Source organism: Bellilinea sp. (assembly GCF_053501535.1).
Genome location: NZ_JBRCOK010000025.1, coordinates 1 through 57,671 on the forward strand (window position 1 = coordinate 1; position 57,671 = coordinate 57,671).

Sequence of the window (57,671 nt, forward strand, 5' to 3'; positions counted from 1 at the left end):
CGTGATCACGGTGTTTTACCCGACGATTGGATTGAAAATGAAACACCCGACAATCTGAATAACCGTTACCTTCAAGCCGCCCTTCAAGCCTTCAACCTGAATACAAACCCGTGATTTTTACATCGGTTTCGATTGCTGATAATCCTGCGGAGTATCCAGATCTTGAAGCACACTCGGCGAATCCACGTTGAAGTAATGGATTTCATGCTGAAAACGGCGTAAAAAATCCCGCAGGGTGTAGGATGGATTCAGATTTTCTAATTCAGACCAAAGCGTTCGATCAATCAACCAGGGGTGGCCACGGCGGTAGTTATAACTCGGAACGATAATTTTAGCGCCTGTATTTCCATATGTTTCCAATACACCACTGACGGTTTCTATCCGCATGTGAGGTTGATCTCCCAGCACAATCAATGCAGCCGTGGCGTCCTTCGGTAGGGTTCTGATTCCAACCCGGATGGAATCGGTCATTTCACCGTTGGCGAAATCCGGGTTGAAAACCATCTCAACCGGAAATGGCAATGCCAGAATACTCTGTTGAATTAACTCACGATTCGCCCCAAGGACGGTGTGAATTTTTACGATTCCGCAGGAATGCAAAGTACTCAATACCGTTTGCAAAACCGTCTTTCCCCCCCAATCCATTAATAATTTCGGTTGCCCCATCCTGGTTGACAAACCAGCTGCCAGTACCAGCGCTACCACATCGTTGGCTACGCGCAATTTTTCAACCATACCGTGCTCTCAACCACTCATAGTCTTCTTCTCGATCAATATCTCGAAGATCATTTGGATTTTCCCACTCAATCGTTTCAACCGAATATTTGTTAAACAAAGCCTTCCCGCCTCGCTCACCTTCCAGTTTCAATAAATCCTCAAAGCAACGCCGGTCAAATAATACTGGATTCACGGTTTGCCCCTGCAAAGAAGTGGAGAAAATTGTGCCCGCCTTTTTACGGTGTGCTGATACCAGTTTTTCAATCACGCCCTGAGGAATCTGCGGGACATCGCTCATCAGGAACACGGCAGCGCCAACCTGATCAGCCACAACCGCCAGGCCGCATTTGACCGAGGTGCTCAATCCCATCTCCCATTGGGAATTATGCACAACCATAACCGGTAAGTCAGCAACAGCTTTTTCTACTGCTTGGTTGTGTGCACCACTGACCACCACAATCGGCTGCAAACCAGCCCGCAAACTTTTTTGAACCACATGCCAGATGAAAGGCTTTCCACGCCATTCCAGGATCTGCTTCGGCCTTCCAAATCGCGTTGAACCACCCGCCGCGAGAATGATACCCGCAACTCGTTCAAATCGCTGCTCTACCCGTTCTGCAGGTGATACCTGAGCAGCATTACCCCAAATCACTTGATGATATTTTTCCAACAAAGGTGTGGATATGGTTTGTTTTTCCTGATCGTTCAAAACAACCTGATCCAGCTGATTGAAAAAGACACTCTTTCTGGCATTTTTCGGTATATTTTTTAAGCCTCCTTCATCCGCCAGCAAATAACGTAGGATCATTTCGAATGTAATCTTTTCACCCAGTTGAGTACCGGTTATTTCTGCAAACTTTTCAGCCCGAAAAACTGTCTCCTCATCCACAGGTTTACCTAACCCGGATAACCCAACGACCACCACAACTTGATTGACCCACGCCGGAATTGGGGGTTCATGTTGCGCGGGGGCTTTGAGCGGCAGTCTGCGTGAACCATCCGCTTCAAGCAGGAGCGGTAAATCCAAACGGTCACAAAACTCCCGGATGAGGTCTATCTCTGGGGATTGGATACCCCGCGTTCGATTATTCTCTCCAATCGGCCCGGTCAATAATGTAATCCCGTTCAGGGGTTTTTGGAATGCAAGCTCAACATCATCTGGATGTTCAATGACCGTGTGAGTATCAGCCAGTTTCAGCTGGTCGGTGCAGAGGTGAACAGTGGCAGCCAGGACAACCGGTCTGGCAAATTCTTTTGAGGAATTAAACAGGATGGTGCTTTTGCCACCAGATCCAACAATTGCGAGACGGCTGGTTTTTTCTAACCGTAGGCCATCCAATAAGCGCATATCAATCACCACACAACCGTTTTCGCAGATCAGACCGGGAGAGCACCGCCTCAAGGACTCCCCCACCAATCGCGAGCGATTTATCGGATACCAGACTACACAACCGGGGATCTTTACGCGGGTCGACATCCCCAACCTTCATTCCGCTGGTGACTGGCAATCCTTCCATTACCATTCCGCGTATCACGCCGTCAAATCTCGCGAGGATCGGCACACCATCCACTTCCGCCACCGGCTGACCTTTGGAAACAAAATCGCAAATTCGTACCAGCGGTTTGAAAAAACCATCCTTCGGTGCTCGTAGTACGCGTTCTTCCACAAATCCATTAACGGCTTCCGGTAAACCGCTGTCCACCTCGGCAGTACCGCTCCAGTACACCCTCCCAAGCGTTGGTCCGCGTTTGGTTTCAACAACTGCATGGCAATTCAAACCGGCAGTAAAACCCGGACCCAGCCCAATGATCAGAGGAGCGGAGTTCAAACCGATTTCAGGAGGAGACTTTCTCAAGCGGGCATCCACAATCACATCCGGCTTCAACCAGTGAATCGATTCCGCATCCGGGTCTATTACAACGGACACGACCGATTTTTCCAGCATTTCTAAAACTTCATCTTTCACTTCAGCCTTTCTGGCAGGCACTTCCTCCACAAAGGTTGAACCACTGATCACCGCTTCGGCAAAAGAAACAGTACGGCGTACGACCAGTGGCATGGGAAGTTCGGTCACAATTATCTGCGCCCCCACCCGGTAAAGCCGCACACCAACCCCACTGCCCAAATCCCCGCCGCCGCGGATGAGCACTCTCAGTCTGGTCATTTACATGCCCGGTTAATAATTATTCTTCCAGCCCAAATAAAATTCTTTCCGGTGTATACGGGAATTGATCGAACCACTTCCCGGTTGCATTGCGGATGGCTGCTCCAACAGCTGGAGCCAGTGGTAAATATGGCATTTCACCCATCCCACGCGCCCCCCACGGTCCGCGCGGGTCTGCGTATTCCAGGATAATTGACTCAACCTTTTCCGGAATATCCAGGATCGTCGGTATCAGATATGTGGAAAGGGTTTTGGTCAGTACCTGTCCATCCTGCTGAATGAAGTTTTCCAGAATGGCGTAACCAGCTGCCTGAACCACTGCGCCTTCCACCTGACCTTGCACCTGCTGAGGATTGACCGCTTTGCCCACATCATCCGCGCAAATGACATTAACCAACCGCACCTGTCCGGTCTCAACATCAACTTCGACTTCTACAGCCTCAGCCACGTACCCATAGGCAAAATTGGGTTCGGATTTACCGGTTTCCGGGTCGTAGGGTGTCGTTCGGGGAGGGCGGTATTGAAATTCTGCTCTGGCAGGTCGTTCTTCGTTCTTCCACTCCTCCAGGGCTTTTTCTGCTGCTCCCCGAATGGCATTGCCTGCCATGAAAGTCATTCTCGACGCCGACACGCTGCCCGAATTTTTGGTTACTGCTGTATCTGCAGCAACCAGTTCAACCTTTTCCAGCGGTAATCCCAATGCTTCGGCAGCCATTTGCACCAGAACAGTGTGCGAGCCCTGACCAACTTCAGCCGCAGCATGATAGAGGACTGCTTTTTCTATTTCAGCATTACCATGCAGCTCAATAATGGCCCAACAGTTTTCTGGGGCACCAAAAGAAAAGCCAACGTTCTTAAAAGCACATGCAAAACCAATCCCTCGCTTGAGATGTGCCTGGCCGGTCTTTACCTGAAATCCGGCCGGCCGGTGCCATCCATCTTCTCCTTTTACCCATCCGGCACTTTTTGCACAGGCTTCAACCACCTTCTTAATGCTAACTCCCGCAGGCAGTGGGGTGCCCACTGAAAGCAAGTCACCCTCATCTAAAAGGTTGCGCATTCGAATTTCAACCGGGTCGATGCCCAGCGCTTCGGCCAGCTTATTCATCTGCATTTCGGCAGCAAATGCACCTTGCGGTCCTCCAAACCCACGAAAAGCCCCATTGGGCAGGTTATTGGTATAAACTGCATAGGAATCCACCTTAACGTTGGGTATGGAGTAAGGTCCGGTACACATTAAAGTAGCGTTTCCCAGCACCTTTGTTGAGGTGTAGGCATAAGCGCCGCCATCTGCAACGACCTCCACTTCCGCGGCGAGGACTCTGCCATCGCGTTTTGCACCCCACTTTGCCCGGATGTGGTAGGGATGCCGTTTGTGATGGCCGATGATGGATTCTTCCCGCGACCAGATTATTTTGACCGGACGATCAATACCGCGTTGATGCAATCTCCATGCTGCCAGGGCCAAAACAATTTGTACGGACATATCCTCTCTACCGCCAAACGCTCCGCCAATGGCCGGGTAAATCACCCTCACCTTTTCAAGCGGTAGAGCCAGCGCATGAGCAATCTGTTCCTGATCTTCGTGAGTCCATTGTCCTCCAACGATGACGGTGACTCTACCCTCCTCATCAATGTAACCCAAACCGGCTTCGGGTTGCAGGTAAGCATGTTCCTGCGCCGGGGTCTGGTACACACCTTCAACAATCACATCCGACTCATCGAAAGCCTTTTCCACGTCACCTTTCCGAATGCGGTAACGCCCAAAGATGTTCGATCCCTTATCCGGATGTAATAGAATCGCATCATCCTCCATTGCTTTCAGTGGGTCGGTCACAACTGGCAAGTCCTCATACTCAATTTCGACTAGAGACAGTGCTTCAGCAGCGATTTGTTCGGTTTCTGCAATCACCAGCGCCACCTGATCACCAATAAAACGTACTCGTTCGGCATAGGGCTTGGTTGAACCGGGGCCGCACAAAACCGGTTGATCGGGCATGATCAAACCGTATTCGTTATTCGGTACATCCTTTGCGGTAAATACAGCAATTACGCCAGGATATTTTTCGGCTTTTGAAGTGTTGAGGGTTTTAATGACTGCATGGGGACGATTGGCAAACAAAATTTTCATGTAAGCCTGATTGGGTAAATTGATATCCCCCGGATACAGCGTTTCACCGGTCACCTTTCCAACCGCATCTACGCGAATAACCGACTCGCCGACAACATTCATAATTCAACCTCCATAACACATTTTCATCGCCGATATTTCTTCCCGCGATAACTGACCGGAGGAACATCATAGGGACCATAGCGGGAAGGACCCAGCAGACGAAACAGGATCATGCTGATGAATTGGAAGATGAAATAGATTAGAAACGCCAAAATTAAGGTCATTCCGATTTTGACATACAAAAGCGGATCAGCCCCCGGGGCCAGTAAATCAGCGGGTATGGTAAACCATTTCTGCCTGGAATTCTCTTCCAGCAGAGCGATGGTCCCAAAGTAACCCAATATTGGCGTCAGAATAATTAGAATGAATCCGACCCCGCGCCAGATGGGATGTACCTTGTTGCGCGATTCGCGCATCATCTCCTGTTGTTTGGCTTGTAAATTTCCATACTTGTTGGGCATGATCTTATCCTCCCTTTTGAACCAGTTGGGCAGCATCTTCAACTGCCTGAATGATTTTATAATAACCTGTACAGCGGCACAGGTTCCCCGTCATAGCCTGCCGGATTTCCTCTTGAGAGGGTGTCGGCCGTTCTTCCAGCAATTTTGCGGCCGACATCAGAAACCCCGGTGTGCAATAACCACACTGGACTGCTCCTTCCTGAACAAAGGCTTGCTGAACAGGATGAAGTGAGCCATCTTTTGCCAGACCTTCAACGGTGACAATTTGCGCACCATGGGCACGGGTTGCTGGCACCATACAACTCATCACAGCAGCGCCATCCAGGAATACAGTACATGCACCGCATTCTCCTTCAGCACAGCCTTCTTTACTCCCAACCAGGCCGATATCTTCGCGAATAAGTCTCAACAGCGATTTTTGATGGCCGCCCTGGATGGAATAAAACTTGCCATTGATGGTCGTTTCAATCGGCACACCTGCTTCGTGAAGAATGGATTTATTCAAGTACCCCTGCGGATATTTTTCACCGCCCCATAACAATACCGGTCTTTGTGGAAAGCCTTCTTTCTCAGCGTGAGCAGCCAAAGCAGCCAGCGCCCGGCGGGTAATGACTCCCACCATCCTGCGGCGATACTCTGCCGAAGCGCGCACATCCGAAATGGGTCGTGCCGCTTGCATGGCCAATTGCGCTGCCCCCTGAATCACCTCCGGTGATAGGAATTTACCCTGCAGGTATTCTTCTGCTTCCATCGCATGGATGATTGTGGGCGCAACAGCGCCTAAAGTGATGCTGGATTTTGTGATCACATCACCGTCAAAGGTTAATACTACAGCGACATTCACCAGTGAAATCGCCTGCGCCCGCCGAAGAGCATATTTGATGAACATCCCACGTTGATTCGGCTTAAGCGCAGGGAAAGCAATATCCACCACCATCTCATCAGGCTGCAAATCCACCCGCCGAACGCCCTGATAGAAAGCCTCTAATGGAAGGATGCGGCTTCCGCGGAGAGATTGAATCGTGAGGCGAGCGCCCAAAGCCATGAGCGGGGTAATGGTGTCATTCGCAGGCGAGGCTGTAATCAGGTTGCCGGCAATCGTTCCACGATTGCGGATCTGCGGAGAACCGACTTCCCACGCAGCCTGCGCCAACGGTAATCCCATTTCCACAATCATCTTTGAGGCAACACAATGGTTATGCGTTACCAGCGGGCCAAGGTGAATCCATCCGTCTTCATCCAAGAAAATGTGATCCTGTTGGGGAATACGGGAAATATCTACCAGCGTTTCTATGCCATGCCGCACACCGCGTTCAATTTCAAGAATAAGATCCGTTGCCCCTGCGACAATCCTCGCTTTTTCCTCTTTTTCGGCAAGGATATGTAAAACCTCCTCAATTGATACTGCACTAAAGACATTCTTCCACATCATTGCCCTCCTAAATGCTCATCCTCTCCCCACTACCGCCGTTGCGCAGCATGATGATTTCCGCCATGATGCTGACGGCAATCTCCTCAGGGGTTTCAGCTTTTAATTCTAATCCCATCGGGGAGTGTACCCGGTTAAGCAATTCTTCAGAAACACCTCTTTCGAGTAATGCCTTACGGGTTACCAACCAGCGCCGCTTTGAACCAATCACTCCAATGTAAGCTGCCTCGGTATGGAGTAAAGGCTCCAATCCTTCAATATCAATATTGCTGCCGCGAGTTGTCAGCACCAGATAAGTGTACGGAGTAATGTTCAAATGCTGGGGCAATTCAGCCATTTTAACCGGAAAGAACAAATCCGCACCCGGATTGGCTTCCGGCGTACAGAACTCCGGTCGGTCATCGCTGACGGCAACAGTAAACCCCAACCATTTTGCCAGATGTACTACTGCCTTGCCAACATGTCCACCCCCAATCACAACCAGCGTGGGTTTTGGCAATATTGGTTCCACATATACCTCCAAAGTCCCGCCACACACTCCGGGGTCACCCTGTTTTGGATCAACCATGTTATAGCGAAGATTGCGAATCTTGCCATCTTTTATGGATTGGATGGCTTCTTCGATAACCCGGCTCTCCACCTCACCCCCCCCGACTGTACCGATAAAAGAACCATCCGGGAAAACCAGCATTTTGCTGCCTTCATGACGCGGCACCGATCCGCTGGTTTCGATAATTGTACAAACGGCAGCGGCTTTTCCTTCTTCAATTGTTTTGGCAATTTCACGATAAATAGCCAGCATCATCAACCTCATCTCAACTATTAATTTCCGGTAAAAGATTGCTTTGCCTTCAACGCCCGCCATAGACGTTCAGGTGTAATCGGGTTCTCAAAAATATCTGCACCGCAGGCATCGAATACCGCATTGCCAACTGCCGGAGCAACTCCATCCATCGGAATTTCGGCGACCGCCTTGACCCCAAAGGGATGAGAGGGTTCATAGGTCTGAATAAACACGGTTTCCAATTGGGGCATTTCGTTGGCGCGGAAGATGTGGTAATCCACCAGATCTTTCTCACGCGCTCGACCTTCTTTATCATATACCATTTCTTCACAAACCGCATAACCCAATGCCTGCGTCATTCCTCCTTCAATTTGACCGGAAGCCGTTACAGGGTTGACGATGACACCCGAATCAACCGCCATTACCAATCGGTCAACGGTTACCTGTCCAGTTTCAACATCCACAGTTACTTCGGCAAATTGAGCGGCAAACGGCGGAGGTGAAACTGGAGAATAGTAAGAACCAATCCCCATGATTTGTTCCTGATCGGTGTGATGCAGGGCGTTCAAGGCTACTTCGGCGAGTGTCACAAATTGACCACCCGGTGCCATTGCCTTACGATCTTCCAGAAGAATGTCTTCAGGAGTCACTTCTATTTCCGAATATCGCTCCTTAATCATTCGCGCGGCGCGTTTCTTGATTTTTTCGGCAACCTCTTCCGCAGCTTTGACAACGGCAGCTCCCGAAATATAGGTGGTTGAAGAGGCATAAGCGCCTTTATCAAAAGGTGTGAAATCGGTGTCTGAGGAATACACCAGAATGTCTTCCACCGGCACACCCAAAACCTCCGCGGCCATTTGGGCAAGGACGGTATCCGAACCCGTACCTAAGTCCGTGGCTCCAACCAGGAGATTAAACGAACCATCATCGTTCATTTTGATGCTGGCTCCACCCATATCCAGATAGGGAATCGCAGTACCCTGCATGACCAGTGCCACTCCAATTCCTCGGCGTAAGTGTGGCTTGCCCTCCACTCGATGCCATTCAGGATTCCCAAATTTCTGGTCCCAGCCGATTAAGGCCTTTCCCTGTCGTACACATTCTTCCAGCCCCACCGTCTGAATGATTTCTGGACGCGGCTCCCGTCCCTCACTCCACGCTGTGCTGAAGGGATGAAGTTCACCTTCACGGATTGCATTCTTCAACCGAAAGGCAATTGGGTCCAACCCTAAATCACGGCTGATTCGTTCCATATGCCTTTCAACCGGCCAGAAGCCTTGCGGAACCCCATATCCTCGATAAGCACCGGCGGGTGGAGTGTTGGTGTACACCACGTCTGCATAAAAACGAATATTGGGTGATTTTCGGTATGGTCCATCGCCCACATAAAGAGCCATGGATTTGTGCCCGGTATTGCCGGTCACGGTCAAACCATGACAGCCATATGCTCCAGTATCCGAAAGCACGCGCATTTCGTTAGCTGTGATTGTCCCATCCAGTTTTACCCCGGTTTTCATGCGAATTCGCATGGGGTGACGCGAGCGTGCTGCGATAAACTCCTCCTCTCGGGTGTACTCGTATATCACCGGACGGCCGGTTGCAATGGTTAGATGCGCAGCAACGTCTTCAATCAAAACTTCCTGCTTGCCGCCAAACCCTCCTCCAATACGCGGTTTGATGACCCGAATGCGTTTGACGGGCAGCCCCAACACTGGGGCCAGAATTCTCCGCACATGGAAAGGCACCTGCGTGCTGGTGCGAATAACCAACCGGTCGTCCTCATCCCAGTATGTGACAACCACATGGGGTTCAATGTGAGCCTGTTGAACTTTTGGTACCACATACTCCGCTTCGTAAATACGGTCAGCTTCCTTAAACCCTTTTTCCACATCCCCGATGTCAATATGGATTTGCGCCGCAAGATTTTTGTGCGGATTCGAGTCGGCAAAATTGACATACTCCGGTTCGTCATGGATGATGGGGGCATCCGTTTTCATCGCATCACGGGCATCCAGAATCGCAGGCAAAGGTTCGTATTCAACCTCAATCAATTTGAGCGCTTGTTCGGCAATTTCTTCGGTTTCGGCGGCAACAAACGCCACCCGATCCCCAACAAAACGCACCTTGGAGTCCAGCGAAAAGGTATCCAGCGGACCGGGTATCGGATCGGACTGCCCAGCAGTGGAATAAACCACGCGTGGAATGTCTTTGTAGCACAACACGGCTGCCACCCCCGGTAGCGCGCGGGCTTTGCTGAGGTCAATGTGTTTGATGCGAGCGTGGGCAACCGGGCTGTGTAAAACTTTGGCAATTAACATGCCTCGTTTTTCTATGTCGGCTGCAAAGGCCGGCTTTCCCTGTACCAGCTTAATGGCATCTACTTTCAATTCCGGTTTACCAACCCGAGAAAGCCCCTTTTGGCGTATTTCGGGTGTTTCAACCATCAGCGGCATAAAAACCTTGCGACGAGTCAGCGTCACGGTTTGGGGAATATCACTACCTGCCCCTGTTGAAGGCTGTCCATCCGTTCCCGCAGGCCAATTCATTGGCAAGGGAAGACCGCTATCTTCTTCCACATCACCCTCTTCCCCCTTTTCTCCACGCAGGACAGAAGCCGCTTTGAGGATTGCCTGCACCGGCTTCAAATAACCCGTACATCGGCAAAGGATGCCGGCAATGGCTTCGCGTACCTCACTTTCGCTGGGGTAAGGATTTTTCTCCAACAGTGCTTTGGCAGCCAATGCGAAGGCCGGGGTACAATAACCACACTGGATTGCACCGCTCTCTACCAATGCTTTTTGGATGGGATGAAGACCGGCGGTCTTTTTCCAGCCCTGGTCCGGATGTTCACCCATTCCTTCGATGGTCTGAATATTTCTACCTTCCACCTGAACGGTCAACAAAGAGCAGGAATTAACCGGGTTGCCATCCAACAACACCGTGCAGGCGCCGCATTCACCATTTTCACAACCACCAAATTTGACTCCAAAGAATCCTTGCCTCCGTAAGGAAGAAAGCAGCGTCTCGCCATCCGCAACTTCCCAGTGCTGGACAATCCCATTGAGTGTAAAGGAAACCGTTTTCACTCGAACCTCCTTGTTATCCCTAAAGGCCTGAAGCGGCTTTGTCAAGAATTCGTCTTACCATCACTTGACCAACGTCCATTCGATATTCCGTGCTGGCCCATTCATCACCGCTGTCACTCAATGCATTTTTCACCGCTTCCAACACGCCACCATCTTCCAAACCATCGAATGCAAGCACGGGTGACTTACCGAAACCGCCTGCGACAACTCTCACCCGCCCGGAACGCCAGCGGGCTAAAGCCAAAGCAAGGATGGGCTGATCCATCGGAGTTCGGGCAACTTGCTCATAACTTAATTCAATATTCAGGTTCAATTGAATTTCGCTGATCCAGAAACCCTGTGGGCGCCGCAAGGAAAACCAATCCCCAATTGGTTGCAGGTTTTGATGAGGATGCCACACAAGCTGGGCATCCAATGCCATCAAGGCAATCGCCAGAGGTGCGCGACCACCTGCCGAAACCACATACCCTGCCACCGTTGCCTGATTGCGGATATTCAGGGTCGCCGATTTCTTAATAACCTCTCTCAAAACCGCCGGGATCGGATCAGCATCCAGCAATTGTTGAAGGGTTGTGGTTGCCCCGATGGTCAGTTTTTGCCCAACCGCCTCAATTCGATTTAACCCTAATTCCTGCAGGTCCACAACACAAAGATCATCCTGTTTGGAACGGCTGAGCACACTCCCTCCGCCCAGTGGCACAACTTTTTTGTCTGTCTCTGCAAACAACCGTTCCGCTTCAGAAACCGTTTTGGGGCGATAGTACTCTTTGATCATAGCATCAGCCTCCCGGCAATCAATTTAAACCGAATGTAAAGAAGAGAATCGTCATTGTTGGGCAAAGGTATCAATCAATAGTTTTACATCCCCGCCCACCGGATAAAGAATGGGGCAGGTACAACCGTATTTTCTGTATTCATTCACTTTGGCTCGCGCTTCTTCGGGGGTACCGGATGCGGTAATGCGGTGGATCAACTCTTCCGGCACAAGATGTTTGGCTTTTTGGATCTGCTCATGAGTGGCGGGCCAACCCAGAATAGATTGGATTTCTGCAACCACATCCGGCGAAACACCCGAGGCCTTGGCAATGTGTGGCTGTTGAGCAAGATATTGGGTTAACAATTCGCGGGTGGTATCAATTGCCCTTTCGCGGTCATGGTCTACCGAGCATACCACCAGTTGAGGCCTATCAATATTGTCCAGTGTGCGTCCCGCTTTTTTAGCACCTTTTTCCAGTAATTCAAGTGCTTTAATGTTGTATTCCGGTGGGACACAATAATTTAGCACAGCGCCATCAGCAATTTCTCCGGTCAGTTCCATCATCTGATCACCGGTTGCACCAATCATGATCGGCACGTTTCTGGGTTCACGCCGCCCATGCACTACATCCAGTTCAATTCCATCCACATGAACAAACTCGCCGTGGAAGGTAACCCGTTCCATATTCAATAAACGCCGTAAAACGATTACGGTTTCTCTCATCGCCGTAAGCGGTTTTCGTCTTTCGATTCCCACATTCTTTGCCAGAGGATCCCACCAGGCACCTATGCCACAAATGATGCGGTTGGGCGCCAGGTCGTCCAGGGTTAAAAATGTGGCTGCCAGCAGACCAATATTTCGCGTCCAGTTGTTGATGACACCCGACCCCACCTTGATGCGCTCGGTCACGGCAGCGTAAGCCGCCATGGGAACAATTGCATCTCTGACCAGACGACTTTCCGCCTGCCAGACCGCCTCGAAGCCGCGTTTTTCTGCATAGCGAACATAATCAAGGCCGTCCCGCAAATCGTGTGCATCCTGCAAATAAAGCGCTACTCTTTCGGACATGGTTTCCTCCTGTTTGAATATTTTCAAGGTTCGATTTGCATGGCTTCTATTTGTTTCAACAAATCTAAATCTTCCGGCAAATCCAGATCCAGGCTCAGCGTAGATAATTGACAGATTTCTACCCGAACCCCCTTTATACGCGCCTGTTCAACGTGCTGATGAAATGACCCTGGCCCGTAGCGATACTCAATGATCCCCCCCGGATTCATATAAAGGGCATTGGTTCCATCATTACGCCGATCAGGCGAGATGACGACCACAGGTGGATTTTTTGCATATTGCAGTATACGCCGTACATCACTTACCGAGAGAAGAGGTAAATCAGCGGGCAGGATGAGAATTTCCTGCGCGGCATACATTTGCGCTACCACGGTTGCCCGTTGCAAAGCTGTATTCAACTCCGGTTGACCATCTTCCTGCACGGTTCGGGCGTTAAACTCTCTTGCCAGCGAGAGTGCCGCCGGATCGCGGCTGACGACCAATATTTGTTCGATTTCTTCAACATCCCGCAATGTGCGCAGGGTGTTGCTCAACATGGTGAAATTTAACAACGCACGTTCATCTTCCGATAAAACGCTTGCCAAACGCGATTTACCGCGGCGCAGGGGTTTTACGGGGACGATTGCCCACAAGCCCATTCGTCAAAACTCCCTTCTTTGTTGTTCCAGTTTCCTTGCTTTGCTGAAGGCAAGGATGTTTTTTGCCAGTAATAACCGATCCTCTTCATGGTGCATGATCGTTTGAGTAATCAATATCATTATACCTGACGACTTCAGGGTAGTTTCCAATCCTCGGTCCAATTCATCTATTACAAACCCCCACAAATAAGGTTGATACTGACGGGCAACCGCTAAAGCCGAAGGTTCAATCCCCATCTCGCGATACATTTTTGCAGCCGGCCCCTTAATGGTTTGACCCTGAATGATTGGCGATACTGCAATCACTTTTTTGGTTTGAATTAATGAGGCAACTCCCTTCAGCGATAAAATGGGTTGAATACTGACCCACGGGTTGGATGGGGCAATTACAATCAAGTCACTCCTTTCCAGCGCTTCCAAAACCCCCGGAGCGGGGAGAGCCTTTTCAATCCCTTCAAAAGCAAATTCCTTCACAGCCGGCTGACAGGCACAGCGCACAAAGTAATCTTGAAAACCCAACCACCCATATTCGAGGGTATGCACCATTGTCCGCACCGGATCATCGCTCATCGGTAATACCCGCGCGGTGATTCCCCATCGGGAGCAAAATGATTCAACCACCTGACTCAACCGTTGCCCCTCTCTTAAACGGCGGGTTCTTTCAAGATGAGTGGCTAAATCTTTGTCCCCCAGGCGAAACCAGGTAGGTCCACCCAATTTACCAACCTGCTGCAGCACTTCAAAGGTTTCTTCTTTTCTCCCCCAGCCGGTTTGTGGATTTGCCAGCCCGGCCAGCGTGTAACAAACCGTATCCAGATCCGGGCAAATCCTCAAACCAAAGTGATCAAAATCATCTCCGGTATTGACGATTACGGTCAGGTGAATCTCCGGTTGACACAGCGCAAACCCATGTGCCAGCTTTGCACCACCAACGCCACCTGCCAGAACCGTCACATGCTCCATTCGCACCTCTCAACGAAACAAATCCATTCCCACTGGTCGAGGCAATTCCTCAAAACTACCTTCTCGCAACGGATAGGGAAACCCTCTTACATGTACGATTGGGGTTCGCTCATCGGCCTGCCCCATTACCAGAGAAGCCGCCGCAGCCAATTCATCTGCTACGGCCACCTGAGTAATCCTCAGATGATAGCCAAACATGTCCGCTTCACCGCGCAAGTCAACCAGACCGGGCATTCCCGCCAGCCCAATTGCAACACCCACAGTCCCTAACCGCCATGCGCGCCCATGAGAGTCAATGATTAGTACCCCAATTTTCACACCGGTTTGCTGCTCAATTTCATTGCGAATGAACTGCGCCGAACGATCTGGCTCTTCTGGCAGCAACAACACCCACAAATCCGGATCACCGTATGGTCCTCGCACATTCGAGTGATCTATCCCCGCATTGGCACAGATAAATCCTTTCCGATGTTCGACAATAATCGTGCCGGCACGTTTCCGAAGCACCTGGTGTGATTCGCGTAGCACCAGCTCAATGAAGCGGGGGTCTTTTTCAACTTCCGCAGCGATTTGAATGGCTTGTTCGGATGGCTGAACTTCCGGTAAATAGACCAGCCGGTTTTCGGCTTTGGAAACAATTTTTTGGGCAAAAACCAGAATATCTCCATCGAACAGATCTATATTCTGTCGGGACAGCGCATCCAGGGTTATCTTTGCCAGATTATCCCCAGCCTGGATGAGAGGAATATCCGCTAATGGAGTCAACTCCAATTTTTTCATCTGAGTCCGTTATGACTTTCGGGGAATACCAGTAATCCGAATTCCTGAGGAAGGAACGCCATATTGTTTATTTAATCCAATTAATATTGAAGTCAAACCCTCAACAACCACGGCATTTTCAATCGGGCCGGCATTCCAGCCCACCAGCCCGGCATCCTCAACCAATTGCAGCACAACCTCGCGTGCCTCTTTGTTCCCACCGCACACCAACACATCACAATCTACCTCTTCGTCGTTAAGCAGGTGTTCATAAGAGATATTTTGAAACGCGGCAACCACCTGCACCGTCTCTCCCATAATTTTTTGGGCTTGTTGGGTAGCACTTCCTTCGGGAGGCATTTGAACGCGGGTAACTTTTGGCGGCACCAATGGCACGGTAACATCAATGACTATCTTGCCCTGCGCAAAAGGTTTCATTCGTTCACACATCTCGGCGTGAGCAGCAAAAGGCACCGTCAGGACCAGAATCTCCGCTTCCTGTGCGGCTGTTTCGTTGGCTTCACCGCGTATTTGGGTATCCGTCCCAAGCAGATCCATTACTTCTTGTGCCGCGGCTCGGGCTTTTTCTTCCTGCCTCGACCCTATAATAATACGGTGTCCTGCTTTTGCCCAACGGTAAGCCAGTCCTTTCCCTTCTTTTCCCGTTCCCCCAATAATTCCAATGGTGTAATCTTTGAGTGGCGACATTGATTTACTCCTTTACCCAATCTCATCATTCTTGAAATTGCTGCCGAAATCGCTGCCATGTTTGCGAAGAAAGATGGCGCGCTTCAAATGCAATTTTTTCTTCATCGAGCGTTAATAATTCACGGTTACGCATCAAAAATTTGCCGGCTACCATTGTTGATGTAACCATACTCTCATGAAAACCAAAGATGATATGCCATGGCAGGTTACCTTCATTCATCTCCGTGAAGGGATGGTAATCCACAAAAATCAGATCAGCCTGAGCGCCTTCGCTAATGATTCCTAACGGGCCGGTATTGAATTGTTGTTCGGCCAATTCCCGATTGTTATAAACAGCCATCTCCACCACCGTGGTTGCTGGCATCCTCCGGGGATCGCGATTCCATAATTTATGAGCCAGATAAGCCGTTTTCCACTCCTCCCACATGGCATTGGAAAAACCATCATTTCCCAGGCACACTTTCACACCTGCCCGCAGCATGCCTTCCGGTTGCGACATGCCCACAGCATTATTCATGTTGGAACGCGGTTGATGGGTAACCCATGTTTGGGTTTGTGCCAACAGTTCCACTTCCCGAATATCCACGTGAACGGCATGAACCGCAATACTCCGTTCGCCCAAAATACCATGGCGATAGAGCCTGTCCACCACTCTTTCACCACATTTATACAGACTATCATATTCATCAGCCGGATCTTCAGCAACATGAATGTGGAAACCGACCTCATCGGGTACCGCCTCACGACATTTTCTAAGGGTTTCTTCAGAGAGAGATAAACTGGCATGAAGGCCAAACATTGCAGCCAGTTTGCCCGGTAGAGGATTGTTCTTTTTTACGAGTTCGATAAAGCGTATATTCTCACGAATTCCCTCATCAGCACCTTTCTCGCCCTCCCGATCAGTGACTTCATAACACAATGAGGCCCGCACGCCGGCCTGCGCCACGGCTTGAGCAATCTCATCCAGCGAACCTCCAATTGCATTGGGAGAAGCATGATGGTCAATCAAGGTGGTGGTACCATGTTTGATTGCGTCTATCAGGCATACCAACGCCGAGTAGCGCACATCCTCCAAATTAAGCGATTTATCCAGTGACCACCATAACTTTTCAAGAATTTCAGGAAAATCTTTTGCCGGCGTCCCCGGTATGCCCATTCCTCTGGCAAATGCCCCATAAAAATGGGTATGAGCACAAATATTTCCTGGCATCACATATTGTCCGGCTGCGTCAATAACCTCCTCCGATGGAGCCGTCCGTTTCAGATCTTCGTATCGCCCAATTTTTTTGATAACCCCATTCTCAATCCATAAGGCCTGATCGTAAAGAATCTGGTTGGGATTTTGCCAAGTAACGATCTTGCAATTCTTGATAATCATATCAACCTCACTCTCATGATTGGGAGAATGAATTTTAAAAAAACCGAAAGGGGTTCCTTTCGGTTAATCAACCTGCAGACCGATATATATACCGGGCAATATTGAAATTAGGGGAGGTGATTTGAATAGTGATTGGCATAGGATCGGTGGAGGAGGAAGGCGGCACTTTTCGACGGGCTGAACATAAATTACCCGACGCCAGTCAAGATATACTTGAACTGACCACCGAACCTGTATCCTTATTTTAGCAGAATTTCCGCTTGAGGCAATAATTCTTTTTGAATAATGACTTTTGTCATATAATCAAACCACCTTCTATCAGGAGAATCGTTCATGAACAACCGCCAAAAAGCACTCGAATACGCCCAAACAAACCAAGAATCTTTTTTAGAACAATTAAAAACCTTTGTTCACATTCCCTCGATTTCTACCGATCCCGAAAAAAAAGCAGCTATGCAGGCAGCTGCCGAGTGGATTACCACCAAGCTGAAAGACCTGGGGTTGAATGAAGTCGCAGTCATTCCAACCGAAGGTCATCCGGTAGTTTATGGCGAGTGCCGCTGTGCCAATCGGCCAGATGCGCCGACTGTTTTGATCTATGGGCATTATGACGTCCAACCCTCTGAGCCGGACGATCTCTGGCATAGCCCGCCTTTTGAAGCGACTCTCCGCGGGGAAAACCTTTATGGGCGCGGAGCATCCGACATGAAAGGACAGGTGGCGGCCAGTATTTTTGCCGTCGAATCCATTCTCAAGAACGGAAATATGCCGGTAAATATTAAGTTCATGATCGAAGGCGAAGAGGAAATTGGATCGCCCAACCTCAACTCCTTCATGGAAAGCCATAAAGAACTTCTGGCTTGTGATGTTGCGCTCAATCCCGACTCCGGGATGATTGCTGCTGATCTTCCGACCATCACCTATGCCTTGCGGGGTTTAGCCTACTTTGAAATCCGGGTTTACGGACCAGAACATGACCTTCATTCCGGTTTGTTTGGGGGTGTTGTTCATAACCCCGCACAGGTGCTTTGTGAACTGATTGCCGGGATGCACGATCAGGATGGCAGGATTACCCTGCCCGGCTTTTATGACCGTGTACGTCACCTCTCGGCAGAAGAAAGGGCAGAACTGGCAAAATTGCCAATGGACGAAGAATACTACAAACGCCAGACCGGCGTGCCCGCACTATATGGTGAAAAGGGATTTACTCCCGTTGAACGCGTGGGAGCCCGTCCCTCTCTGGATGTGAATGGAATCTATTCTGGTTTCACCGGGCAGGGACAAAAAACCGTCATACCCTCATGGGCAATGGCAAAAGTATCTACCCGGCTGGTGCCGGATCAAGACCCGGCTGCGGTATTTGATCAGCTCCAACAATACCTCATGGAGAAAGCCCCCAAAACCGTCCGTTGGGAGTTGATTCAAATGTCTTACGGGGCAGCATCCATTTCTGATATTCATCATCCGGCCACTCAGGCGCTTGCCAGCGCTTTCTTATCCGTATGGGGCAAGCCACCTGTTTATAAAAGAGAGGGCGGCAGTATACCAGTGGTTGGCAACATGCAAAGAATTTTAGGGGTTGAATCAGTCCTGACAGGCTTTGGGTTGTCAGATGACAACATTCATGGCCCAAACGAAAAATTACACCTTCCGACATGGTACAAAGGCATTCAGACCTTGATCCATTTCTTTTACAATTACGGTGAACAACGGTGAACAAAATAATGGTTATGGCATGAGCACGGAAAAATTAAAATTACCTTCTTATGGTGGGCAGGCCCTCATCGAAGGAGTTCTCATGCGCGGCAAGTACGCGCTTGCCGCGGCCATGCGTGCCCCGGATGGTCAAATCATCCTTGAAACGGAAGAGTTGAAAGGGATTTATCAAAGTGGCTTTAGCCAGGTTCCATTCCTGCGTGGATTGATTTTACTTTGGGATGCGTTAGGACTGGGAACGCGTTACTTGACCCGCTCGGCAAACTTACAAAGTGGTGAAGAAGAAAAAATTGAAGGAGTTTCTCTGTATTTAACCCTGGCAGCCTCACTGGCGATTGCCATCGGGTTATTCTTCCTCACTCCCGCAGCAGTCGGCAAAGCCATTCAAAACCTGACGGGTATTTCATCCTTTGCCATGAATTTGATCGAGGGTATTTTACGGCTCGGTGGTGTCATCCTCTACATTTGGGCAATCGGGCGAGTTCCAGATATCCAGCGCGTTTTTGCCTATCACGGCGCGGAGCATAAAACCATTAACGCCTTTGAAGCCGGAGCAGACTTAAAACCCGAAACGGTTAAGAATTTTCCATTGGAACACCCCCGCTGTGGAACATCTTTCCTTTTGACCCTGATCGTCCTTTCAGTTCTGGTCTTTTCACTGGTGGGGAACTTACCATTCGGGTTTTTACTGCTTTCCAGAGTCCTTCTTATTCCTGTTTTGGCCATGCTGGCGTACGAATATATCCGTTTCACCGCAAACCACCTCGATCATCCATTCATTCGATGGATGATTCGCCCAAATCTGGCGCTTCAATCTCTGACAACCCGCGAGCCGGATCTGGATATTCTTGAGGTCAGCATTGCATCATTCAATGCCATGCTTGAACTGGAAAAGAAACTTCAGCCACGGGCTATTCACCCAACAACTGAACCTTCACCTGCCGGCGGCGGGGGCGGATATCAAAATCCACCAGAATAATTTGTTGCCAGGTACCCAGCGTTAACCGATGATTTTGAATCGGGATGGTCACAGACGCACCGAGCAATGCAGCCCGGATGTGACTGTGACCGTTTCCATCCCCCCAACGCGCATTGTGTGCATAGCGATCTGTGGAAGGGGCAATTCTTTCAAAGGATCGTTTTAAGTCTTCAAGGCATCCCGGCTCAAATTCGATCGTAGTCAGGCTGCTGGTACTGGATGGAGTAAAAAGCACACAAATTCCTGTTTCAATATCACTGGAACGAATAATTTCCTCCACTTTACCGGTGATATCGAGAATATCCGTATTCCCTTGAGTATCAATCTCAAATTCTATGGTGAAAATTTTCATAATACACCTTCCTGTTTACAGGTTGGCAGAAATCCAATCAAAAACCACTTGACCACTAACCGAACCTCATTATACTGATAATGAAGATCTTGGTTTGAAGCAGCAGTATGGGAAAAACGATCTATATCCTAGCGATTGGAATTTTAATCGGATTGCTGGCCGCAGGATTAATTTTACTGATTTCTTCACCTTCTCACAGCGCGCCAATTCTTATATTACCCACACCGACTTCGCCATTGATCGCGGTTCACCTCTCTGGGCAGGTGCACTCGCCGGGGGTATATTATCTTGCTCCCGGCAGCCGGGTTCAGGATGCCTTGCTGATTGCGGGAGGTTTCACCGAACAAGCCGATGCAGATCAAATTAATCTGGCAGCCCGCTTGAATGACGGTCAAAAACTTTACATTCCAGCAAAAGGTGAGGTCTTAAATGTCAATAACCCGATGCAAATCCCACTCCCGACCAATTCCTCGGAGGAATTTCCCGTTATCATTGACCTAAACCTTGCTTCTCAGCAGGAATTAGAGAGTTTACCGGGAATTGGCCCAACCAAAGCCAGTGAAATCATTGCATATCGGCAAAAAAATGGTAGATTTGTTACAATTGAAGAAATTCAAAATGTACCGGGAATTGGTGCAGCCCTATTTGAAAAAATACGGCCATATATCACCGTAACGAATTTGCCCTGACCCGACTTGAGGAAAATAGTCATGGAACTAAAACAAAAAATCGAAAGCGCATTGAAAGACGCCATGAGGTCCGGCAACGAAACTCGCAAGCGCACTTTACGATTAATCATTGCCAGTATCAAGAACGCTGAAATTGATAAAGGTTCGCCATTGGATGATTCAGGGATTTTGGGAATTATTCAAAAAGAAGTGAAAATCCGTAAAGAAGCGTTGGAAGGTGCAGAACAGGCTCATCGCGAAGATCTCAAAGAGATGACCCTTTCCGAAATTAAAATTCTGGAAGAATTTCTTCCCAGTCAGCTGGGAGAAGAAGAATTAAGGCAATTGGTTAAAGAAGCAATTAAAGAAACTCAGGCAACAAGCCCTGCAGATACAGGCAAAGTCATGAAAGTGCTTATGCCAAAAATTCAGGGCCGTGCACCCGGGGAACAGGTCAGCAAACTGGTTCGGGAGCAATTGTCTCAATAATGGGCGATGAAGAATAACCATAATAGCTGGTTGTTTACAAGGCGGATCAATCGAAATCTCTTTCGATTGGTCTTGCTGATCTTAACCAGTATTTTATCTTATGGGGCGATGGTTTTACCCATTGCCATTCGTCAGCCTATTGCGCCTTTACAAATTGGTGATGTTGCGACACAGGATATTCAGGCCCCTTACGACCTCTCTTACATCAGTGAAGTCCTGACAGAACAAGCCCGGCAGGATGCACGCAACCGCGTAGCCCCTGTTTATCTTCCAACAGATCCCGCCATTGCCCGACGGCAAATTGAAAAATTGCGCGTTGCACTCAACTTCATCACCAACATTCGCTTTGACACATTTGCCACCCCCGAACAAAAATTTGCCGATCTTTCGGCAATTCAAGAAATTCAGATTTCCACGGATACTGCCGAAGCCATTTTGGAATTGAGCGACTCCCGCTGGCAAACGATCCAGCAAGAGGCTCTTTCTGTATTGGAACAGGTCATGCGGCGCACCATCAGGGAAGATCAACTCGAAGACGCCCGCCGCAGTATCCCAACCTTAATCAGTTTTTCCCTCCCAGAAGATCAGGCCGCAATTGTGGCAGAACTGGTCACACCTTTTGTAGTGCCAAACAGTTTGTACAGTCCAGAGTTGACTGAGCGGGCACGGGATGAAGAAGCTCGGAAAGTTGAGCCGATTGTTAAGACCTACCTCGCCGGAGAAACCATTATTCGACGCGGTCAAATTATCACCCCGCTGGCATGGGAAGCGCTGTCTGCTTACAACCTTATCCAACCGCGCAGCCAACAGGAAAATTTGTTAGCCGCATTTTCCCTTATCGGCTTAATCACGGTATTTACCGGGTTTTACTTCAACCGTCGCAAGATGCCACTGGTCGAAAACCTGAAGGGTTTATTGCTGCTTTCAATTACTTTTCTAATCTTTCTGTACGGGGCAAAAATTATCATTCCCAATCGCACCGTTCTTCCGTACATTTACCCAATCCCCGCATTTGCCCTGGTGCTGGCCAGTCTTTTCAGCCTTGAAGCCGGTTTGATCTTCCCGATGATCCTGTCCATCCTGGCTGCTTATGGCCTACCCAACAGTCTCGATCTGACTCTGTATTACATTCTGACCAGCATGATCGGTGTTTTGGCATTAGGTAAAGGCAGACGAATTGCAAATTATTTTTGGGCTGGTATTGCCATCGGACTGACCGGCACCGCCATCATTCTGGCTTACCGCCTGCCCGATACAATCACGGATCTTTTGGGGATTGCCACGCTCAGTGGAGCTGCTTTTCTCAACGGCCTGGCATCGGCAAGTCTTACGTTGCTGTTCCAATTCCTCTTTGCTCAATTATTGGGCATAACCACTGCATTGCAATTGATGGACCTCTTGCGTCCTGACCACCCTTTATTGCAACACATTTTAAGAACAATGCCCGGATCTTACCAACACTCCCTTCAGGTTTCAAATTTAGCCGAACAAGCTGCCGAAGCCATAGGGGCGGATGCACTTCTGACCCGCGCCGGAGCAATTTACCACGATATCGGCAAATCCCTGAATCCCTCTTTCTTCATCGAGAACCAGATTGGCAACAAAATCGATTCGCATGATGATTTGGACCCAGAAGAGGCAGCACAAATTATCATTCGTCATATCACAGATGGTGTTGCACTTGCTCAAAAATACCGGCTGCCCCGCCGTATTCAAGATTTCATCTTGGAACATCATGGAACTTTGATAACGCGCTATCAATATTCTCAGGCTCTCAAAGCGGCTGGCGGCGACCCTTCCAAAGTGGACATCAATAAATTTCGCTACCCTGGTCCACCGCCTCAATCTCGTGAAACCGCAATTCTGATGCTTGCGGATGGCGTAGAAGCTCGTGCTCGTGCGGAATTACCCAAAGACGATGAAGAATTGAGAAAAATTATTCGCGGTGTGATTGAATTTTGCCAGAAAGAAGGACAACTGGATAATACCAATCTAACCCTTCGCGATCTCAGTCTGATCACCGAGTCCTTCATCAACACCCTGCGCAACACCTATCACCCCCGCATAAAATACCCGGAAATTAAAACCAATCAGCCGTCCACACATACCGAATCCACACCCCCCTCTACACAAAGCCCGATTAATCAACCTACAGAACCCATCAAAAGTCATGATGATTAATATCCAGATTGAACCTCCGTACGAAGATGTGATGAAAGAAGATTGGATTTTGCGCGTCAGCCGCGCTGCTTTGGAACATGCTCAAGGTGAAAACGAAGTTGAAACCACAATTGTCCTGACCGGCGATGAGACTCTCAAGTCTCTTAATGCTCAACACCTTGGAATGGATGCCCCTACAGATGTTTTATCCTTTCCTGCCGACGAATTTGATCCCGATCAGCAAATGCCCTACATCGGTGATGTGATTATTTCCGTCCCCCGCGCAAAGGAGCAGGCTGAAGCAGCCGGACATCCGCTGGAAAATGAAATCAGCCTGTTAATCGTACATGGTATTCTGCACCTCTTGGGCTACGATCATGACAGCGAAGAAAGAAAGGCGCTCATGTGGAAAAAACAAGCCGAGATTCTCTCCAAACTGGGAATACACATCAATCAACTCCCCGAATGACACTGTTTCGATTTATCGTTGGACGGCGGCCGGCATTCGAACACGCCTTTCACGGTTTGATACATGTGCTAGTGACCCAGCACAATGCCCGCATTCATCTGGTGATGACCATCCTTGTCGTAATTTCAGGTCTTCTCCTGAAACTGGTCGCATGGGAATGGGCAATGATCATCATTGCCATCGGATTGGTGTGGATAACCGAGATTATCAACACTGCGTTGGAAGCCCTTGTAGACCTGGTCACCCAACAATATCATCCCCTTGCAAAAATAGCCAAAGACACCTCGGCTGCAGCAGTCTTATTTGCCTCAATAATAGCAGTGTTGTTGGGCATTGTTGTATTCATGCCTCACCTCCTTCAATTGTTTTTGTAAGCAATCTTAATTCATGATCCTTTGCAGGAGAAAATATGTCACAATTCCGCTTCGGTACGGTCGGTTCTCCCATTTCCACTCCCAAAAAACCGGGGGGAAGCGTGGGGGCGGTGCAGCAAACTCGTTTGTTGGGTCTGTCCGCGCTTGAATTGGGATGGGTTCAATCTGTGCGGGTATCTGAAGAAACCTGCCGGCAAATTCAATCAACAGCCGCGCAACTCGATGTCGCTATCAGCGTCCATGCCCCCTATTTCATCAATCTGAATGCTGATGAAGACGAATGGCCAAAATCTCGTCAACGGTTAATGGATGCGGCTTATTACGGTTTCCTGGCTGGCGCTACGGATATTGTTTTTCATCCGGGCTCTTACTTCAATCAGCCACCTCACCTGGTTAGAGAAAAGGCAATTCAGCGTCTTGCTGGCTGTGTAGAGGAACTCAAAGTAAAGCAGATCCATGTAACCTTGCGTCCTGAAACGATGGGAAAATCGGCAATGCTCGGTTCACTGGAAGACACCTTAATCCTGAGCCAAAGCCTTGATAACGTTGAGCCTTGCCTTGATTTTGCACACCTTCACGCTCGTGCAGGAAATGGCTCGATGAATACGAAAGGAGAATGGTTGCAAGTGCTTAAGGATTACCAAAATGCATTAGGAACACAAGCCTTGCAAAGACTGCACATTCATCTTTCAGGTATTGAGTACAGCCTCAAAGGCGAAAAAAATCATCTGCCATTGCGTGAATCCGATTTCGCGTTAAGCGACCTGTTTATCGCCCTTAAAGAGCTGAATTGTTCGGGCAGGATTTTATGTGAAAGCCCTATTATGGAAGAAGACGCTCTTTACATGAAAGAGGTCTGGGAAGAATTATAAATATTCCTTCAAATTGTGTTCAACCGCATAAGCTGCCGCCTCAGCCCGATTGCTGACGCCCAGTTTTGAAAGAATGCTGCTGACATAATTCCGCACAGTTCCTTCGCCTAAAAATAACACCTTGGCAATCTCCCGGTTAGTCTTGCCCTCCGAAACCAACAGTAAAACGTGTTTCTCCTGCTGGCTCAGATTGGCAAATGCGGAAGCTTCCTCTTCCTTGACTGCACGGCGCACTTCTTGAAAAACCCGTTGGGTAACTGCGGGGTCTAATAACGCCTCCCCTCGTCCCACTGCTTCAATTGCGCGAATTAAATCCTCACCGCCAATTTGTTTCAAAACATACCCGGAAGCACCAGCGCGGATTGCGGAAAAGAGCATTTCGTCTTCAGCATAGGAGGTCAACATAATCACTTTGGTTTCAGGAAATTTTTGAGTAATTTCTTCACATGCCTCAATTCCCGATGCCCCCGGCAAACGGATATCCAACAGGACAACATCCGGGCGAAGTTGAGCCACCTTCTCCAGAGCTTCTTTGGCTGTCCCGGCCTCTCCTACAACCTCAAACTGGGGGTGATGTTCGAGCAATGCCTTCAAACCAAGGCGCACTACTTCATGATCATCCACCAATACAATGCGTTGTTTGCTCATAAGTGCCTCCACGCGAAAGTATAGCGAATTAACCCTTCTATGGCAAGTAAAAAGATAACATTGATTATCCATGGATGAAATTGTTTCTGTACAATTTCTAATGTTTTTTATTTGGAATTCTTCAATGGGTGTGGTAAACTAAAGACAGGGCGGCATTATAAAATCGCTCAATATGAATTATTCAGAAAGACCAGCCAGCAAAACCTATGAATTCAAGCCTCAACCGCACGGTCATTTATATCGAAGACGATCAGGAAATGATTGACCTTGTGTCAATGATCTTAAGCCGCCGAGGCTATGCTGTCCAAGGGGCACCGGGGGGAAAGATTGGACTGGAAATGGTCAGGCGGGAACCGCCCAATCTGATTCTATTGGATTTGATGATGCCGGATATGGACGGCTGGGAAGTTTATCAAAACCTCAAATCCGATGAGAAAACAAAAAACATCCCCGTCATCGTGATCACCGCCAAGGCACAGGCTATTGACCGGGTTCTTGGACTGCATATCGCCCACGTGGATGATTACATCAGCAAACCGTTTCGACCACAGGAATTGCTGGAAAGCATCGAAAAAGTCCTCGCCAAAGCCGAAAGCAAGGATCACTGAAGCATCAGATCCAATGACCCAGTGGATTGAGATACAAAATCTGAGTCGTCCCGAAATTCCGCCAATCAAAGCTCGACTTTGTAATTCGTTTTGGACAAAATTTCGCGGTCTGATGTTTCAAAAGTCTTTGGAAGAATATCAGGGAATTTTAATTGACGAACAAAAGGATGGCATTGCGAATACTTCCATCCACATGTTTTTTATGCGCTTTGCAATTGCAGCCATCTGGATTAATGCGAAGCAGGAAGTCGTGGACGCCAAAATTGCCCATCCCTGGAAACCATTTTATGCGCCATACAAACCTGCCCGATTTGTATTAGAAACTCACCCCAATCGCCTCCTCGACTTCAAACCCGGTGATCGGGTAAAATTACTGCATGAATAAGCGATTTCAATTATTTTGTTTTATTACAATTGTTTCTCTCATTTTCCTCCCTTCGTTGAAGGTCAGCGCCCAATCTGCAGGGGATTTGCCAGTATATATTGTACAGAGTGGCGATACCATCAACACCATTGCAATCCGCTTTGGGATTTCTGCTCAGGATTTAATTGCCGTAAACCAGATCTCCAATCCTGATTTGCTTACGATCGGCACGCCGTTAAGAATCCCCGGCTACGAAGGCATTTCTGGCACACTCAAACTGACCGTAGCACCATTAGGGGCAACCCTTCGAACCATCAGCCGTCAATACCAGGTGGATGAAAACACCATTGTCCGCCTGAATCAATTAACCAGCCCCTCTCAGATTTATGTCGGTTCAACCCTCATCCTCCCCGAAAAAGAGCAAGCAGTAGATCCCAAGCCGATTGCCATTCTCGGTGAAGGGGAAACATCTCTTGAAACTGCTGCCCGCAGTTACTCCAATCCCTGGAAACTGGTTTTACAAAACCGCAAAGAAAGCACTGCCCTTTTTTTGAGCGGAGAATTAATATTCAGTGATGCCCCGCAACAAAGTGGTGGTTTATTTGGTTCACCCTTAATTCAAAACATAGAAATCACACCTCTTCCACTTCGCCAGGGTAAAACGCACCTGATTCGGGTACTCACATCAACCCCACTCAATCTTTCTGGTACATTGAATAACCTTCCTTTATCCTTTTTTCAGGAAGCAGATAATCAATACATTGCTATCCAGGGTATTCATGCCATGGCGCAACCCGGATTGGCATTATTAACCCTCCAGGCCCAGGCTGACGACCAATCCTCCTTTGCATTTGAACAGCCCATTTTGCTGGAACCCGGTTACTATCCCCAGGATGTTCCGCTAGCGGTAGATCCAGCCACGTTGGATCCGGCTATCACCCAACCCGAAGACGAGCTGATCCGTACCATCACCAAACCGGCTACTCCACAGCGTTACTGGACGGAAAAATTCCGTGTGCCGGTAGATGAGCCCTGTATTCGATCCTGGTTTGGCAGCCGCCGCTCCTATAACAACAGCGGCTATAAATATTTTCATACTGGCGTGGATTATGGCGTGTGTGCCAATAATCTGAATATTTACGCGCCAGCCCCCGGCAGGGTGGTGTATGTGGGAGAGCTAACCGTTCGAGGAATTTCAACAATCATTGATCACGGCTGGGGTATATATAGTGGTTTTTGGCACCAGAGCAGTACGAAGGTTAATGTAGGAGACTTTGTTGAAACTGGCCAGATTATTGGTGAAATTGGCGGAACAGGACGTGCTACCGGACCGCATCTTCACTGGGAAGTGTGGGCAAATGGTGTTCAAGTAGAGCCGCTGGACTGGCTGGAAAAGGTATACCCATAAAATCAGCAATATTTATCATTATCAGGGTATAATTAAGAAACATTATGTCAATGTTGTGCACATCTTCATCCATCGAGCAATAGGAACATGCCTGTTCAGATCGAAAACCTGCAAGAAACGTACTGGGAAAAGTTTGAAATTCAAGAAGAAGATCTCGAATTTCTTTACAATCACCTGCTGGAAATTGAAACGCCACTGACGGCGAAAGAATTAGCCGAAGTATTGATTCGAGAACGAATTCGTCGCGAAGCGGAACGCTTAGTGGCGCTCCAAACCGCCGGCGGCGAAATTTACCAACCTAAAAACAGTTATCAACCGGATGATCGCATTCAGTTCCCCGCTTTAAATTGGAGTAAGGGCAAAGTTCTTTCTGTGCGGCCCGGTTTCAACCCGGATTTGCCCCCCTTTAAGGTGATTAAGGTTGAGATGACGGACGGCAGCATCAAAGAATTTGCTGCCTCTCTCGCTGATCATGTTCTCAATCAATCCCTTCAAAACGAAATTACAGAACCCGCACTGAACCCCCAATTAATCATCGAAAAATATGGTGATCAAATTGCCGGGCTTCTCACCCAGACCTTTGAAACCGTACCCGATCTTGTTCAAATTGCAGGTGCATGGTTTCCGCGATCCCTTTTAGTAGATGTCAGCGTTGGTCACCTCAACCTCGCCGAAGCCCTGCTGGAAATGTCGGGTGGCGGGCCATTGCCAACTGAGGTCATTTTAGATCAGATCGAGCTTCCCACGGATGTCAATCGGAAATTGACTGAATTTTCAATGAACCTTGCATTGCAAGAAGATGAGCGATTTGATGAAGTCGGCCCTGCCGGCAAAACGCTCTGGTTTTTGCGCCGCCTGGAACCCGAGGGAGTGCAAAACACACCCCTTTATTTACGCTATCAACCTGTTTCGGTGGATGTCAGCGCTGCCAGATCGGAAATCGAAGCGCTGAACCGCCTGGTTTTTGATGAACTGGAAGCAGAGGGTGATTTACCCCGTAAGGCAGAGGAAATTGAGGTAAGCTTAATCTTCCCTCACTGGCGAGCCGGGACAATTCCCCTTTCTAAAAGCATCGCGCGCCTCTTTCCGACTGCTTACGAAGCACCCCGTGTACGGTTCCTCTTTGTGGATGAGGAAACCGGAAAAGAGTTTCCCGGATGGGTGGTACGTCCAAACCGCTATGTTTTCGGTTTGAGGGAATGGATTGAAGAAAAAGAGTTGATTCCCGGTTCGTTGTTTGTAATCAAACAAGGCAAAGAACCGGGTAAAGTTGTTATCAAAGCGCTGAAGAAAAAATCAACGAAAGAGTGGCTGCGAACCGTTCTGGTGGGAACTGATGGTGGAGTTGTGTTGACCATGCTTAAACAACAGATTGGGAACGAATACGATGAGCGAATGGCAATTGCGATTCCCGATGTGGCAGCCCTGGATCAGGTTTGGGAAACCGGCTCCCGTTACAAAACCCCGCTCGAGAAGACAATCCTAAATATGATGCGTGAAATGGTTAAACTTTCTCCGCAAGGTCATGTCCACGCACAGGAACTTTATGCAGCAGTTAATTTAGTGCGCCGTTGCCCACCGGGGGTTTTGGTTTCAATTCTGGCAAATCAACCCAATGTCATCCATCTCGGTGATTTGTATTACCGACTAAGCGACCAAGACTCAGAGGTCTGAAAAGATGAGTACTCCCAGCCGCTTCAGTCTCATAAAACCTACATTAGAAACCCCCTTTCACATTGATTTTGAATGGTGGAAAAGCCATGACCAAAACTGGCGGGTTTTTCTCTTGAGTTTTCTGTGTCCTGAACATCAGACCCTTTTTGAAAGCATGGGTGGCGAAACCTGGATTGACTGGGTAAATCCTCAAACAGGCGAAGTAACACAGGTTGACGGACTACAGCATACACTGATGGTTCACTGTGCAAAATTACCCGGGTTTTTATCCCAAAACACCTCTCTGGTTAATTCGGTCTTCAGGGTATTCCTCTCCAATGGGAACACACCCTTAACCCCCCTTGAACTTTCCAAAATTATTGACAGACCTGCCGAAAAGATTTTACAAACTTTCTCCGGTACGACGGTGTATCAGGGAATTCGTCCCGTTCAAAAGGGGTAAAATTTAGTACAAAACACCACCTTTTTAGAAGATTTTGCTTGCTGTGCTATAATTGAAGTTGACAAATTCACATCATCAAAAATTTTGGTGCTCGCCAATCCTAATTAACACATTGCCCTGCCCCTGTAGCTCAATGGATAGAGCACCGGACTTCTAATCCGTTGGTTGTGAGTTCGAGTCTCACCAGGGGCGCTGATTTTGCCAAAGGAGTTAGAGTATGATATTTCCAGAAAGAAACGGTGTAATCACCTTCGCCGGTAGAGATGTGACCGTTGTCGGTCCAGACCTGAAAGTTGGTGAAATTGCACCAGAATTTACCGTTCAAGCTCAAGATTGGTCCACAGTCTCCGCCCTCAGTGCAACTGAAGGTAAAGTCCGCATCATTGCTTCTGTGCCCTCGTTGGAAACCTCAGTATGTGATCGCGAAACGAGGCGATTTAATCAGGATGCAGCCAACCTGAGTAAGGATATTTCAATCCTGGTAATCAGTACCGACCTGCCGTATACCCAAAAACGTTGGTGCGGCGCAGCTGGGATTGATCAGGTCATGGTGCTTTCCGATCACATGGATGTTGACTTTGGTAAAAAATATGGGGTCTTAATCAAAGAAATACGCATATTACGGCGGGCTGTCTTTGTAGTTGATCGCAATAATCGCATCACTTACGCCGCTTATATGCCTACCATTGGGGCAGAACCGGACTACGATGCCGTAATTGAAGCTGCAAAACAGGCATTGTAGTGATTGTTTGTCCTTTAGTGGAGGTACGATGGTAACCATTTATTTCAAGTCAAAAAAGTCTCACACCAGTTTTACCGGTCTGGATGAAACCGCACCTTCTTTTGGAAAAAACATCAACAACTGGCAAAATAATCATCCTCATAGATGGCAGCCGGCAACGGATATCTACGAGACTGAGGAAAAAATTATCATTCTCATGGAAATCGCCGGAATAAAAGAGGAAGATCTGACCATCCTGCTCCATCAAAACACCCTGATTGTGCAAGGCATTCGCCGATTCACGTACGAATCGCCACGCGCCATTCATCAAATGGAAATACCCTATGGAGAATTTAGCGTGGAATTGAGTTTCAACATCCCCGTAGATGACTCTCAAATTGAAGCCATTTACGATCAAGGATTTTTACGAATTGACCTTCCTAAAGCCCGCCCCAAACAAATTCACATCACCAAGGAATGAAAGAGCGGTATGCCAGCATCCAGATGGAATATTGACCTAAACCAGTTCTATTTTCAGTTTGACGCAGAAGAAGAAGGCTACGAAGAAGTCTTCCTGAGTTCGGACGAGGGGGAGGAAGAAATATTCATCGAAGAACCGATAAACAAACAATCAGAAAATAATCTACCGGAAGAAATCATCAAATTACCGGACATTTTGCCCATTCTACCCTTGAGAGGACTGGTAGTTTACCCCCAAACCGGCGTTCCTTTGACCATCGGGCAGCCGCGTTCTATTCGTCTGGTGGATGACGTGGTGACGGGTGATCGGTTTATGGGTTTGGTCGCCTCAAAACACCCCGAAATTGAAAGCCCCGATCCTGAACATTTATACCGGGTAGGAACTGCGGGATTGATTCACCGAATGTTCCGAGCACCGGATGGCACAATCCGTTTACTGGTGCAGGGTCTGTTTCGTTTTCGCATTGTAGAATTTGTGGCAACCGAACCTTACCTCAAAGCCCGAATCGAGGTCATTCCTGAAAAACAGGAAAGCGGCCTGGAAATTGAGGCTCTCGCCCGCAATGTTCGCGATCAATTTGCGCACATTGCTGAAATGATTCCTTCCATGCCGCGCGAATTGGTCGCAACGGTTACTTCGATTACCGATCCACTTCAAACCGTTTATACCATTGCCAATCTTCAACGGATGGACATCGAAGACGCTCAAGAAATCCTCGAGCTGGATTCGATCACCGAAAAACTTCACAAGCTGGTAACGTTGCTGACTCGCGAGAGCGAAGTTTTGGAGCTCAGTCAAAAAATTCAGAAAGAAGCGCGTTCCGAAATTGACAAAGTTCAACGCGAATACTTTTTACGTGAACAGCTGAAAGCCATCCAGCGCGAATTAGGTGAAACCGACGAACAGGCCGCCGATGTTGAGGAATTTCGCAAGAAAATTGAAGAAGCCGGCATGTCTGATGAAGCGCGTAAACTGGCACAACGCGAATTGGACCGGCTTTCTCGCCTGCCGACCGCCGCCGCAGAATATGGAGTTATTCGCACTTTTCTGGATTGGCTGGTTTCTCTTCCCTGGTCAAAAACAACTCCAGATAATCTGGATATTACCCATGCCAGAGAGGTTTTGGACCAGGATCACTACGGCCTGCAAGATATAAAGGAAAGAATTCTCGAATATCTGGCTATACGAAAATTGCGGTTGGATCGTTCCGCAGAATTCAGTCAGGATACTGCCACCGATGTTATCCGGCGACAACGGGAAGGTGTAATTTTGTGTTTTATTGGTCCTCCCGGCGTGGGCAAGACCTCATTGGGTCAATCTATCAGTCGCGCCATGGGGCGGAAGTTTGTTCGCATCTCGCTTGGAGGTGTACGTGACGAGGCGGAAATTCGCGGCCACCGCCGTACTTACATTGGTGCAATGCCCGGGCGAATTATTCAGGCTCTCCGCAGAGTCGAAACTCGCAATCCGGTATTTATGCTGGATGAGATTGATAAACTCAGTTTTGATTTTCGCGGCGATCCCGCCTCAGCCTTACTGGAGGTGCTTGATCCCGAACAAAACCTGGAATTTCGCGATAACTACATCGAAGTAGCCTTTGACCTATCCCAGGTGATGTTCATCACTACTGCCAATCAAATGGAAACCATTCCCGGACCATTATTGGACCGCATGGAGATCATTCAGCTTTCCGGTTATACCGATAGTGAAAAATTCGAAATTGCCAGGCGATACCTGATCCCCCGCCAGTTGAGGGAAAATAGTCTTCGTTCAGAAGAGATCGAGTTCACCCCCAAGGCATTGACAACCATCATTCGCCACTACACTCGAGAAGCCGGGGTGCGCAACCTTGAACGGGAAATCGGTTCTATTTGCCGTAAGGTCGCCACCAAAATTACCGAAGGCAAGATCACCCGTCAGGTGGTAGATGAAAACACTGTACGAGAATTTCTCGGCAGACCCAAGTATTTGGGAACCGAGGAAATTCAACGCCGAACAGAAATTCCCGGTGTTGCCACTGGTCTTGCATGGACACCCGTTGGAGGGGATGTTTTATTTATTGAAGCAACTATAATGCCCGGCAGTAAAGGATTCATTACCACCGGCTCGGTAGGAAAAGTAATGCAGGAATCGGCTCAGGCAGCCCTTTCCTATGTGCGCTCAAGGGCCGCTCAACTTGGTATTGATCCCACCATTTTCGAAAAGTCTGATATCCACCTGCACATTCCTGCCGGCGCCCAACCCAAAGACGGTCCTTCCGCTGGGGTTACCATGGCAACCGCTCTGGTATCATTGCTCACTGGAAGATTGGTGCGCTCAGATGTGGGCATGACCGGTGAGATTACTCTTCGTGGACAAGTCCTGCCGGTCGGGGGCATCAAAGAAAAGGTACTTGCTGCTCATCGGGCCGGATTAAAAACGGTCATCCTTCCAAAAGATAACGAAGCTGATCTGGAAGACCTGCCCGAAGAAGTCCACAATGCCATCCAGTTCATTCTCATTGATAGTGTGGATGAAGTTTTGGAACATGCATTAGAACAAAAAGTGGACCAGCCTGCCCAACCTTGATTTTGAGTAGAAAGACAGATCTATGACAAAAATATTGATCATTGAAGACGATCACTCAATGCGATCCTTACTTAAGACTTTACTGGAAATCGAAAACTTTCAGGTTTCCGTATTGGATATCAACGGTGGAGATTTGATTGCCCAAATTATCTCCGCTGATCCCGACGTCATCCTCATGGATGTCAATCTTAAGAGTACAGATGGATTGACAATTCTACGGGAGATGCGTGGAAACACTTCGCAAAAAAAGAATTATCGGGTGATTATGACTTCCGGCGAAGATCGAAAACAGGAATGCCTGCTGGCAGGGGCAAATGATTTTTTACTTAAACCCTACATGCCAGCAGATCTGATTCAAAAACTGAAACTGTACTCTTAATTTCTTTCCAAACAGGAGATAATGTTTGGCTAAAAAACAATCCCTCAACAATTCTCAATGGTTTACCATTGATCTACATATCCATACACCCGCTTCGAGTGATTACCAACAACCCGAAGTGACTTTCCTGGATATTTTGCAAAAAGCCGAAGCCCGTGGACTGCATATGATGGCAATCACCGATCATAATACCGTCGCTGGCTACCGCAAAATGATGGAGGAAATTCAATCCCTCGAATTCCTCGATAAACTGGGAAGGCTGCTGCCTGCTGAAAAACAACGATTGGAAGAATACCATCGCCTGCGATCAAAAATTCAGGTATTACCCGGTTTTGAATTCACTGCAACTTTTGGGTTTCATATCCTTTGTATTTTTCCTCCAGAAAAATCTATCCGAGAACTAGAACACCTGCTTCTCAGCCTCAACATACCGCCTGACCAAATTGATGAAGGCTCTCAAACGGTTGGTGCGACCGAAGACGTACTTACCGTTTACCGAGTTGTAAATGAAAATGGTGGTTTAGTGATTGCCGCCCATGCCAATTCCAGTAATGGCGTTGCCATGCGGGGCTTTAACTTTGGGGGGCAAACCAAAATCGCATTCACCCAAGATCCGCATTTACACGCCCTTGAGGTAACCGATTTGGAACAAAAGGGTCCGCGCACCACGGCGGCCTTTTTCAATGGAACAAAACCGGAATACCCTAGGCGAATGCATTGCATTCAGGGTTCAGATGCCCACCGTCTTACTTCCGATCCCGCTCGAAAGAAAAATTTTGGGGTCGGCGAAAGGGCAACGGACGTCCTGCTTCCAGAATGTACTTTTGAAGCCCTTCTGGAACTCTTCAAAAGCAACGATTTTTCCCGAACCCGACCTCACCGCCACAAAGAAGAACCCCTTTTTGATTTTGTTCAAAATGCTCAGGAAGAAGGCCCGAACATCATCCAGGATTTTCATGAAAGCATGACGGTGCGGGGAGGCAAGTTGTACGCCATTCTGGCTGATGTTTGCGCATTTGCAAACACCAACGGTGGAACACTTTATATTGGCATCAGTTCCGATTCTAAAAAGCCCCCGGTCGGTATTCAGGATATCGATCAAAGCATTCACGCCCTCGAAAAAGAAATCAACAATCGCATCAGCCCTCCCTTGCATTGCACCATTGATGCCCTTGATTACAAAGGGAAAAAGATCATTCGAATCTTGATTCCGCGGGGCGAGGAACCACCCTACGCAGTGGATGATAATAAGATCTACATCCGCGATGAAGCGGAAACGGGTCTTGCAGTGAGGGATGAAATCGTCAGTCTGGTGCTCCGAAACAAGAATACTGTACTCCCTTCACCGAACGAGATTAATCCCTTTGATACTGTTCCGCCCGCAGAGGATATCATTGACGATTTGGGTGTTGAACCCCGCACGGGTGTCGAAGTATTAGCCCCCGAAGAACGGCAGGGAAAACAATACTTTACCATGCGTGACTTGCGCAATGGCAATGTGGTAAAAAACGTTACCCGCGCCTCTGCCCGCAAACTGTGGCATTATGCCATTGATCGCTATACCGAAACGGTCAAATCCTTTGATCCCAACAGGATCAAATGGATTGGGGATTACGGGTTATTGAGAAAACACAAGCAGGGAAACATCACCCGCTTCGATTTGATTTTACGCACACCTCAAGGTTATCGCTATTTCTTTGGGGTTACCGAAGATGGTATTCATGGGGAATGGCGTAAAGTAACCGGTGTTGACGATGGAGAAAGATGATGCGGGTCGGTATCATCACAATATCAGACCGAAGTTCGCGGGGTGAACGAGAAGACCTTTCAGGACCGGCACTGGTCAAAAGAATTTCAACTGCCGGTCATCAGGTAATTGCAACTGCCATAATTCCGGATGATTTCAATCAAATTAAGACCATTCTTGTTGAGTGGTGTGATTCGGGTAATTTTGATTTAATTTTGACCACCGGCGGAACCGGCTTCGCCCCTCGGGATGTTACCCCTGAAGCAACTTTGGCAATCCTGGAAAAGACCGCCCCGGGTATTGCTGAAGCAATGCGCGCACAAAGTTTAAAAATTACCCCTCATGCCATGCTCTCCCGGCAACAAGCCGGAATTCGTAAAAGGACGCTGGTGATTAATTTACCCGGCAGCCCAAAAGGAGCAGTGGAAAATCTCGAAGTGATTTTACCGGTACTGCCTCACGCCGTTGAACTTCTGCAGGAAAGCCCTTCTGCAGAGAAAGGACATTCACACTCAAAATAAATAAAAAATGGAGGAATATCATGGCAGAACATTCTACCGAACTACGCAACGGCCATAAACGCACAACAGTAAAATTACAAACTGGAGAAAGTGTCGCACTTTGCCGGTGCTTCCAATCGATAGAATTTCCGTTCTGTGATGGTACCCATAAAACACTGGATAGCGATGCCGGCCCGGTGATTGTACAGGCACCAAAACCGGAAGATATCAAATAAAACTTTTAGACCTGGTCATTTTCCAAACTATTTTGGAGATCATCCCCGTTTCGGATGATACGAACTGGGATTCCATACGCCCTGAGCCTTTCAAAAACCCCACAATCTTTAGGGCGCGCCCCGAAGCTAACCGCGTCCAACCCAATTACCACTGGTCTCAAATCTTTTCGCAAAAGCATTTCAATAGCCAGTTCAAGCAACTCGGAGCACAAGGCGGTGATCAACACAACCGTGCTTCCTTTGGGAATCTGATTGGCTTGACCTTCAATTAAACCTACAAGCGATAAATTTCCCTCTGGTTGAAGAAAAGCCAGCGTTTCCAACAATTTACCCATTTGACGCACCCCCTTTTCGGCTGGTAAAACACTCAGCGTCTGAGCGGCGCAAGCGAACCCAACCGAACGCCCCCTTTTCAAGTAATAATCCGCAACAGATGCCGCACAGGATACTCCATATTCGAAAGAATTGGGTGGTAAAGGAATAACCAATTTTTGGGGGATAATCCAGTAATGATTTGCTCGATCAACACGTCTTATGTCTGCCAGAGCGGAATGGGTGCCGGCCTGCGCATCCAACAAAAGCCAAACATCCGCTTGGGGATCTTGCTCAAACTCTTTGACCATCAACCGATCCTTACGAGCGGTAGTCTTCCAGTGAATGCGATTTAACGGGTCGCCGGGAGCATATTCCCGCACCCCGGCTGCATAAGGGGTCACTTCAAGACTTTTCCGCCGCAAGGCCCTGCCCCCCGGTAATTCGCCGCCCGGTTCGGGGAATTTCTGCAGGTTTACCATGTAAGGAAAGACCAGTAGTGTTTTTTCAGAAGGAATAACCTTATTCACTGCAAAAAAACCAAAAGGATCACCTGAAATCAAAACGGTCGGACCTAATCGAAACGCACCTCTTTGAATCAGCAAGGTTCTTGAAAAATAAGACCGAAGCTGATGTGGGCCAATTCCTGAAATTACCCTTGATCCTTGTTTTTCGGGTAATGGCGAAAGATCCTTTACTTCAATCCATAAACGCCCATACCACGATTCATTACGAACTTCAAATCTTTCTTCAAAAATCTGTCCGACAGGCAACCTCAAAACTCGCGCACTACGCGTTGCGGTTAACCCGCGCAGTGCCAGAACCGCCCATAAAAAGGCGATGGTCAACAGCGCCAACAGCAGGTAAATAATCCGATAATAAACAAACACCGTTGGTTGCTGCGTCAGGTAAGCGCCGGCAAAGGAGCCAGCAAGCAGCGCTAAAAAGACAAAAAATGGTGGACGAATTTTCATGCAGTTGAGGGCTGAAAGGCAAGATCCCCGCCAGGAACCGGTACTAAGGTCACCAATTCATGAACAATTTGATCGGCACTTAGATTTCTCAACCTTGCTGAAGGTTGTATAACCATCCGATGAGAAAGTATGTTTTCAGCCAATAATTTGATATCATCGGGCAGGACATAATCCCTGCCATGAATTGCCGCCCGCGCCTGCCCGGCACGGAATAAACCAAGGCTTCCCCGTGGGCTTGATCCCAAATAAACATCCGGATTTTCCCGAGTGGCGCGGGTTAATTCCACAATATATTGTCGCAATGGACGCGAGACATAAACCGTTCGAATGATCTTTTGTACTTCCAATAATTCGTCAATTTCAACAACTGCTTCCAATTCCTCAATTGGATGACGGATTTGTTGGAGTTCCAAAATTTTCATTTCATCGAACAGCGAAGGATATCCAATCTTGATCCGCATCAGGAAGCGATCCAGCTGCGCTTCGGGTAACGGGAAGGTTCCTTCGTACTCAATCGGATTTTGGGTTGCCAACACTAAGAATGGGACTGGCAGGGGATAAGTTACCCCATCTACAGTTACTTGACGCTCTTCCATTGCCTCTAGCAATGCTGATTGCGTTTTGGGTGTTGCACGATTAATCTCATCCGCCAGCACAATTTGTGCCATAATTGGCCCCGGTCGAAATTCAAACTGGCGGGTTACCTGATTGAAAATAGACACACCGGTTACATCGCTTGGCAGCATGTCCGGAGTGAATTGAATACGACTGAACTTTACCCCTAACGACTTTGCTAAACTACGCGCCAGAATGGTTTTCCCCACTCCCGGCACATCATCAATCAAGAGATGCCCCTGACACAATAAACTGATAATAACCAGTTCAAGGGTGTGAGTTTTGCCAACAATTACCTTTTCAAGGTTTTCCATAACCTTTTTGGAAAAGGATTGAACTTTTTCAATCGAGTGATTCATTCGAGGCTCCTATTTTTGATCGCATTTTTTGGGAAGTTAATACGACCAATGACATAGTGATGCAAAACAATAATGTTGCTAAACTAATCCCCAAAATGACAGGAAAACCGGTGGGTTGATAGCGAAGAATAACTTTATGATTACCCGCTGGAACACAAACTCCTTTGAAGAGGTAATCCACCCGTTCAACGGCCGCAGGCTCTCCATCAATTGTTGCTGTCCAGCCCGGATACCAGCTATCCGCTATACGAACCCAGCCGGTTGAATCGGTACTTACCATCACTTCAAGCAAGTTAACCTCATCTCGCAGAAGCTCAACCTGCGCATGTGATCCAGAAGGTTTTGATGGAATGTCACAACTTTCTTCTGCCTCGACTATTATACACTCTCCGTTGGTTGTAACTTGCAGCGCTTGTAGAAGCATTAAATTAAGAGTTTCTTCACTTTCTGCCATAATTCTCTGACAATTTTTCCACCCAATTCTCGGATCAGGTTCGATTTCTTGAACCCGCCAATTGAGGCTATCCTGATCATCCAACTCGATGATAACCCCTACCCCCATTTTACGAAGTTGTAATTCCGCAATAGGTGATGTTAAATCATCCAATATTTCCATCCATTGCTCAAAGTACTTAGGGACCAGGGGATCGAAATTATTGACCATAGCAACATTGGATAATAAATTCATATTTGGCAGAGGGAGCAATTTCATCTCGTCCCAATTTGAATTTGCGTTGAAATCACGAAAAGATAGATATTTTTCAAATTTCAAACTCTTTTCTACCGACAGCGGAATATAAACCCGAGATCTTGGGTTACCATCGGTAAAAGCAGAAGGTGAAGCATCAAAGAATCGCATGTTGATAAACGGATTGAGTGAAATGCCAGCTACCCATAAATCCAAAAGGATTAATCCAGCAGCCAGAAAATTCCATACAGTTTGTTTTCCAGACTTAGATATCTCTCCTGCTGGAGCCAACAATCCAAGTGTTGAGGTGGAAAATAGCAACCCTGCCAATAGCATAAAAGAGTGAACGAAGGTTTTTTCAATTTGAGGCAGCAACAAGCTACCTGCTAACGCCCCTATCCCTGTTGCCAGAGCTGCTACTGTCAGTAGCTTAAACCGAATTTTTACCTTCCCCGTTGGTCTTTCCCAGGAATGCGCCCCAAAGCCGGCAAGTAATGTCAGAGAAAAAACAGCCAGGTACATCCATCGTGTTGGTGCTTGAAACATATCAAAAGTAGGAATATTGCGATAAAGCCACGGAAATACAGGAGTGTTTTTCCCCAAGGAAAAAACAGTTGCAATGACAACGATTGCCCATAAAAATCTAACCACCCTCTGCTTGGTTATATCCCAATCAGGGGCAGATGATTGTCGAAAAGGAACGCCAATCGTACTCAGTGCCAGCAGGATTGGGATAAAACCGATATAGAGTGCATCCTCCCAGTAAGCCCCATACCCCCAGTAATTTCCAGTACCTGGATTACCAAACAAATCCGGCAAGAAAAAACCCAGCAATCGCCATGGCCATAAGGAATAATTCACAGCATACTCATAATCTACTGCACTGGAGCGCTGTGATTGCAGTAAATACTCAAAAGTTGGAAAGAGTTGAATACTTGCAATTAAAACCGCAAGTAAAATTCCAGCTGCCAGAAAACACATCTGAGTAATTTTTGTTCGTTGGTCTCCCTTATTGGCTACGCGAAAAATCGTCCACAAAACAGCAAAAACCAACGAGTACCAGCTTAATTGAGCATGGCCAGCGAATAGTTGATTTGCTGCAATCAAGGCCAGCCCGATTGTCATCATCCATCTTTGGGAGCGATGATCTGATCGGATCACTCGTTCAACTGCCCAGATCAACCATGGCAGCCAGGCCCCAGCCCAGATCATGCTGAAGAAAGAAGCCCGCGCCACAAAATATCCGCATAAGCTAAATGCCAGACCGGCAACCAGCTGTCCCCGTCCATTAATCCCTAATTCTCTGAGCAGCAAAGCCGTTCCAACACCGGCCAACCCAAGGTGGACTGGCACAAGCAGCGTGAATCCCCACGCCAGAGCAGGTACTCCGCCCAACCGGTAAAAGGGATAAAGAATCCAGGACAAAGGGTATAAAATTGCGGTTTGATAATTGGCAAACAGGGGTGACCCCATCCCATTCAGTGGATTCCAGAAAGGGAAGATACCCTGTTCCAACAACGCAAATCCATAGGCTCGCCAGGGGATAAATTGAAGCCCGGCCGTTCCCCAAAAAATTACATTCCCCTTTATCATTGGAATCAGGAATAAGGAAAAAGGAGCAAGAAAAACAAACCACAGGATACCATTTTGGTTTTTACCGATTGATTTCATTTGCACCTGAATTTAATGTTTGTTGAAACTCAAACAATATATACTTCGAATTTTCATATCGCCTAATTAAGAATTCTAATTCTAAATTTGATTTGAAAAAGCAAGGCACCTCTGATTTATTCATGATCCAAAAATCCACATTTTCGTCCTGTAAAAATTGCTTAAAATCGTTTGGATTCTCTTGTGAAAAAAGTATTTTCATTCTCTCATTGATCTCTCTTCCGCGGATACTCTCTGGCCCATGTCCAATGATCACCCGAACAGGAGCATGAGCCGGTAATAAGGTTGACAACTCCCAATCCGCCAAAACGACGGACTGAGTGGGTATTTTTTGTTGAACAAAATCAAGCAGCCGGGTTTCATTCTGACTGAGAAAGAGCGGAAAAGGCTTTCCAGAAATTGTGATGATGGCGCCTGTCAGAAACAAAAAGGTGGTTAGAAAATTTAGCGAATACCACAAAAATGCCGTTTTTCTAATTCTTTCCCCCGGTTTAAACATTCCGCTGATTGCCAGAATACTCATAGCCACATAGCCGCCCTCTGCCAGGCGACGCTGTAAAAGATAGGGGAAATAAATCAAGAATGGTAATAACACCAGCCAGATCAACAGCAAACGTGATTCGAACATTGCTTTAATTGGCTTACGAAAAAAACCTGCCAAAATGATTGGAATTACCAGCCCATAAGCAAGCAGATAATCGGTCAATGGCGGAGAAAGAATAATATTTTGGGCGCGCCAAATCTTCAAGAATGGATCGACTTGAAACGCAATAAAGGTATATACAACGAAAGGTGAGGAAATCAAAATTACTATCCCCAATTTGACCAATTTTGAACGATTAAAACGGGAGGATATGCGATTGATTTTTCCAAAAACAATCTCACCAAAAGTAAAGGCAGTTAATATTAGCCATCCAAGAGGTACTGTCAGTGGTTGCATTAAGGCAAGCAAATTCCAGTAAAGTCCGATTTCAATTCCCTGCTTAATTACGTGATTGGCATCTTCTTGCAGGAATTTCGTCAATCCCAAAAACAGGAAACCTCTTGCCCATACTAGATGAGGAATTGCCAGATAAGCCAAAAATCCGAAGGTTTCTGGTGAATAAAATTCCAAAGGCATATCAATCCACAAATTCCTAAAACCCAATGTATAAAGAAATCCTAATCCCCCACCAAAGGTAACCAGCCCAAGCGTCAGAATACGACAACGAAAATCCTCAATAAATAGAGATATAAAACGATACAGTGCAAAGGTCGTAAAACCAATTCCAGCCAGGCGAAAAAGATGATAAAGAAAAATTCGAGCGAAATAATTACCGAAGGGAGTTGAAATTTTCCCTAGCAATATATATGGGAAAAACGCCAAAAAACCCTTTTGTGGAAAGGCGGTGTATGGTGTTCTAAAGAGCCATGCGCCATTTGCACCCGATAACATTTTTGCAAGATAAGAATTGCCGTCTTCAGCAGCCAACAGCAGGCCGGTATAACTAGAATTATCACCGGCCAATACCCATCCTAAAAGGTATGGCAATGAAGTGATGGCTGCCGTAAATATCCAAAATAGAATAAGAACTTTTTTTTCAATTCTTGTCATTGAATCGCTTAAGAAGCAAAAACAAGATAACACTCAGCCAGGCTATGGCGCTTATCGATGCGCCGAGATAAACCGGCACAGGCCTGAACTCCAATCGAATTTCATGGAATCCATCAGGCAAATCCAGCACTGGAAACAAATTATAAATTTTTCCAAATGTTGAAGGTTGATCATCTATGAAGACCATCCATCCCGGATAGTCTATGTGAGAGAGAAACAATTTACCCGGCCCATTTGCCTTGAATTCAATTTTGTTGGGTTGTATTTGCTTAAATTCCACCGGATATTTTCTATTTTCGCGTTCAACCCATGCCATTCCGGAGAAGTAGGGGTTTTCATAAACACGGCTTTCTGAAAATTGGGCAACTTGATACGGTTGGAACGGAGCGATATCAAACTCAGACACTATAAATCTAACACCCAATAAACTCATCAGTTCCAAATCCGGGGTGAATTTTTGATTATCCGTTTCCGGATCATTGGTAGGAAAAGGGGGCAAGGTAACACTGTAGGATTCGAGGGGCACTCCACTTGCTTTTATAAAAAACTCTTGGTAGGTTCTGAGAATTAATGGATCAACCCCATTTACCATCTTGATTCCATTCAAAGCCGCAATGTGTTGAGGAATGTTGCATGAGGGTGAGTAAACCCGAAAATCACCAGTCTGAGACTTAAGATATTCGACAGTTTGGCGGTTTTCTCCAAAAACTTCATCGGAGGTTATCACCTGTATGCTTTGAAAATTAACCAAGGTCAAATCCAGCACCAGCAGAAGAACGAACATCCAACCGCCAATTTCCACATACCTTCGGTTTCGTTCCAATACTGCAATTAAGAAAATAACAACCAGAAAAATAACGAAACCCCAAATCAAGTTTGCAGGTAACCTTTCACCAAGCACAAGGAAACCCAGCCCAAAGAAACCTGTAAAAGCAACAAAAGGGGTCATGAAAAATACCGGGTCAGGTCGGAATAATTGTTCTCTTTGCAACAGGTCATTTAACCCGCAGGCGGCCAAAATTGGAAAAGCCATTCCCCCTATAAAGTAAAAACGGGTGGGCACACGCAATAAATCCATTGCCGGTAAACGGGATAGTACCGAGAAAAACGGCAACGCATCTCCGACTGCCAGCAGCAAGCTGAAAATCACCACCATCCACCAGAATATGTTTTTCTGACGCAGATTGGGCAAAGAAAGGCAGTAAATACCAAGACAGATAATAATTGCGCCGGGGTATAAAGTCCATTCCGCGAAGCCGCCAAAATCGGGTATCCATAACCCTAATAATTCTTCAACTGGCAGAGAATATACTACCAAATCTTTTAAGTCCATAAAAATGCGCGTGGAAAGACGTGTATATTCAGCCAGCGGCAACAATATGACAGCCGCCAGCAAAATTGCCCCCACTAGAACAATGGGAATTTCAGCGATATGCTTAATTTTGATCAACAGAGGAATGGGTTTGAATAATGGTTTCTGTTCAAAAATGACGAATCCTCCCCATAACAAGAGTGCATAGGCCAGCCAGCGTACATCAGCCAAAGCAATTAAGCCCAATATGGCAGCCGAAACAACCGGACGAGAAATCCGCTGATTAGCAGCTTGATTAAACAAAAGCCACGGCGTCCAACAAACTGCATATACCATCGTAATGTGACCGGCCGCATAATGAGCAAACAATTTGGGCATCAGCAAAAAACCAAACACCCCAAGTAAACTGGCCTGGCTTTGTAATCCCAGATAATCTAAAAATCGCTTGAATCCAATTGCTCCCCAAAATAAATGGATAATCACAACCAGATTGAAGCCCAATGGTTGAGGGAAAATATAGGCCAGCCACCCCGGCGGGTACCACAATCCTGACAGCGGATTGGCAGCAAAAGGGTAGCCTCCGAAAATCAAATCTGACCACAGGGGAAGAACCCCAAAATTCTTAATACTATTCACCAGATAAATGGCATTCGGCAGGTGAGTGATCGTCAGATCGGAAAATTCAGAATACCTTGGATAGAAAAAATTTGCGGAACGCATTATCCAGGGCATAAGGGGAATAACCAGAATCAGATACCACCATTTTTTGCGGATCATGAATTTCGTCTCATTTGATAAATGAGGATTTGCTCATTTTCATAAACAAGTGACAGCTTTTGACTCCAACCGGCAGGGGGAGTATCCAGGCTTTTTGTCCAGACAATATAATCCACTGGATACTGTTCAAAAAATTGATCCAGAAGATCATCCTCAATTCTCTTATTGTAAAATAGGTCAAGCCATCTTAATGTTTCTTCCGCATGGATCGTTTCAAACGGATGCCCATAAACCACCCGGCAATTTGTATGGGCAGGGATGAGCAATCCAATATTCTCAGGCGCCAATATGACTGATCTTTTGTCGCAAATTTCCTGTTGCATCCATTTCAGAGCAATATGTTCAGATTGTGTTAGATATAAAGGAGATTGATTTTGGACAAAAGCTTGCCAGGCGCCCAGAAGCAAAAAAAGATTGGTCAAAACACTGACCGGCAAAATAAACCAGAACCATTTTCGAAACTTGGGCATTTGATAATTAACAACTTTACCCAACCCAATAATCGCTAAAATCCCAACCGGAATTAACCAACCCAATAAAAACCTTCGTTGAAGCGCAAACGGAAAATAGGCGAGGCCAATTCCGCTGATGAACCAGGCTACCGTTAAATTGAGATTCGAATCACGGTCTTTGAAAACCCAGAAAATTAATTCAATCAACGCCAGCAAAATCAGCGGGGCAAATGAGATGAGAACCATAGGCAGTGAGGGGGTTGGCGTCTGATTTTGATTATTCCATTCTGCCAGTAAAGGATCGGATAGTATCGCCGCATATTGATAGATCAGAACGATTCCAGATGGCAAAAAATAAACCAAAGGCAGTTTCCATTGTATGGTTTGGCGTTGGATCAGCAGTAATAGATTATAGATCACACTCACCGTTACCCCAACCACCACTCCAAAAGGTAAAATGATCCCCAATGCTGCACCTAAAAAAGGATCATACCAGTGCACCCGCCCCCCTTCTTGCTGGTATCGACTCAAAAACAAGAGCAATAACCCACTACCCAACGGGAAGTGCGGATTTGCGATCAGGGTTAAGAAAGGATAGGCTTCGGCAACCCAAAAATCCATTGTAAAAACACCCAACAAACCCGCAAGCCAGCCCAATCCCGAACCAAATAAAATCACCGCAAAAAGATAATTGTGGGTGGTTTCAAGCCATTTAACTTGAATGGAGCGTAAAAATGCGTTTAACCCACAAATAAAAACAGCCGCTGCAATCATACGGGCGAGATGAAAAACAAAAATTGGCTGCAGATTGAGTATTCTGGCAATATGTCCAAGCAGAATGTAAAACAAGAAAAGGTATGCGCCTGGTCCTTCTTGCGGTGTATAAGGCAAATGAAAAATCCATTCGCCTCTTACACCAATTTGCATTTTTGCCAGATAGCTGTACCCATCACTTGGGTTCAACAACAAACCGCTGTAAATGTGATGCTCGTCCTGAAACAGCAAACCTGCCAGAAATGGCAACAGGCTTAGAATTAAGCCAAGGAGAACAATAACTCGAGAGGTTTTTTGGGACATAGGGGAATTCGAATTGAAGTATACTTGAGAAGAAAAGTCACCGCAATTCAAAAAAGACATCTTGATCTAAAAATATTCTCCCGAACAAACCCATGAGTCAATCTTTTCATCTGTACCAACTGCAAAAGGTAGATACCCGACTGGACCAAATTCAGCAAAGGATTACCTCAATCCTGCAACAGATTGAGAACGACTCCCGCTTGAAAAATGCCAGAGACCTGCACAACCACGCCGCCGAAAAGCTCAACCGCATCCAGCACGAATTAAAAAAGATTGAACATGATGTCGAAACCCGCCGCTTGAAACTGGAACAAAGCGAAGCCAACTTGTATTCCGGCAGGATCAAAGTTCCCAAAGAACTTCAAGACTTACAAAACGAAGTCGCCGCTCTAAAACGGAGTATAGCCGGTTTAGAAGATCAACAGCTTGAAGTCATGATTCAGATGGAAGAGGCAAAAAAGGAATACGATCAACTCCAACAAACCCTTCTCCAGGTTGAGGCCGAAGTTGCTCAAAGTCATTCTGGATTGATGGGTGAAAAAACTCGACTGGAAAATGATCAGCAAAGACTGATGATCGAAAGACAGGCGATTGTTTCTCAAATTCAGCCGGCTATGCTCGCGGAATACGAAAACCTTCGTAAAATAAAACAGGGGATTGCTGTCGCAAGGGTTGAGGATTCATCCTGCACAGCGTGTGGGGCAGGACTTACGCCGGCTCAATGCCAATCTGCCCGATCCCCTTCTACTGTATTTTACTGCCCATCTTGTGGCAGAATTATCTATGCGGGTTAGGCGATTATGTTTGGGATGGATGATTTCGCTTTAGATCGCATTTCCTTCTGGCTTGGATTTATCGGCGGAACCCTTTTCTGGTTGCTGATAAATCGACTCTGGAAAGGAATGCCGTTCATCCGCCAGACCATCCAGCAAGTCGTGGATGCCAATCGAAGAAAAAGAATGTCCGGCGTCGAAAGCGCGCTCAGGCAAGATGCCCTTCGTAGAGCACAACGCAATCACCTGAGCGCTTCTTTATTCTCCCTCGATGAAATTTTGGTCGAACCTCATGTGCTTGCACCCCCTCCCCAGGTAGACCCACAAACGCCAATCAGTATTGAACGCTATGCTTCTCGCATCCTGCCTTTTTTGCCGGAATTTCCTCAATTCGCGGTTCGCTTTGGCAGCCCCCGCTTAACCATCTTTGAAGCATTGCAAGGTGAATGTCATCTTGCACTGCTGGGTGATGCCGGTGCGGGAAAATCTACCGCCCTGGCGTACTTAACTTCCACAATTGCCCGTCAGGATGAAAAAGCGGGTAAATGGGGGGATTTTTTACCAATCTATCTTCACATTCTTGATCTGGATTTCCAAAGCACACCCAAAAATGATCTTTTGGATCCGATCATCAAAGCTATTTCCGCCACCGCTCCCGTGACCTCATTACCCCAAATTCCCGGGTTTATCCGCCTCACCTTTCAGGAAGGAAGGGCTATTTGCATTTTTGATGGACTTGATGAATTGAACAAAGAGCAATTTTCTCTTGTTCATTCTTATCTGAAGGAGTTAACCAGCCAGTACCCATCCGTCCGTATCGTTGTTTCAGCTGGCAACCAATATATGAATGGTTTAAACCGGATTGGATTTGAGCCTTTTGTCATAGCCGGTTGGACAAAAGCGGAATTGACCGATTTTATCAACCGCTGGGGCGTATTATGGAACAATTTGATTGGTGTTTCCGCCTCTCAACAGCAAAATCTGGAAATTTTGGATAATTTACTGGTCACGAACTGGCTTGGTTACGATCCGCTCTATTACACCCCACTACAATGGACACTAAAGGTCTGGGGAACCTACGCAGGCGACCTGACCGGCAATGAAGAATATAAGGCGATTTCAGCCTGTTTGATCAGGCAAACTCAATATCGCGTGCCAATTACCGCAATGGGTCTGCTGGCGAATGCCATGCTTCGCCAACGCTCAGCATTTCTAGATTTTTCGGATGCGGAAAAGACACTTTCCAGCGTTCGGTTGAATCAAGATGAAGAGGAAAAACTGATACAAGAGGAAAAAATTAGCACCCCACCCTCTTTGCAAAAAGAGATGAGCGCAAAACCTGTGACCTCCGGCGGCCGGATTTTATCCATTATGCTGGATTCTGGAATTCTTACAGAACATCAGGGAGACCAAGTGAGATTTTCTTCTCCAGTCTGGACGGGTTATCTGGCGGCAACTCAATCCTCACCTGCTGACTTCTCCCCGCCCTCCACGGTATATTCCTCAGTCGAGGATGAATATTATCACTACATGGCAATATTTCATCCCGGTAATTGGCTTGAAAGTTATCTGAAACAGGATGCATCCCCCTTCTACACCAATCTGATCAACGGTCTGCGCTGGATCAAGGACACACCATCCAATCACCCGGCGCGTTCATTGGTATTGAGAATAAGCATTCCCTATCTGCAAAACGAGATGCTCCCCTATTCTTTGCGCTTACGTATCCTGGCTGGTAGTGCTTCCTCAAATGATCCGGCATTAACTTTGCTTTTTAAGCAGTTTCTAACTCACTCTTCACCGGCTATGCGTTCCATTGCTGCCTTGGGATGTGGAGCATTACAGGACAGTAAAACTATTCCCAATCTCATTTCTCTGCTCAATGATGAAAACCCCGACACTCGCATTTCGGCCTGCTTTGCTCTTGCCTGTTTTGAAAACCCGGAAGCTGAAAGAGCCATTAAAGATTGTATCCATTTTGCAGATGAAACGTTGCGCTTAGCCGCAGCTGAAACCCTGGCATTGGATACCCAAAAAGGACATGCCTGCCTCAAAGAACTGGTCGAATCGGAGGACTTGCTCGTCAGACGTTCAGCAGTGTTTGGTTTATCTTTGATTCAAAGCGATTGGGTGGTTGACTTGCTGGAAAAGATTGCTGTTGAAGACAGCCAATGGGTTGTCCGCAATGCCGCCGGCCAGGCATTGGAAAATCGTCAAAAATCGAATCCCTTTATCCCCAAACGACAAAAAGAACCGGCTGATACTTCATGGTTGATCGCCTTTGCCGCCAAAAGAGGTTTGGGTATTTCCAAAGGCGATCCGGCAATTCCGCTTCTTTTTGAAGTGCTCGCAAACGGCAGCGATGATGAAAAGATTGCCGCACTGTGGTTTTTACGTCATCATCCTCAGGATAAGGTGATTTCCCAAATCTATCCCTTGCTGTTTTCCAATCAACTGGAAATGCGGGATACGGCCAATTTTGCCCTGTGGTTTATGTCCCTTTGTAATAATTAATTCTTTTATGAGGGGATTTTTGCTACTCTCCCAACAATTTGCTGAACCTGTTCCACACTGACACCGATAATGCTGATCAGTTTATTGGTTGAATTTTTACCGCCAATGATTTCAAAACAGTTAAGGGGCACTCCAAACAATTCCGACAAGTACCTCAACAATTCAGCATCAAGTGTTGAATCACCCTGTGGATTGACCATTCCTATCTGCAGGGTACCGTCAGGTAATACTTTTTCAATTTTGTTCGCTTTGGCATTCAAATGCAGGCTGACGGTAATTGCTGAACCAGCTTTTGCATCGTGGAAACGGGGTTTCTTTGGATTTGCCATTTGACTACCTGAAAGAAGCTAGCAGCGAAATTAATAAAGTTTCCACAACTTGAATTAATATGATGAGAATCAATGGGCTGAAATCAATCATACCCAACGGCGGTACAACCCGTCGAATTGGATTAAGCAATGGCTCAACAATTCGGTCCAGATTTGAACGGAGCGGGTGGTAAGGCGACATAAAATACGAAAGCACAACACTGACAATGACAACAATTAATAACAAACTGCCGATAGCTTGAATTAAAGAAATTAATAGATCAATCATAGGTTCGACCTTTCTGATAGTCTCTCGGCCCTAAAATTGCCTGACCGATTCTCACCAGGGTAGCACCTTCCATGATCGCAGCAGGAAAGTCAGCGCTGGTACCCATGGATAATTCTGTAAGGTTAAGGTGTGGCAACTTTGCCTGTAAAAAATCTCTAAGCAGTCTAAGCTGACGAAAAAAACCTTGTGCTTCCTGTAAGGTGGAAGTTAGAGGTGGCATCGTCATCAAACCGCAGATTTGAAGGTGTGAAAAAGCCTGAATTTGTTCAATTTCCGTAATCAATTCAGGCCAACGGTCTCTCTCCCTGGCTAACCAGCCATACTTGGATTCCTCACCCCCCACATTAAACTCCAACAACACCCTTAAGTATTTTTTCTGTTCCTCGAGCAACCGCTCCAGCTTTTCTGCAATCCGCACGCTATCCACTGAATGCATCCAGTCAAAATGAGCGGCAACCAGTTTGGCTTTTCGACTTTGAAGGTGTCCAATCATGTGCCATTCCACATCTTCAACACCGTGGAGAGCATTGATTTTTTCAGCGGCTTCTTCCGGGTAATTTTCACCAAAACAGTGGATGCCGGCTTGAATTGCCGCTTTGATGACCTCCACCGGTTGACTCTTAGACACAACAACGATTCGAACTTCCGCCGGATTTCTGCCACACTTTAAGGCTGTCCGATGGATTTCTTCCTGTACCCTCAGGTAATTGGAACGGATCTCCTCAACACTCAAAGGCATTTTGCCGGATATTCCCTCTCATGATTGATGTAATTTGATTAAGGCTGCAAATCGGCCTGTACTGCCCTGTTCCGCACGATGAGAAAACCACCGTTCAAGATCACAGGCCGTACACTGTTTCGAAACTTCAATGGATTTTACCCCAACTTCCCTCAAAAGGATTTCATTGGCTGCCCATAAATCAAAATGAATCAAACCGTTGGTTGTGGATAGCACGCGTGACGCTTTGGTCCCAAAAGTTTCTTTCACTTTTCTCGCAACATCTTCCCCAATGAGGTAATGATCTACTCCTATTGAAGGTCCTATCCCGGCAAGAATATTATCCGGTTGACAGTCAAAATGTTCAACCATAAAACGCACCGTTTTTGAGGTGATTTTCTGAACCGTACCCTTCCAACCGGCATGAATCAAACCAATCACCCGTTGAACCGGATCATACAATAAAATTGGAACACAATCTGCAAACCTCATGAACAGGGTGACATCTGGGTTCTTCGTCACAATCGCATCCCCTTTCTCATGAGGCTGATCAAGGGGACGGGATTTTTGTGTAAATATCACTTTATCAGAATGAACCTGCCACACATCAAAAATGGATGAAACTTCTATCCCCAGCGTTTCAAAGATGCGCCGGCGATTTTCAATTACATTCTCACGGCTATCTCCTACCGTTCCACCTAAATTCAGGCTCGCCCAGGGTTGCGGGCTTACCCCTCCCTTACGGGTGAAAACAGCATGGGTAACCTGATTACCAAGCAGTTCAAATTGGTAATACTCTAAGCCATTCGCTTGAATAAATGGCATTCCATCAATTCCCTTCGGATTGAATTTGAGCAACAATCGTTCTTTTTTGGCTCAACAACGTCCTGGTTTCGCGCATACTTTCTTCAATCATCGGAAAGAGATACCAGCCGGTTGTACCACCAAAAAGGACGCCGGTCATTGTTCTCAAGAGAGGGGTACTTTCCCGAAAAACGGGCAATTCAGATAAAAATGACAGCAGGCTGGGCAATTGGGAAAATCCATCTAATCCAATTGGTAACAGACCGAAAATTAGCCAGAGATACCACGGCAATGATTTTATTTTTCTGCCAGAGAGCGAAAAAATCAACCCAAATGCCAGTAGAGATGCATAAATTGCCACATCCCGTTGACATAAGGCAACTTTGAACCCGATTCTGCCTGCCCCATAGCCGATTTCTTCCATTCCGGTAAACTGGCGGGCAAATGCCAGATCGGTTGGGGGTACGCTGAACATCTGCTCGTATGAGGCTAAATTTTGTACCTCTGCAAGGCTGCGCGGGTAGTAAGGCTGCATTCCAAACAGGAACCATGAGCGGAAGGTCAATTGGTGACACAACGGACTGTAAATGGTGTACAGAATCCTCGCAGGCGTTTGAACACCATTCAAAGCCAGCACTGGAGCAAGAAACGGTAAGCCCACATACAGAAAAATAAAGAAATTGATCAACCACATATAGCGGTTGCTCAGCCACAATGAAATTCGGTCGGCTGTGCTGACCTTTCTACCCCGCTCAACCCGTTTTGAATAACTTTCATCACCTACTGCATTCAGATGTCTGGCACGATCGAGTGCTGCCCCCAACGTTACCCTTAAATCTTGTTCACGAAAGGGGGAACCCAGCCGATATGGCCCAACCTGAACAACCGGAGCGTCCTTCTCATATACAGCTCTCAAACCTTCATCCTGGTCAATAGCAACAACTGCAAGCTGATGCGGATATTCATCTTTCAAGCGGTTCAACATCTCTACCACTGTTTCAACCGCCGGGTCGCCCTGCTTAACGAATAAAGTAACCACCATCATGGGGCTGCTCCAATTTTCTCTAAATAGGATGAGAGAATTTGTTCATCCAGCTGTCCAACGTGCGTGCTCCTCAAGATCCCATCACGATCAATGAAATAGGTTGTCGGGAAACCAAAAACCTGGAATCTTTCCGCAATTTTACCGTCTGCATCCAACAAAACGGGAAAGGTTATTCCTCTTTCCTCAACAAATCGTCGAATGATATTGGCCGGTTCATTATAATTGACACCAAGCACCACAATCCCAGAACTTTCCCGGTAAATGGCTTCAAAAAGGGGCATTTCCTCCTTGCACGGATCACACCACGTTGCCCAAAAATTAACCACAATCGGTTTGCCAACCAGTTCAGAAAAGGTAATCTTTTCCCCATCCAAGGATTCAAGCGAAAAATCTGGAAACTTTTGCCCGCTTTGTGGAATCTGTCGCTCACGTTGGGCGGTCAGCGGTTGGTTACCTCCTAAAAAGATGAGCAATCCCAATAGACCGCCAAACGCTAATCCTCCCAAAAGCAAGATGGCCGATTTCCAATTCACCCTGATCTGCCTCAAAGTCCAAAATCAACAAAAGTACCCAGTTGAGCCAGTTGATTGAAGACTCCCAAAAACAACATCACTCCAACAATAATCATCAACACCCCCATGGCCTTCTCAATGTAAAACATGACTTTCCCATGCTTACGGAGCAATTTTGTAACCCATCCAATTCCCAGCGCCGCCAGTAAAAATGGCACAGCCAGACCCGCAGAGTAAAAGCCTAACAACACCAGTCCTTGATGGATAGAACCGCTATTGATCGCCAGCGTGAGAATCATCCCCAAAACCGGCCCAATACACGGTGACCAGCCGGCCGAGAAAGTAATTCCCAATAAGGCAGAAGAAAACAGACTGCGATTCTGCTGCATTTTGGTCTGGGGACGCAAGTCGTATTCAAGAAAACTGAGACGCAGCAAACCGGTCATGTGCAGCCCAAAAACAATCACAATCAGACCGCCCAGTTTGGACAAAACGCTGCGAAAGTCATATAACAAACTGCCCACCGCCGACATGGTGAGACCAAGCGTCAAAAATACAGCGCTAAAGCCAAGAATAAAAGCCACACCGTGCATCAGCGTATTGAGGGTGTTAATTCGCTGCGGTTCGGTTTGGGCTGCTGCCACAGAACGACCACTCAGATAACCAATATAAGCAGGGATCAGTGCAAAAACACAAGGGGATAGAAAAGAAGCCAGTCCTGCTAAAAATGCCAAACCTGCCGTCACATTGACCGTTAACATATCCTCTCCGAAATCATTTCTCAATTACGTCCACAATTGTTCCACCCGGCATCCCCACTTGTATATCACCGGGATCATAAGGAACAACCGGTAAAGTCCATCGAAAGATAAAATGAGCATCTTCCGGAGCACAATTAATGCAACCCCGTGAGCGTGGTGTCCCAAAGTCGTTGTGCCAAAAGGTCGAATGGATGGCTACCCCCTCACCGGTGAACAAAGTCGTCCACGCAACACCGGGCAGATCATAACCTGTGCCAGTTTGACCGCCGCTCATATGAATGGATACGGATTTTCTCCAAATCGGATGGGCACCGATGGGTGTTCGCCAGGCTTCTACAACCTCTCCGGCTGCATTCCAGATTGCCCCGGAAGAAATCAGGCAGGCATACACCTCGCTGCGCCCCTCGTAACAGGTTAAAATTTGCCGTGTGGGGGTTACATCTACCACAATGCGCTTATTTTCAACCTCAGGATGAATCGGTTCGAGTTCTTCCGGTTTGAGCGGACGGAACGCTTCAGCTGCTGCCCAGAAAACATCTCCGTAAGAACCAAAGCGTTCATTAACCCGATAAAGAATTTGCCCCTGGGAATTGGCACGAACATCATCCACCCATAAAATTTGACTGTAATAAAGCCGCGGAACGGTATTGTACTCGATCGTATATTTTAGCCACGGAGAAGCCGGTGAACGGTTTTCCAAAAAAATCTGTGTATGGGGTATGGTCACCTCCACCCACATCCCGCGCCCGATGCTGGTTACAGGTAATTCAGTCAACGGCTGGTTAGGCTGGTACTTCACCGGTTGAAGGCTGGGGGCGTAAACGAAACCATCCGGTGTTTCGACCCAGCGCCGGCTTTGTCTTCCCAAAGGCGCTTCGCCGATGACCTCCCGCAGCCAGATGACTACCGCATCCTCATACAATTCCCCCACCGAATCCGCCTCAACGGATGGCTTTTTACGCACATTGACTTTACCAACGCATACTCTTCCCAACCGTTCAGCATCCGGCCATTCCCGAACCAGATCGCCCCACACTTTCCAAGGGCGCATAGCCAGACTGCCCAAACCAAATAAACCCAGTTTGAGAAAGTTCCTTCGAGATAAGCGGGTTTCTGCCCATTTCATAGTCAAAAAGATAACCAGAAAAATCTAATTTGTCAATCAACACTCAATTAAAAGCACATAAGAGTTTACCACACCAATTGCCCGCTTTCGATTAACTGTTCAATAATTGCAATCTCAGGCGCCCACCATGCGTCCCCTTGCCGGTAAGGCACATGATCTCTCAACAAAGACCACAAGTGTTGTGTTCCTTGTCCTAAATGGTGTTTAGGCATCTGCCTCATGCGCAAGTCAACCGCCCGAGCCGCGGTATAAAGCTCAATCGCCAACACTCGCTGCGTGTTGCGTAAAATCCTCCAGCAGTGACGGGCGGCTGTCATGGCATTGGCATTGTGATCCTCCTGCCCGCCGGAGGTGGGCAATGAATGCACACTATCGGGATGTGCCAGTGTTTGATTTTCCAGCACCAGGGAGGCCGCTGTGTAATGCGGCATCATCAAGCCTGAATTGAGCCCCGCAGCATCCGGAGAATCAACCAGCATGGGCGGCAGTCCGCCGTTTAATTTCGCATCCAATAACCGAAAAGTCCTTCTTTCCGAAATTGCAGCCAGTTCCGCCAGTGCAATCCCCAGAAAATCCATTACCAGACCAATCGGCTCACCGTGAAAATTCCCACCAGAAAGCGCAACATCCGGCTCAAACAGTAAGGGATTGTCGGTTGCTGCGTTCAATTCTTTTTGAATAATCCGTTCGGTAAATTCAATCGTTTCAAGAATCGTCCCATGAACCTGAGGGGTACATCTCAGTGAGTAAGCATCCTGAACACGACAGGCTGCATCAATAAATGTGCTGCCTTTTATCTCTGCTCTGATTTCACTGGCTACGCGCAATTGCCCGTCCTGGTCGCGAACCTGATGAATCCGTTCATCAAATGCTGATGAACAACCCAGCAACGCCTCCAAACTTAAAGCCGTGGCTTTATTCGCAATATGAATTGCCTGGTAAGCGTCATGAACAATCAAGGCTGCCATTGCAGCGCTGAAGGTTGCTCCATTATTGATCGCCAATCCTTCTTTTGGTCCAAGAACCAAACGAGGAATTCCCGCCAGTTTCATCGCCTGTTTGCCGGTCAGAATTTCTCCTCCATATTCAGCCCAACCTGATTCTTCCTCACGATCCGCATCATCGGTTGTGAACACCAATGCCAGATGAGATAAAGGGCTTAAATCACCTGAAGAACCAAGCGAGCCTTGCTGCGGTACCAGCGGTGTCACCTTTTTGTTCAGCATTTGCACCAGTGTCTGGGCAACTTCCTCGCGCACACCCGAATAACCCTTTACCAGCGTATTGGCACGAACCAGCATAGCTGCCCGCACAACCTCCCCAGGCAATGGATCACCCACTGCTACAGCATGGCTCAGAATCAAATTTCGGCTGAGGCGGTTGCTATCTTCAATTGGGATGCGCTTCTCCGAAAAAATACCAAAGCCGGTATTGATTCCATATACAGCCTGATTGGATTTTAGAATTGTCTCTAAGACATCGCGGGATCGTCTTAAGTTTTCTTTCCCCTCGGGAGCAATCTCCACTTCTTCACCATAACGCGCAACAGATACCAGGCTTTGAATATCCAGGTGATTGCCATCAAGTCGAATCATTGGGTGCCTCTTGGGTTAGAAAAGCAGATGACCAAATGCAACACAAACCAGCGGTACGGTCAGGTTATCAATATCTCTCATGGGTAACGATTCGACCAGTGTTGCTATTAACGCCAGAATGGTTACCGGGAAAAAGAGCGAAGAAAGTGCCACGGAAAATTTACCGGCAAATACAAAAACCACCAGAATAAGAATTGAAAAAAGCCACCCCGCCAGGAACATCGTAGCTGTTCCCATCCATGTTTTTCTTGGCGACCAGGGAATTGGTTGACTGGGCAGTCTCTTGCCGATCACATCTGCCAGTCCATCACCACCACACATCATCATCAAAGCCGTGATTCCGATGGGCGAGTCATACCAGTACACAATGGTAAGAATGACAAAAACAATGCCATAATAGAGCGGCCCCTTTAGAATTTCGCGCGGGTCGCCACTGCGCGACATCCCGTCCACC

The 57,671-nt window shown here is 47.3% G+C and carries 55 protein-coding genes and 1 tRNA gene (1 of these 56 running past the window's edge); 23 read left to right on the forward strand and 33 right to left on the reverse strand.

What is annotated here, in order from left to right; genetic code table 11:
* Positions 1-117: 117 nt before the first annotated feature.
* From ACWIZX_RS01875 to ssnA, 15 genes are read right to left on the reverse strand one after another with little or no spacing between them, the layout of a single operon-like run.
* On the reverse strand, positions 118-735 hold the full coding sequence (locus tag ACWIZX_RS01875) for a nucleotidyltransferase family protein (RefSeq protein WP_448334649.1): 618 nt from the start codon (positions 733-735) through the stop codon (positions 118-120).
* Entirely contained in the window at positions 728-2,065 is a 1,338-nt protein-coding gene (gene yqeC, locus ACWIZX_RS01880; RefSeq protein WP_448334650.1) for a selenium cofactor biosynthesis protein YqeC, read from the reverse strand. The genes ACWIZX_RS01875 and yqeC overlap by 8 nt, the downstream gene beginning before the upstream one ends.
* Position 2,066: 1 nt before the next feature.
* On the reverse strand, positions 2,067-2,882 hold the full coding sequence (gene yqeB / locus ACWIZX_RS01885) for a selenium-dependent molybdenum cofactor biosynthesis protein YqeB (RefSeq protein ID WP_448334651.1): 816 nt from the start codon (positions 2,880-2,882) through the stop codon (positions 2,067-2,069).
* A gap of 19 nt (positions 2,883-2,901) precedes the next feature.
* Positions 2,902-5,115 carry a xanthine dehydrogenase family protein molybdopterin-binding subunit gene (locus ACWIZX_RS01890; RefSeq protein WP_448334652.1) on the reverse strand — a complete coding sequence of 738 codons (2,214 nt, stop codon included), beginning with the start codon at positions 5,113-5,115 and terminating at the stop codon, positions 2,902-2,904.
* Positions 5,116-5,138: 23 nt separating this feature from the next.
* Positions 5,139-5,516 carry a hypothetical protein gene (locus ACWIZX_RS01895; protein WP_322791700.1) on the reverse strand — a complete coding sequence of 126 codons (378 nt, stop codon included), beginning with the start codon at positions 5,514-5,516 and terminating at the stop codon, positions 5,139-5,141.
* A 4-nt stretch (positions 5,517-5,520) separates the two neighbouring features.
* Positions 5,521-6,948, reverse strand: coding sequence for an FAD binding domain-containing protein (locus ACWIZX_RS01900; protein ID WP_448334653.1), 1,428 nt, complete (start codon positions 6,946-6,948; stop codon positions 5,521-5,523).
* 7 nt (positions 6,949-6,955) lie between these two features.
* A complete protein-coding gene (locus tag ACWIZX_RS01905) occupies positions 6,956-7,750 on the reverse strand; it encodes an XdhC family protein (protein ID WP_322791698.1) in 795 nt (264 codons plus the stop codon).
* Between the two features lie 17 nt (positions 7,751-7,767).
* A complete protein-coding gene (locus tag ACWIZX_RS01910) occupies positions 7,768-10,815 on the reverse strand; it encodes a molybdopterin-dependent oxidoreductase (RefSeq protein ID WP_448334654.1) in 3,048 nt (1,015 codons plus the stop codon).
* 19 nt (positions 10,816-10,834) lie between these two features.
* Complete coding sequence (locus ACWIZX_RS01915; RefSeq protein WP_448334655.1) at positions 10,835-11,590, reverse strand: FAD binding domain-containing protein; 756 nt, start codon at positions 11,588-11,590, stop codon at positions 10,835-10,837.
* A gap of 51 nt (positions 11,591-11,641) precedes the next feature.
* Positions 11,642-12,640, reverse strand: a complete 999-nt coding sequence (locus ACWIZX_RS01920) for an LLM class flavin-dependent oxidoreductase (protein ID WP_322791695.1) — start codon at positions 12,638-12,640, stop codon at positions 11,642-11,644.
* 23 nt (positions 12,641-12,663) lie between these two features.
* A complete protein-coding gene (gene cofC / locus ACWIZX_RS01925) occupies positions 12,664-13,278 on the reverse strand; it encodes a 2-phospho-L-lactate guanylyltransferase (protein WP_322791694.1) in 615 nt (204 codons plus the stop codon).
* 3 nt (positions 13,279-13,281) lie between these two features.
* The gene (gene cofD, locus ACWIZX_RS01930) at positions 13,282-14,241 is read right to left on the reverse strand and encodes a 2-phospho-L-lactate transferase (RefSeq protein WP_448334656.1); all 960 of its coding nucleotides are present in this window, start codon (positions 14,239-14,241) and stop codon (positions 13,282-13,284) included.
* Positions 14,242-14,250: 9 nt separating this feature from the next.
* On the reverse strand, positions 14,251-15,021 hold the full coding sequence (gene cofE / locus ACWIZX_RS01935; protein WP_448334657.1) for a coenzyme F420-0:L-glutamate ligase: 771 nt from the start codon (positions 15,019-15,021) through the stop codon (positions 14,251-14,253).
* A 9-nt stretch (positions 15,022-15,030) separates the two neighbouring features.
* Positions 15,031-15,708 carry an NADPH-dependent F420 reductase gene (gene npdG, locus ACWIZX_RS01940; RefSeq protein WP_322791691.1) on the reverse strand — a complete coding sequence of 226 codons (678 nt, stop codon included), beginning with the start codon at positions 15,706-15,708 and terminating at the stop codon, positions 15,031-15,033.
* Between the two features lie 25 nt (positions 15,709-15,733).
* Positions 15,734-17,086 (reverse strand): putative aminohydrolase SsnA, encoded by a 1,353-nt coding sequence (ssnA, locus tag ACWIZX_RS01945; protein WP_322791690.1) that lies wholly within the window; start codon positions 17,084-17,086, stop codon positions 15,734-15,736.
* Between the two features lie 333 nt (positions 17,087-17,419).
* On the opposite strand from ssnA, the gene ACWIZX_RS01950 reads away from it, so the two are divergent.
* Together ACWIZX_RS01950 and ACWIZX_RS01955 are read left to right on the forward strand one after the other, a co-directional pair.
* Positions 17,420-18,802, forward strand: a complete 1,383-nt coding sequence (locus ACWIZX_RS01950) for a dipeptidase (protein WP_448334658.1) — start codon at positions 17,420-17,422, stop codon at positions 18,800-18,802.
* 19 nt (positions 18,803-18,821) lie between these two features.
* On the forward strand, positions 18,822-19,781 hold the full coding sequence (locus ACWIZX_RS01955; RefSeq protein ID WP_448334659.1) for a DUF1385 domain-containing protein: 960 nt from the start codon (positions 18,822-18,824) through the stop codon (positions 19,779-19,781).
* Here the strand turns inward: ACWIZX_RS01955 and ACWIZX_RS01960 are convergent.
* Positions 19,714-20,133 (reverse strand): secondary thiamine-phosphate synthase enzyme YjbQ, encoded by a 420-nt coding sequence (locus tag ACWIZX_RS01960; protein ID WP_322791687.1) that lies wholly within the window; start codon positions 20,131-20,133, stop codon positions 19,714-19,716. The two genes, ACWIZX_RS01955 and ACWIZX_RS01960, sit on opposite strands and share 68 nt — an antisense overlap.
* Before the next feature lie 107 nt (positions 20,134-20,240).
* Here ACWIZX_RS01960 and ACWIZX_RS01965 point away from each other — a divergent pair, with 107 nt between their 5' ends.
* Genes ACWIZX_RS01965 through ACWIZX_RS01990 form a run of 6 tightly spaced genes read left to right on the forward strand, consistent with a single transcriptional unit; the run spans position 20,241 to position 25,165 of the window.
* Entirely contained in the window at positions 20,241-20,822 is a 582-nt protein-coding gene (locus ACWIZX_RS01965) for a helix-hairpin-helix domain-containing protein (RefSeq protein ID WP_322791686.1), read from the forward strand.
* 21 nt (positions 20,823-20,843) lie between these two features.
* Positions 20,844-21,290 (forward strand): GatB/YqeY domain-containing protein, encoded by a 447-nt coding sequence (locus tag ACWIZX_RS01970; RefSeq protein ID WP_448334660.1) that lies wholly within the window; start codon positions 20,844-20,846, stop codon positions 21,288-21,290.
* Positions 21,291-21,296: 6 nt separating this feature from the next.
* Entirely contained in the window at positions 21,297-23,471 is a 2,175-nt protein-coding gene (locus tag ACWIZX_RS01975) for an HD family phosphohydrolase (protein ID WP_448334661.1), read from the forward strand.
* Entirely contained in the window at positions 23,461-23,919 is a 459-nt protein-coding gene (gene ybeY / locus ACWIZX_RS01980) for an rRNA maturation RNase YbeY (protein WP_322791875.1), read from the forward strand. Before ACWIZX_RS01975 ends, ybeY begins: the two co-directional genes overlap by 11 nt.
* The gene (locus ACWIZX_RS01985; protein WP_448334662.1) at positions 23,916-24,293 is read left to right on the forward strand and encodes a diacylglycerol kinase family protein; all 378 of its coding nucleotides are present in this window, start codon (positions 23,916-23,918) and stop codon (positions 24,291-24,293) included. The genes ybeY and ACWIZX_RS01985 overlap by 4 nt, the downstream gene beginning before the upstream one ends.
* Before the next feature lie 35 nt (positions 24,294-24,328).
* Positions 24,329-25,165 carry a TIM barrel protein gene (locus ACWIZX_RS01990; protein WP_448334663.1) on the forward strand — a complete coding sequence of 279 codons (837 nt, stop codon included), beginning with the start codon at positions 24,329-24,331 and terminating at the stop codon, positions 25,163-25,165.
* Here ACWIZX_RS01990 and ACWIZX_RS01995 read toward each other — a convergent pair.
* Positions 25,160-25,813, reverse strand: a complete 654-nt coding sequence (locus tag ACWIZX_RS01995; RefSeq protein ID WP_322791878.1) for a response regulator transcription factor — start codon at positions 25,811-25,813, stop codon at positions 25,160-25,162. The genes ACWIZX_RS01990 and ACWIZX_RS01995 overlap by 6 nt on opposite strands.
* Before the next feature lie 206 nt (positions 25,814-26,019).
* Between ACWIZX_RS01995 and ACWIZX_RS02000 the strand changes: the two genes are divergently transcribed.
* From ACWIZX_RS02000 to ACWIZX_RS02055, 12 genes are all read left to right on the forward strand, one after another.
* A complete protein-coding gene (locus ACWIZX_RS02000) occupies positions 26,020-26,421 on the forward strand; it encodes a response regulator transcription factor (RefSeq protein WP_322791879.1) in 402 nt (133 codons plus the stop codon).
* 13 nt (positions 26,422-26,434) lie between these two features.
* Positions 26,435-26,806 (forward strand): DUF192 domain-containing protein, encoded by a 372-nt coding sequence (locus tag ACWIZX_RS02005; RefSeq protein ID WP_322791880.1) that lies wholly within the window; start codon positions 26,435-26,437, stop codon positions 26,804-26,806.
* A gap of 85 nt (positions 26,807-26,891) precedes the next feature.
* Positions 26,892-28,193, forward strand: coding sequence for a peptidoglycan DD-metalloendopeptidase family protein (locus ACWIZX_RS02010; RefSeq protein ID WP_322791881.1), 1,302 nt, complete (start codon positions 26,892-26,894; stop codon positions 28,191-28,193).
* 87 nt (positions 28,194-28,280) lie between these two features.
* Positions 28,281-29,867 (forward strand): hypothetical protein, encoded by a 1,587-nt coding sequence (locus tag ACWIZX_RS02015; protein ID WP_322791882.1) that lies wholly within the window; start codon positions 28,281-28,283, stop codon positions 29,865-29,867.
* Between the two features lie 561 nt (positions 29,868-30,428).
* A tRNA-Arg gene (locus tag ACWIZX_RS02020) sits at positions 30,429-30,501 on the forward strand.
* Between the two features lie 25 nt (positions 30,502-30,526).
* Positions 30,527-31,051 carry a thiol peroxidase gene (gene tpx, locus ACWIZX_RS02025; protein ID WP_448334664.1) on the forward strand — a complete coding sequence of 175 codons (525 nt, stop codon included), beginning with the start codon at positions 30,527-30,529 and terminating at the stop codon, positions 31,049-31,051.
* Positions 31,052-31,079: 28 nt separating this feature from the next.
* Complete coding sequence (locus tag ACWIZX_RS02030) at positions 31,080-31,511, forward strand: Hsp20/alpha crystallin family protein (RefSeq protein ID WP_322792689.1); 432 nt, start codon at positions 31,080-31,082, stop codon at positions 31,509-31,511.
* Positions 31,512-31,520: 9 nt separating this feature from the next.
* Positions 31,521-34,079, forward strand: a complete 2,559-nt coding sequence (gene lon, locus ACWIZX_RS02035) for an endopeptidase La (protein ID WP_448334665.1) — start codon at positions 31,521-31,523, stop codon at positions 34,077-34,079.
* 22 nt (positions 34,080-34,101) lie between these two features.
* On the forward strand, positions 34,102-34,458 hold the full coding sequence (locus ACWIZX_RS02040; RefSeq protein WP_322792687.1) for a response regulator transcription factor: 357 nt from the start codon (positions 34,102-34,104) through the stop codon (positions 34,456-34,458).
* Between the two features lie 25 nt (positions 34,459-34,483).
* Complete coding sequence (locus tag ACWIZX_RS02045) at positions 34,484-36,226, forward strand: RNA-binding domain-containing protein (protein WP_448334666.1); 1,743 nt, start codon at positions 34,484-34,486, stop codon at positions 36,224-36,226.
* Positions 36,223-36,726, forward strand: a complete 504-nt coding sequence (gene mog / locus ACWIZX_RS02050) for a molybdopterin adenylyltransferase (protein WP_322792685.1) — start codon at positions 36,223-36,225, stop codon at positions 36,724-36,726. The genes ACWIZX_RS02045 and mog overlap by 4 nt, the downstream gene beginning before the upstream one ends.
* 20 nt (positions 36,727-36,746) lie before the next feature.
* Positions 36,747-36,941 (forward strand): CDGSH iron-sulfur domain-containing protein, encoded by a 195-nt coding sequence (locus tag ACWIZX_RS02055; protein WP_448334667.1) that lies wholly within the window; start codon positions 36,747-36,749, stop codon positions 36,939-36,941.
* Between the two features lie 5 nt (positions 36,942-36,946).
* Here the strand turns inward: ACWIZX_RS02055 and ACWIZX_RS02060 are convergent, their stop codons facing one another.
* The 6 genes from ACWIZX_RS02060 to ACWIZX_RS02085 form a co-directional block, all read right to left on the reverse strand.
* On the reverse strand, positions 36,947-38,227 hold the full coding sequence (locus tag ACWIZX_RS02060) for a DUF58 domain-containing protein (RefSeq protein ID WP_448334668.1): 1,281 nt from the start codon (positions 38,225-38,227) through the stop codon (positions 36,947-36,949).
* Positions 38,224-39,189, reverse strand: coding sequence for an AAA family ATPase (locus ACWIZX_RS02065; RefSeq protein ID WP_448334743.1), 966 nt, complete (start codon positions 39,187-39,189; stop codon positions 38,224-38,226). Before ACWIZX_RS02065 ends, ACWIZX_RS02060 begins: the two co-directional genes overlap by 4 nt.
* Complete coding sequence (locus tag ACWIZX_RS02070; protein WP_448334669.1) at positions 39,185-41,560, reverse strand: YfhO family protein; 2,376 nt, start codon at positions 41,558-41,560, stop codon at positions 39,185-39,187. Before ACWIZX_RS02070 ends, ACWIZX_RS02065 begins: the two co-directional genes overlap by 5 nt.
* On the reverse strand, positions 41,544-43,154 hold the full coding sequence (locus ACWIZX_RS02075; protein WP_448334670.1) for a hypothetical protein: 1,611 nt from the start codon (positions 43,152-43,154) through the stop codon (positions 41,544-41,546). Before ACWIZX_RS02075 ends, ACWIZX_RS02070 begins: the two co-directional genes overlap by 17 nt.
* Entirely contained in the window at positions 43,141-44,712 is a 1,572-nt protein-coding gene (locus ACWIZX_RS02080) for a hypothetical protein (protein ID WP_448334671.1), read from the reverse strand. The genes ACWIZX_RS02075 and ACWIZX_RS02080 overlap by 14 nt, the downstream gene beginning before the upstream one ends.
* 527 nt (positions 44,713-45,239) lie before the next feature.
* The gene (locus tag ACWIZX_RS02085; protein ID WP_448334672.1) at positions 45,240-46,136 is read right to left on the reverse strand and encodes a hypothetical protein; all 897 of its coding nucleotides are present in this window, start codon (positions 46,134-46,136) and stop codon (positions 45,240-45,242) included.
* A gap of 416 nt (positions 46,137-46,552) precedes the next feature.
* On the opposite strand from ACWIZX_RS02085, the gene ACWIZX_RS02090 reads away from it, so the two are divergent.
* The 3 genes from ACWIZX_RS02090 (at position 46,553) to ACWIZX_RS02100 (ending at position 50,059) form a co-directional block, all read left to right on the forward strand.
* Positions 46,553-46,750 (forward strand): hypothetical protein, encoded by a 198-nt coding sequence (locus tag ACWIZX_RS02090; protein ID WP_448334673.1) that lies wholly within the window; start codon positions 46,553-46,555, stop codon positions 46,748-46,750.
* A 114-nt stretch (positions 46,751-46,864) separates the two neighbouring features.
* On the forward strand, positions 46,865-47,566 hold the full coding sequence (locus ACWIZX_RS02095; RefSeq protein ID WP_448334674.1) for a zinc ribbon domain-containing protein: 702 nt from the start codon (positions 46,865-46,867) through the stop codon (positions 47,564-47,566).
* 15 nt (positions 47,567-47,581) lie between these two features.
* Positions 47,582-50,059: a HEAT repeat domain-containing protein gene (locus ACWIZX_RS02100; RefSeq protein ID WP_448334675.1), complete on the forward strand. Its 2,478-nt coding sequence runs from the start codon at positions 47,582-47,584 to the stop codon at positions 50,057-50,059.
* A 5-nt stretch (positions 50,060-50,064) separates the two neighbouring features.
* Here the strand turns inward: ACWIZX_RS02100 and ACWIZX_RS02105 are convergent, their stop codons facing one another.
* The 10 genes from ACWIZX_RS02105 to ACWIZX_RS02150 form a co-directional block, all read right to left on the reverse strand.
* Entirely contained in the window at positions 50,065-50,388 is a 324-nt protein-coding gene (locus ACWIZX_RS02105; protein WP_322792675.1) for a hypothetical protein, read from the reverse strand.
* A gap of 4 nt (positions 50,389-50,392) precedes the next feature.
* On the reverse strand, positions 50,393-50,656 hold the full coding sequence (locus tag ACWIZX_RS02110; RefSeq protein ID WP_416181034.1) for a YggT family protein: 264 nt from the start codon (positions 50,654-50,656) through the stop codon (positions 50,393-50,395).
* Complete coding sequence (locus ACWIZX_RS02115) at positions 50,649-51,395, reverse strand: YggS family pyridoxal phosphate-dependent enzyme (RefSeq protein WP_322792674.1); 747 nt, start codon at positions 51,393-51,395, stop codon at positions 50,649-50,651. Before ACWIZX_RS02115 ends, ACWIZX_RS02110 begins: the two co-directional genes overlap by 8 nt.
* Positions 51,396-51,413: 18 nt before the next feature.
* Positions 51,414-52,199 carry a peptidoglycan editing factor PgeF gene (gene pgeF, locus ACWIZX_RS02120; RefSeq protein ID WP_322792673.1) on the reverse strand — a complete coding sequence of 262 codons (786 nt, stop codon included), beginning with the start codon at positions 52,197-52,199 and terminating at the stop codon, positions 51,414-51,416.
* A 4-nt stretch (positions 52,200-52,203) separates the two neighbouring features.
* Positions 52,204-53,223, reverse strand: a complete 1,020-nt coding sequence (locus tag ACWIZX_RS02125; RefSeq protein ID WP_448334676.1) for a DUF2085 domain-containing protein — start codon at positions 53,221-53,223, stop codon at positions 52,204-52,206.
* Positions 53,220-53,756, reverse strand: coding sequence for a TlpA family protein disulfide reductase (locus tag ACWIZX_RS02130; RefSeq protein WP_322792671.1), 537 nt, complete (start codon positions 53,754-53,756; stop codon positions 53,220-53,222). Before ACWIZX_RS02130 ends, ACWIZX_RS02125 begins: the two co-directional genes overlap by 4 nt.
* An 11-nt stretch (positions 53,757-53,767) precedes the next feature.
* Entirely contained in the window at positions 53,768-54,496 is a 729-nt protein-coding gene (locus ACWIZX_RS02135; RefSeq protein WP_448334677.1) for a cytochrome c biogenesis CcdA family protein, read from the reverse strand.
* A 13-nt stretch (positions 54,497-54,509) separates the two neighbouring features.
* The gene (locus ACWIZX_RS02140; RefSeq protein WP_322792691.1) at positions 54,510-55,622 is read right to left on the reverse strand and encodes a L,D-transpeptidase; all 1,113 of its coding nucleotides are present in this window, start codon (positions 55,620-55,622) and stop codon (positions 54,510-54,512) included.
* A gap of 65 nt (positions 55,623-55,687) precedes the next feature.
* Positions 55,688-57,217 carry an HAL/PAL/TAL family ammonia-lyase gene (locus ACWIZX_RS02145; RefSeq protein ID WP_448334678.1) on the reverse strand — a complete coding sequence of 510 codons (1,530 nt, stop codon included), beginning with the start codon at positions 57,215-57,217 and terminating at the stop codon, positions 55,688-55,690.
* Positions 57,218-57,232: 15 nt separating this feature from the next.
* Positions 57,233-57,671 carry the 3' portion of a diacylglycerol/polyprenol kinase family protein gene (locus tag ACWIZX_RS02150; RefSeq protein ID WP_322792668.1) on the reverse strand. 269 nt of this gene lie beyond the right edge of the window, so 439 of the gene's 708 nt are visible here — the last part of the coding sequence; the start codon falls outside the window, past its right edge; the stop codon is at positions 57,233-57,235.

Bases quoted from the DNA above. Each gene is read 5' to 3' on its own strand.
- ACWIZX_RS01875 (WP_448334649.1), bottom strand. From the start codon at position 735: ATGGTTGAAAAATTGCGCGTAGCCAACGATGTGGTAGCGCTGGTACTG.
- yqeC (WP_448334650.1), bottom strand. From the start codon at position 2,065: ATGCGCTTATTGGATGGCCTACGGTTAGAAAAAACCAGCCGTCTCGCA.
- yqeB (WP_448334651.1), bottom strand. From the start codon at position 2,882: ATGACCAGACTGAGAGTGCTCATCCGCGGCGGCGGGGATTTGGGCAGT.
- ACWIZX_RS01890 (WP_448334652.1), bottom strand. From the start codon at position 5,115: ATGAATGTTGTCGGCGAGTCGGTTATTCGCGTAGATGCGGTTGGAAAG.
- ACWIZX_RS01895 (WP_322791700.1), bottom strand. From the start codon at position 5,516: ATGCCCAACAAGTATGGAAATTTACAAGCCAAACAACAGGAGATGATG.
- ACWIZX_RS01900 (WP_448334653.1), bottom strand. From the start codon at position 6,948: ATGATGTGGAAGAATGTCTTTAGTGCAGTATCAATTGAGGAGGTTTTA.
- ACWIZX_RS01905 (WP_322791698.1), bottom strand. From the start codon at position 7,750: ATGATGCTGGCTATTTATCGTGAAATTGCCAAAACAATTGAAGAAGGA.
- ACWIZX_RS01915 (WP_448334655.1), bottom strand. From the start codon at position 11,590: ATGATCAAAGAGTACTATCGCCCCAAAACGGTTTCTGAAGCGGAACGG.
- ACWIZX_RS01920 (WP_322791695.1), bottom strand. From the start codon at position 12,640: ATGTCCGAAAGAGTAGCGCTTTATTTGCAGGATGCACACGATTTGCGG.
- cofC (WP_322791694.1), bottom strand. From the start codon at position 13,278: ATGGGCTTGTGGGCAATCGTCCCCGTAAAACCCCTGCGCCGCGGTAAA.
- cofD (WP_448334656.1), bottom strand. From the start codon at position 14,241: ATGGAGCATGTGACGGTTCTGGCAGGTGGCGTTGGTGGTGCAAAGCTG.
- cofE (WP_448334657.1), bottom strand. From the start codon at position 15,021: ATGAAAAAATTGGAGTTGACTCCATTAGCGGATATTCCTCTCATCCAG.
- npdG (WP_322791691.1), bottom strand. From the start codon at position 15,708: ATGTCGCCACTCAAAGATTACACCATTGGAATTATTGGGGGAACGGGA.
- ssnA (WP_322791690.1), bottom strand. From the start codon at position 17,086: ATGATTATCAAGAATTGCAAGATCGTTACTTGGCAAAATCCCAACCAG.
- ACWIZX_RS01950 (WP_448334658.1), top strand. From the start codon at position 17,420: ATGAACAACCGCCAAAAAGCACTCGAATACGCCCAAACAAACCAAGAA.
- ACWIZX_RS01955 (WP_448334659.1), top strand. From the start codon at position 18,822: ATGAGCACGGAAAAATTAAAATTACCTTCTTATGGTGGGCAGGCCCTC.
- ACWIZX_RS01960 (WP_322791687.1), bottom strand. From the start codon at position 20,133: ATGAAAATTTTCACCATAGAATTTGAGATTGATACTCAAGGGAATACG.
- ACWIZX_RS01965 (WP_322791686.1), top strand. From the start codon at position 20,241: ATGGGAAAAACGATCTATATCCTAGCGATTGGAATTTTAATCGGATTG.
- ACWIZX_RS01970 (WP_448334660.1), top strand. From the start codon at position 20,844: ATGGAACTAAAACAAAAAATCGAAAGCGCATTGAAAGACGCCATGAGG.
- ACWIZX_RS01975 (WP_448334661.1), top strand. From the start codon at position 21,297: ATGAAGAATAACCATAATAGCTGGTTGTTTACAAGGCGGATCAATCGA.
- ybeY (WP_322791875.1), top strand. From the start codon at position 23,461: ATGATGATTAATATCCAGATTGAACCTCCGTACGAAGATGTGATGAAA.
- ACWIZX_RS01985 (WP_448334662.1), top strand. From the start codon at position 23,916: ATGACACTGTTTCGATTTATCGTTGGACGGCGGCCGGCATTCGAACAC.
- ACWIZX_RS01990 (WP_448334663.1), top strand. From the start codon at position 24,329: ATGTCACAATTCCGCTTCGGTACGGTCGGTTCTCCCATTTCCACTCCC.
- ACWIZX_RS01995 (WP_322791878.1), bottom strand. From the start codon at position 25,813: ATGAGCAAACAACGCATTGTATTGGTGGATGATCATGAAGTAGTGCGC.
- ACWIZX_RS02000 (WP_322791879.1), top strand. From the start codon at position 26,020: ATGAATTCAAGCCTCAACCGCACGGTCATTTATATCGAAGACGATCAG.
- ACWIZX_RS02005 (WP_322791880.1), top strand. From the start codon at position 26,435: ATGACCCAGTGGATTGAGATACAAAATCTGAGTCGTCCCGAAATTCCG.
- ACWIZX_RS02015 (WP_322791882.1), top strand. From the start codon at position 28,281: ATGCCTGTTCAGATCGAAAACCTGCAAGAAACGTACTGGGAAAAGTTT.
- tpx (WP_448334664.1), top strand. From the start codon at position 30,527: ATGATATTTCCAGAAAGAAACGGTGTAATCACCTTCGCCGGTAGAGAT.
- ACWIZX_RS02030 (WP_322792689.1), top strand. From the start codon at position 31,080: ATGGTAACCATTTATTTCAAGTCAAAAAAGTCTCACACCAGTTTTACC.
- lon (WP_448334665.1), top strand. From the start codon at position 31,521: ATGCCAGCATCCAGATGGAATATTGACCTAAACCAGTTCTATTTTCAG.
- ACWIZX_RS02040 (WP_322792687.1), top strand. From the start codon at position 34,102: ATGACAAAAATATTGATCATTGAAGACGATCACTCAATGCGATCCTTA.
- mog (WP_322792685.1), top strand. From the start codon at position 36,223: ATGATGCGGGTCGGTATCATCACAATATCAGACCGAAGTTCGCGGGGT.
- ACWIZX_RS02055 (WP_448334667.1), top strand. From the start codon at position 36,747: ATGGCAGAACATTCTACCGAACTACGCAACGGCCATAAACGCACAACA.
- ACWIZX_RS02060 (WP_448334668.1), bottom strand. From the start codon at position 38,227: ATGAAAATTCGTCCACCATTTTTTGTCTTTTTAGCGCTGCTTGCTGGC.
- ACWIZX_RS02070 (WP_448334669.1), bottom strand. From the start codon at position 41,560: ATGAAATCAATCGGTAAAAACCAAAATGGTATCCTGTGGTTTGTTTTT.
- ACWIZX_RS02075 (WP_448334670.1), bottom strand. From the start codon at position 43,154: ATGACAAGAATTGAAAAAAAAGTTCTTATTCTATTTTGGATATTTACG.
- ACWIZX_RS02090 (WP_448334673.1), top strand. From the start codon at position 46,553: ATGCGCCTGGTCCTTCTTGCGGTGTATAAGGCAAATGAAAAATCCATT.
- ACWIZX_RS02095 (WP_448334674.1), top strand. From the start codon at position 46,865: ATGAGTCAATCTTTTCATCTGTACCAACTGCAAAAGGTAGATACCCGA.
- ACWIZX_RS02100 (WP_448334675.1), top strand. From the start codon at position 47,582: ATGGATGATTTCGCTTTAGATCGCATTTCCTTCTGGCTTGGATTTATC.
- ACWIZX_RS02105 (WP_322792675.1), bottom strand. From the start codon at position 50,388: ATGGCAAATCCAAAGAAACCCCGTTTCCACGATGCAAAAGCTGGTTCA.
- ACWIZX_RS02110 (WP_416181034.1), bottom strand. From the start codon at position 50,656: ATGATTGATCTATTAATTTCTTTAATTCAAGCTATCGGCAGTTTGTTA.
- ACWIZX_RS02115 (WP_322792674.1), bottom strand. From the start codon at position 51,395: ATGCCTTTGAGTGTTGAGGAGATCCGTTCCAATTACCTGAGGGTACAG.
- pgeF (WP_322792673.1), bottom strand. From the start codon at position 52,199: ATGCCATTTATTCAAGCGAATGGCTTAGAGTATTACCAATTTGAACTG.
- ACWIZX_RS02125 (WP_448334676.1), bottom strand. From the start codon at position 53,223: ATGATGGTGGTTACTTTATTCGTTAAGCAGGGCGACCCGGCGGTTGAA.
- ACWIZX_RS02135 (WP_448334677.1), bottom strand. From the start codon at position 54,496: ATGTTAACGGTCAATGTGACGGCAGGTTTGGCATTTTTAGCAGGACTG.
- ACWIZX_RS02140 (WP_322792691.1), bottom strand. From the start codon at position 55,622: ATGAAATGGGCAGAAACCCGCTTATCTCGAAGGAACTTTCTCAAACTG.
- ACWIZX_RS02145 (WP_448334678.1), bottom strand. From the start codon at position 57,217: ATGATTCGACTTGATGGCAATCACCTGGATATTCAAAGCCTGGTATCT.